Origin of the sequence: Rhodosalinus halophilus (assembly GCF_003298775.1) — a bacterium.
Lineage (GTDB): Bacteria > Pseudomonadota > Alphaproteobacteria > Rhodobacterales > Rhodobacteraceae > Rhodosalinus > Rhodosalinus halophilus.
This window is the reverse complement of record NZ_QNTQ01000016.1, coordinates 56,887-102,618: the sequence shown is the minus strand read 5'-3', so window position 1 is coordinate 102,618 and position 45,732 is coordinate 56,887. Positions and strand designations below refer to the sequence as shown.

Genomic DNA, 45,732 nt, shown 5'->3' with positions numbered 1-45,732 from the left:
CGATCAGCCCGCGCTTCAGCAGCGCGCCGACCACCTTGGCGGCGGCGCCGCCGCGGAGCGAGCCGGGAAGCGGTAGGACGTTGCGGTCCTCGCGCTGCGCGGCGGCGCTGAGGATCACGAGCTGGGTGTCGGAAAGCTTGGTCATCTGGGGTCTCCGTATTCGGGCCCGCGACATGCGGCGCCTTCTACGACCCCGAGCCGCGCGTCGGCGCGGCAGGAGTTCCGGCGGTGCCGGAGATCAGTCGGCGTGTTCGCCCTCGCCGAAGGCGCTGTCGGTGATGCGCTTCAGGAGGCTGGCGTAGTGTTCGAGCGTGCCGACGTGGCCCCAGTTCACTTCGTCGGGGTGGGCGTTGAAATGATCGTCGCTGAGCGCCTGCAGGCGGGCGAGCATCTCGTCGATCTCGGCCTTCTTGCCGATGAAGGCATCCAGGGCTGCTTCCTTGTTCCGGCGCGCCTTCTCGGCGCGGAGTTCGTGGCGCGGGGTGGTGATCGGGTTCAGGCGCGTGGTCATCGTGGTGGTTCCTTGGTGAGTTGCATCGTCGTCGTGGGATCGACGTTCGCTCTGTCCGCGAGGCTTATCAACGACATAAGCGTCTGACTTTGAATGATAATCGGGGCTGGCGATGCAGGGCATGAGCGAGCGCCAGTACGCCGCCCATGTCGGGCTGTCGCGCGGCGCGATCCAGAAGGCGAAGGCCGCCGGCCGGCTCATCCTGCACGACGATGGAAGCATCGACGCCGAGGCCTCGGACCGGCTGCGGGCGGAGACAACGGACCCGTCGAAGACCCGCAAGCCGCCCGCTCCGAAGCTGAAGCCGGTGCCGGAGGCGGCCGTCTCGGCGGTCGGCGACACGCTGAAGGAACAGGGGCTCGCCGCACCCACAACGGGCGGCGGCACGACATTCCTGCAGGCGAAGACGGCGCACGAGGTGCTGAAGGCGCAGGAGCGGCGCATCCGGCTCGCCAAGCTGAAGGGCGAACTGGTCGACCGCGACCGCGCCACGGCGCTGGTCTTCCGGCTCGCGCGCGAGGAACGCGACGCGTGGGTCAACTGGCCGGCGCGGGTGGCCGCGCTGATGGCGGCGGAGTTGGGGACGGAGACGGCGGCCATGCAGAAGGTTCTGGAGGCCCATGTCCGCGCCCATCTCGAGGAACTCGCCCAGCCCCGGATCGCCCTCTGACGAGGTCACGCAGTTCGACGGGGCCGATGCGCTGCTCCGGGCCTGGGGCCGCGGGCTCACGCCCGATCCGTGGCTGACCGTCTCGGAATGGTCTGACAGGCATCGCTGGCTGAGCTCGCGGGCGAGCGCCGAGCCCGGTCGCTACCGCACCGAGCGCACGCCCTACATGCGCGCGATCATGAACGCGCTCTCGCCCGGCGATCCGACGCAGCGGGTGGTGTTCATGAAGGCCGCGCAGGTCGGCGCGACCGAGGCCGGCAACAACTGGATCGGCTTCGTGATCCACCACGCGCCGGGGCCGATGCTCGCCGTCCAGCCGACGGTGGAGCTGGCCAAGCGCAACTCGCGCCAGCGGATCGACCCGTTGATCGAGGAGAGCCCGGCGCTGAAGGAGCGCGTCCGCCCGGCGCGGGCGCGGGACAGCGGCAACACGCAGCTGTCAAAGGATTTCCCCGGCGGCGTGCTGGTGATGACCGGCGCGAACTCGGCGGTGGGGCTGCGCTCGATGCCGGCCCGCTACGTCTTCCTCGACGAGGTCGACGCCTATCCGGCCTCCGCGGACGAGGAAGGCGACCCGGTCGGGCTCGCCGAGGCGCGCTCGCTGACCTTCGCGCACCGGCGGAAGGTGTTCCTGGTCTCGACGCCCACGATCCGCGGCGTGAGCCGGATCGAGCGGGAATACGAGGCGAGCGACCAGCGGCGCTTCTTCGTGCCATGCCCGCATTGCGGCGCGATGCAGTGGCTGCGCTTCGAACGGCTGCACTGGGAGAAGGGCAAACCGGAGACGGCGGCGTACCATTGCGATGCCTGCGAGGAGCCGATCGAGGAGCACCACAAGCCGGCGATGCTGGCCGCGGGCGAATGGCGGGCGACCGCCGAGCCCCGTGATGCGCGGACGGTGGGGTTTCATCTCTCGGCGCTCTATTCGCCGCCGGGGTGGAAGAGCTGGGCCGACATCGCGCGGGACAAGGAGACGGCGGCGGGCTCCGACGAAGCCGAGCGGGTGTTCCGCAACACGGTGCTCGGCGAGACCTGGATCGAGACCGGCGACGCGCCGGACTGGCAGCGGATCGCCGAGCGGCGCGAGGACTGGCCTGCGGGCTCGGTCCCTGCGGGTGGGCTGTTCCTGACCGCCGGCGCGGACGTGCAGAAGGACCGGATAGAGGTCGATATCTGGGCCTGGGGCCGTGGCCTCGAAAGCTGGCTTATCGATCACGTGGTGATCGAGGGCGGGCCGGCGCGCCCGGAGAGCTGGGAGGCGCTGACCGATCTGCTCGGCCGCAGCTGGCGTCATGCCGGCGGCGCGGAACTGGGGCTCGCGCGGCTCGCCATCGACACGGGCTACGAGACGGCGGCGGTCTATGGCTGGGCGCGCTCGGTCGGCTTTGGACAGGCGGCGCCGGTCAAGGGGCTCGAAGGCTTCAACCGGGCGAGCCCGGTCTCGGGCCCGACCTTCGTGGACGCGACCGCGGGCGGGAAGCGCCTGCGCCGGGGTGCGCGGCTCTGGACCGTGGCCACCTCGACCTTCAAGGCCGAGACTTACCGCTTCCTGCGGCTGGCGCGGCCGACAGCAGAAGAACTGGAGGCCGGCGCGGCGTTCCCGCCCGGCACGGTGCATCTGCCCGGCTGGGCCGACACCGAGTGGATCCGGCAGCTGACGGCCGAGCAGCTGGTGACGGTGCGCAACCGGCGCGGCTTCGCGAAGCTCGAATGGCAGAAGCTCCGCGAGCGCAACGAGGCGCTGGACTGCCGGGTCTACGCCCGCGCCGCCGCCTGGATCGCGGGTGCGGATCGCTGGCCCGAGGCGACATGGGCCGATCTCGAAGCGCAGCTGGGCGTGCCGAGCGGCATGGAGAGCGCGGCCGGCATGATCGGGCGGCCCGACGCTGGCACCCAAGGCAAGCGCCGCTCCGACTGGCTCGGGCGGCGGGAAGGATGGTTCTGATGGCGGACTGGACGGAAGCGGAGCTCACGGCGCTCCGGCGCGCCTATGCGAGCGGGACAACGCGGGTGAGCTACGACGGCAAGACCGTGGACTACGGCTCGGCCGAGGACCTGCTCGGGCGCATCCGCACCATCGAGCGCCAGATCGCCGGGACCACGGCGCGACCCATCGCGGGCTTCGCCGGCTTCTCGCGCGGGGATCGCTGATGGTCTCCTGGCTCGACAGGGCCATCGCGAGCGTCGCCCCGCGCACGGCCACGCGCCGGGTGCTGGCGCGGCAGGCCTTCGAAGGGCTCGCCCGCTCCTACGAGGGCGCAGCCCGTGGTCGGCGCACTGACGGCTGGCACGCGCCGGGATCCTCGGCCGACGCCGAGATCGGCCGGGCCGGCGCGCTCCTGCGGGATCGGATGCGGGATCTCGTGCGAAACAATCCGCATGCGGCCAAGGCGGTGTCGGTGCTCGTCAACAACATCGTCGGCGCCGGGATCATGCCGCGTGCGGCCAGCGGCGACGCAGCCCTCGACCGCGAGGTGGACCGGCTCTTCGAGATCTGGGCGCGGGGCTGCGACGCCGACGGCCAGCTCGACTTCTACGGGCTGCAGACGCTCGCCTGCCGCGAGATGGTCGAGGCGGGCGAGGTGCTGGTCCGTCGCCGTCCGCGCCGCCCCGGCGACGGGGTCATGCCGCCCGTCCAGCTGCAGCTGCTCGAGGCCGACTTCCTCGATGCGACCCGCAACGGCGCGCTCGGCGCGGGCCAGGCGGTGCAGGGCATCGAGTTCGACGCGCTCGGGCGGCGCCGGGCCTACTGGCTCTTCGGCGCGCATCCGGGCGACGCGACGCTCAGCCTGACGGGCGGGCTCACCAGCCGCGCAGTGCCCGCGACCGAGATCGCCCATGTCTACGAGAAGCAGCGCACGCAGGCGCGCGGCGTGCCCTGGGGCGCACCGGTGATCCGGGCCCTGCGCGATCTCGACGATTACGAGGTGGCGGAGATCGTGCGGAAGAAGACCGAGGCCTGCGTCACGGCCATCGTGTTCGGCGACGAGGAGGCCCAGCAGGGCATCGCGCCGGCGGTGGTCGACGCCGACGGCAACCGGGTGGAGCAGTTCGAACCGGGGCTGATCGCCTATGCGCGGGGCGGCAAGGACATCCGCTTCAACCAGCCCGCGGCGACAGGCGGCTACGGCGAATACAAGCGGGCGAGCCTGCACACGATCTCGGCCGGGTTCCGGGTGCCCTACGAGTTGCTCACCGGGGACCTGTCCCAGGTGAACTACTCGTCCATCCGCGCAGGGCTCGTGGAGTTCCGCCGGATGATCGACGCGGTCCAATGGCAGCTTTTCATCCCGATGTTCTGCGCGCCCGTCTGGCGCTGGTTCACGGAGGCCGCTTGGGCGGCGGGGCGCATTCCGACGCCGGACGTGCCGGTGGAATGGTCGCCGCCGAAGTTCGAGGCGGTCGACCCGCAGAAGGACGCGATGGCCGACCTCCTCGCCATCCGCTCCGGCACGATGACGCTGGCCGAGGCCATCGCCCGGCAGGGCCGCAACCCCGACGCGGTGCTGGCCGAGATCGCGGCCACGAACGCCAAGCTCGACGAGCTCGGCCTCGTGCTCGACAGCGACCCGCGGCGGGTCACCAAGACCGGCAGCGCGCAATCCAACGCGCCGGCCGACGCCGCGAGCGATCCGGATAATCCGGACGCGGAAGCGGCCTGACGAGGATCCACACATGGAGCAGACGATCGAACTGCCGGCGTTCCGCCGGTCGGCGGAGCTTGCACCGAACAGCATCGACCCTGAGACTCGCAGCGTCGAGGTGATCTGGTCGACCGGCGCCCGGGTGCGGCGCGCCGCGCTCTTCGGCGAACCGCATGACGAGGAGCTCAGCATGGCGCCCGAGCATGTGCGGCTCGAGCGGCTGAACGCGGGCGCGCCGTTCCTGAAGGTGCACGAGGCGCACGATCTCGACGCGGTGATCGGCTCGGTCGTGCCGGGCTCGGCGCGGATCGAGAACGGCCAAGGCATCGCCCGCATTCGTCTATCCGAGCGCGACGCGGTGGGCGACATCTGGCGCGACATCGAGGCCGGGCACATCCGCGCGGTCTCCATCGGCTACCAGGTCCACCGCTTCGAGATCAGCAAGCCGGACGGCCAGCGCGAGCTCTGGCGGGCGGTGGACTGGACCCCGTTCGAGATCTCCGCCGTGCCCGTGGGCGCCGATCCCGCCGCCGGCTTCCGCGCCAAGGGCGAACATCACGACTGCGTCCTCCACCGCCGGGACGCCCCCACCAGCCAGGGAGAGAACCCGATGACGGACAAGACCCAGACCGCGGCCGAGACGGCCGAGCAGAGCAACACCACGGCAGCGCCCGAGGAGACCCAGATGACCGACGACAAGACCGGCGCTGCCGACACGCAGACCCGCGCCGCGGACACCAAACCCAAGGCGAAGCCGATGCCCGACCCGGCACCGGAGGGCCGGGCCAGCAGCATCGACACCGACCTGCTGGTGAGCGAGGCTCGCGCACAGGAGCGGGAGCGCGTCTCGACGATCCATGGGCTCGCGGACAAGCTGCAGCTGGAGCGCGGCTTCGCAGACGATCTGATCAAGCGCGGCGTCTCCATCGACGAGGCCCGCCGGCTGATCCTCGACCAGGTCGCGGCGAAGGCCGACGAGACCCGGACCTTCCCCCATGTCTCGATCCCGCTCGGCGGGCGCGACGCCACGGTCACCCGGCGCGAGGCGATCTCGAACGCGCTCCTGCACCGCTACAGCCCCACGCTCTTCCCGCTGGAGGACGCCGCGCGCGAGTATCGCGGCATGACGCTGATGGAGCTCGCCCGCGAAAGCCTCGAGACGGCGGGCGCCAGCACCCGCGGCCTCTCGCGCGACGAGGTGGCGACGCGGGCGCTGCACTCGACCTCGGACTTCCCCGAGATCCTCGCCGCCGTCACCAACAAGACGCTGCGCCAGGCCTACGAGGCCTATCCGCGGACCTTCCCGCTCTTCTGCCGCCAGGTGCTCGCCACCGACTTCAAGGCGATGCACCGCGTCCAGCTGGGCGAGGCGCCGCAGCTTCTGAAGGTCGGCGAGAGCGGCGAGTTCAAGCGCGGCACGCTCGGCGAGAGCAAGGAGAGCTACCGCATCGAGACCTACGGCCGCGTCGTCGCCATCACCCGGCAGGTGCTGATCAACGACGATCTCGACGCCTTCACGCGCATCCCGGCGATGTACGGCAACTCCATCGCGCAGCTGGAGTCGGACGTGGTCTGGGACATCGTGACGTCGAACCCGGCCATGGCAGACGGCACGGCACTCTTCCATTCGACGCACAAGAACCTCGCCAGCAGCGGCGCGGCGCTCGGGGTGGACAGCGTGGGCCTCGCGCGGGCGGCGATGCGCAAGCAGACCGGGCTCGACAAGAAGACGGTGCTGAACATCCGCCCCGCCTTCCTGATCGTGCCGGCATCGCTCGAGCTGAAGGCCGAGCAGCTGGTGGCCCAGAACCTCGTGCCCGCCCAGAGCGCCAACGTGGTGCCGCAGTCGATCCGCACGCTCTCGCCCATCGCCGAGCCCCGGCTCGATGCGGCCAGCGAGACGGCCTGGTATCTGGCGGCGAGCCCGAACCAGATCGACACCATCGAGTACGCCTATCTCGAGGGCCAGCAGGGCGCCTACATCGAGACGCGCAACGGCTTCGACGTGGACGGCGTCGAGATCAAGTGCCGCCTCGACTTCGGAGCCAAGGCCATCGACTGGCGCGGCCTCTACAAGAACCCCGGCGCGTGAGCGGGGCCACCCCCTGAACCCTGATCCCTGACGCACGGGCAGTCCTTAAGGGCCGCCCGTCGTCGTTCCGCGAAAGGAATGCGCAATGAAGAACTTCGTCCAGCTCGGCAACACCCTCACCCTTACTGCGCCGTACGCCGTGACCTCCGGCGATGGGCTGCTCGTGGGCTCCATCTTCGGCGTGGCCGCCGGCGATGCCGCAAGCGGCGCAGCCGTAGAGGCCGCGCTCACCGGCGTCTTCGACCTCACCAAGATCGGCTCGCAGGCCTGGACTGCCGGCGCCAAGGTCTACTGGGACGACACCAACAAGCGCTGCACCACGGTCGCGACCGACAACACCCTCATCGGCGTGGCCGTCGAGGCGGTGGCGAGCGGCGCGGGCGACACCATCGGCCGGGTGCGCCTGAACGGCAGCTTCTGATGACCGCCTTCGCCGCCGCCCTCGACGCGCTCTTCGCGGATGCGCATCTCGCGCGCGACGTCGTCTACACCGCCGAGGGTGGCACGCCGTCACTGGTCCGCGCGATCCTGCGCCGGCCGGACGATGTCACCAGCTTCGGCGAGGCGCGCATCTGGTCGGAAACCACCCGGCTGGATCTGCGCCTCGCCGAGTTGGCGAACCCGCGGCCCGGCGACCGCGTCGAGATCGACGGCGAGGCCTTCCTCATCCAGGGCGAGCCTGTCCGCGACCGCGAGCGCCTCGTCTGGACAGTAGACCTGCGTCCGGCCTGACCGCGATGAAACTCAAGCTCGACATCACGCCCGATCTCGTCGCCGCCATGGCGGCAGAGGTGAAAGCCGGGGAGAAAGCCGTCACCGCCGCTATGCGCGAGGCCGGGACCGGGCTCAAGACCGCCTGGCGCGGCCAGATCACCGGCGCGGGGCTCGGCCGTCGGCTCGCCAACTCGATCCGGAGCCAGACCTACCCCAAGTCCGGCGAAAGCCTGAACGCCGCGGCGCTCGTCTGGTCCAAGGCTCCGGTCATCGTCGGCGCCCACAACACCGGCCCGCTGATCCGCTCGAAAGACGGGTTCTGGTTGGCGATCCCGACCGAAGCCGCCGGCCGTGGCCTCCGCGGCGGCAAGATCACCCCCGGCGAATGGGAGCGGCGACGCGGTTTGCGGCTGCGCTTCGTCTACCGCCGCACGGGCCCCAGCCTGCTGGTGGCGGAAGGACGGCTGAACAGCCGAGGGCTCGGCGTCGCGTCACGCTCGAAGACCGGCCGCGGGCGCACGACGGTGCCGATCTTCCTGCTCGTCCCGCAGGTCAAACTGCCGAAGCGGCTGGATCTGGACCGGGACGCTGAGCGGGCGCTCGACAGCGTGCCGGGGTTGATCGTGGCGAACTGGGTGGAGAAGCGTTTGTAAGCCACGGTCTGGTATTGGCTGAAGTCACCGGATCCAGCTCTATTTCGGCCACTCCTTATAGCGGTGCGCGTATAGTTCGATGCCGTCGAGTGCCTTGCCAAGCGCCTCCTTCATCCAGCCCTTCCGACCGCCATACCATCCTGAAACGATGAACATGTAGATGTCTGCAAGCTGCAGCAGCCGCGAATGGTGAGAGCGACAAAAGTGAACACTGTCGACCACGCTTCTCAATTCAATGCCATAGGCCCATGGCGTGCCGCGTTGTCGAAATCGAGAGAAGTCTTTGACCATGTTGGTGGCCTAATCGTCATCGAGATCGCCAATGAGAATACAGGGTTCGGAGCGAGGTATCGCAAGCTCCATGCGCTCCACAAAGTGCGCGAACGCAAATTCAGCTGCTTGCTCTTCGTTATAGAGCTTTGGCTGTTGAATGGCTGAGTACACGCGCTTCACGACCTCCGCTTCACCTATGAGCCGCGCCAGGCGAGCAATTATCTCAATTCGTTCCTCGGGTGGCCGGCCCTTGAAGTTGCCTTTTCCAAAGTAGCAATAGCTAGCATGGAACTCGGAATCGACGGTCAGATCGGTAGTTCCAAACACCTCTTCAGACAGGGAAGTGACCGCCTGCTCAAGACCGCCAATCTTCTCCATGGGGACAGCCAACCCTCCGACGAGATAGTGAGTGCGCCCATGCTGCGGCATTGCTTTCACTTCGTCGAAATACGCCACATACAATCTTGATCTCCTTCTGCGGATCTATCCTGGAACGCCAGCTCTCCATGAAACCATGCCCACAAAACGCGAGACGATACTGCAAGCGGTAGTGTCCGCGTTGCAATCGCATGTTCCCAGGGCCATCCGCGGCGAGGTGCTGCCCGAGCGCGTGCCGGCCGATGGCCTGTTGATCCTGCGGGATGGCGAGCCAGGAGAGCCCGGGGTGACGCTCTCGCCGCTGCGCTACCACTACCAGCACCGCGCCGAGATCGAGGCTGTCGTGCAGGGCAATGACCGCGACGCCACCTTTGATACCCTCTGCGCCAGCATCGGCTCGGCGCTCGCCGTCGACCGCACGCTGGGCGGGCTCTGCGACTGGGTCGAGGCCGAAGCGCCGCGCCCGGTCGATCTGCCGGTCGAGGGCGCGGCCAGCCTGAAGGCCGCCGTGATCGCGGTCGTGCTGCATTATTCAACGGCCGACCCGCTGGCCTGACCCAACCGACCACAGGAGACGAACATGGCACGAGCCCAGGGGGCGCGGGCGCTGATGGCGCTTGCGTTCGAGACGACCTATGGTACGCCGCCCGCAAGCGGCTTCACCCGGATGCCTTTCGCCAGCACCTCGCTCGGCGCCGAGCAGCCGTTGCTGAACTCCGAGCTTCTCGGCTACGGCCGCGATCCGCTGGCGCCGATCAAGGACGCGGTGACGGCCGACGGCGATGTCGTTGTGCCGCTGGACGCCGAGGCCTTCGGCTTCTGGCTGAAGGCGGCCTTCGGCACCCCGACGACCACGGGTGCGGAAGCGCCTTACACCCACGAGTTCCAGTCAGGGTCCTGGACACTGCCCAGCATGTCGATCGAGACCGGCATGCCCGAGGTGCCGCGCTATGCGATGTACTCGGGCTGCGTGCTCGACCAGATCACCTGGCAGATGCAGCGCTCGGGACTGCTCACGGCAACCGCGCGGCTGGTGGCGAAGGGCGAGACGGTCGGGACCACGACCAGCGCGGGGACACCCGCCGCTCTGGATCTGAAGCGCTTCGGCCATTTCAACGCGGCGATCACCCGCAACGGCACCGCCCTCGGCAACGTGGTCTCGGCCGAGATCACCTATGCCAACAACCTCGACCGGATCGAGACGATCCGCAACGACGGCCGCATTGACGGCGCCGACCCAAGCATCGCGGCGCTGACCGGCCGGATCGAGGTGCGCTTCGCCGACCAGACTCTGGTGACGCAGGCGATCAACGGCGAGGCCTGCGAGATGGAGTTTGCCTACGTCCTGCCCTCGGGCGAGAGCTTCACCTTCACCGTGCACGCCGTCTACCTGCCGCGCCCGCGGATCGAGATTTCCGGGCCGCAGGGCGTGCAGGCCACCTTCGACTGGCAGGCGGCGCGCGACAGCGTGGTCGGCCGGATGTGCACCGCCACCCTCGTGAATGACGTGGAGACGTATTGATGCTCACGCTCGACCTGACCAACGCCCCGCGCTGGCATGACCTTGCCGTTGGCGTTCGCGTGCAACTTCGCCCACTGACGACCGCGCTGATGGTGGCGACACGCAGCGACCCAGCCGTCGAGGCCGTTCCCGAGGAGGCCTCTGACGAGGAGCGCGCCGTCGCTTTCGCCAAAGCGCTGGCGCGGCGGGCGGTGCTCGCGTGGGAGGGCATCGGCGACGCCGACGGCAATCCCATCGACCCGAGCCCCGCGGCCATCGACGCGCTGCTCGACGTCTGGCCGATCTTCGAGGCTTTCCAGCTGACCTACGTCTCGAAAGGCCTGCTGCTGGAACAGGAAAAAAACGCCTCCGCGCTCTCGCCGAATGGTCCTTCGGCGGGGGCGAGCGCTACTGCCAAGCCTGCGCACCCTACGAGGGCCGCGAGCAAGCCTGCCCGGACTGCCCGGCGCGGCTGAACCGTCCGGAAACGCCAGAGGGCTGGCAGGTCTGGGACCTTGTCGGTCGCCTTGGCGGACAGCTGCGCGTGGTGCCCGGCGCGGTGATCGGGTGGGACATGTCGGCCGCGCTCGCGCTCGGTGACGCCCTCGGCGTGCCGCCGCTCGCCATGGCCGAACTGCTGCCGGTCATCGAAGCGGTGATGGTGGCCAAGCTCAACGAACAGATGGAACGCCCCGATGGCTGAAAAGCGTGTGTCCGTCCGCCTCGCCGCGGTCGGCGGCCGACAAGTGCGCGCCGAACTGGAAGGCGTCGGCGAGGCCGGATCGCGCGGCTTCGGACGGCTCAGCCGGGAGATGGAAGCGGCGAACGCCCGGCTCGCGGCCTTCTCGCGGCGGGTGCGGGTCGCGGCGGCCGCCGCCGTGGCGGCTGCAGCCGCCGCTGGCGTGGCGATGATCCGGTCCGGTCTGCAGACGGTGGATGCGCAGGCGAAGCTGGCGCAGTCGCTCGGGACCACGGTCGCCTCGATCCAGACGCTGGAGCGCGCAGGCGAGCTCGCGGGCGTGTCGATGTCCGGCATCGAGCAGGCGACGAAGGATCTGACGCGCCGTCTCAGCCAGGCGGCCGCCGGGACCGGTCCCGCGGCCGATGCGCTGGACCGGCTGGGGCTTTCCGCCAACGAGCTAATTTCCCTGCAGCTGGACCAGCGCGTCGGCGCGATCAACGCCGCAATCGAGAGCTTTGTGCCTGCCGCCGAACGCGCTGCAGTAGCGGGCCAGCTCTTCGGCGAGGAAGGCTCCATCGCCATGAGCCGGATCGACACTGCGACGCTGCGCCAGGCGACGGAGGACGTGCTTGCTTTCGGTGTCGTGGTCTCCGAGCAGGACGCCGACCAGATCGAGCGGACGAACGATGCGATCTCCCGGCTCGGACTGATCTGGCGCGGGCTCTCCAACCAGCTGGCCGTCGCCGCAGCCCCGGCACTGGAAGCCGTCGCGAACGCCATGGCTGCTGTCGCCAGCCGCACCGGGCCGCTCGGCATCGCGATCCGCGGTCTCTTCGACAACATCGGCCGCCTGACCACTTACGCCACCACCTTCGCCGCCTTCCTCGCGGGCCGATGGGTCGCCGGAATGGCCGCCGCCGCGCTCTCCGTCCGCGGCCTCGCCACGGCGCTGGTCCTCCTGCGCGGCGCGCTGATCCGCACCGGCGTCGGCGCGCTGATCGTCGGCGCGGGCGAGCTCGTCTACCAGTTCACCCGGCTCGTGTCCGGCGCGGGCGGCTTTGGCGAGGCGATGTCGCTCCTGAAGGACCTGGCGGTCGAGGTCTGGGAGCGGATCAGGATGGGCGCGGCTGCGGCGGGCGCGGCTGCCACGGCGATGTTCTTCGACCTGAAGGCCGATGCCGCCTCAGGAATGCAGAGCGCCATCGAGAGCGTCGTTGCCTTCGGGAACACCGCGGCGAACACCTTCGAAGGCGCCTACGAGGTGATCAAGGCGATTTGGGGTCTGCTGCCCGCCGCCATCGGCGATCTCGCGTTCCAGGCGGCGAACAGCCTGGTCGACGGCGTCGAGGCGATGCTGAACGGCGTGGTCTCCCGCATCAACGGCTTCATCGGCGGCATCAACCAGGGGCTCGAAGCGCTCGGGTCGGAGCGCCGCATCTCGCTGGTGCCCGATCTCGACCTCGGCGAGATCGAGAACCGCTTCGAAGGCGCAGCCAGTGCCGCCACCACGGCAGCGCAGGCGGCGTTCGACCGGGCCTTCGAGGACAACCCGCTCACCGCGCCCGACCTTGGTCTGACCGATGCGGCGAACCGCGCGCTCGAGTCCGCGAATGTCTACCGGGGCGCCGCGCGCGATCTGGCCGAGGGGGCCCGCGCGCCCCTCGAAAGCTGGCAGGCGCTGCGCGATGCCGTGCGCGGCACCGACGAGGCGAGCGCGGACGCGCTGACCGAGGCCACGGGTGCGGCCGAGCGGCTGGAGACGGCGCTCGGCGATGCCGGACGTGCCGCCGCGGGAGCCGGTGCGGCTGCAGGGGCTGCGGCTGCGGCAGCGGAGCCCGCCACCGAAGCTGCCGTCACCGGCTGGCAGGCGGTCACGTCTGCGCTCTCGGACTATGCCAGCAAGGCCCGCGACATCGGCGGCGACATCGGCCAGAGCCTCGTCGGCGCCTTCCAGTCGGCCGAGAACGCGGTGGGCCAGTTCGTGAAGACCGGCAAGCTGAACTTCCGCGACCTGGTCACCTCGCTGCTGGCCGATCTCGCCCAGCTCGCGGCGCGGCGGTTCATCCTCGGGCCGATCGCCAATGCGCTCTCCGGCGTGTTCTCCGGGGCGGGCGGCGTCTTCGCCAACGTCCTGCATGCGGGCGGGATGGTGGGGTCCGCGGGGCCCTCACGCCTGGTCCCGGCCATGGCCTTCGCCGCCGCGCCCCGGATGCATTCCGGCGGGATGGCCGGGCTTCGCCACGACGAGGTGCCCGCGATCCTGCAACGCGGCGAGCGGGTGCTGTCGCGGCGTGAGGCGCAGGGCTACGGCGCGGGCGGCGGGGTCAACGTCACCATCATGGCCCGCGACGCCGAGAGTTTCCGGCAGTCCCGCACTCAGGTTGCGGCGGACATTGCCCGCGCCGTGTCGCTCGGGCGGAGGGGCATGTGAGTGCGACCCCGCAAGTGGGAACCGGTTGCGGGGGCCAGAGCACGAACGAGGGAGAAACTTGATGGCGTTTCACGAGGTGCGGTTTCCCGACAACATCAGCCGCGGCGCGCGGGGCGGACCCGAGCGGCGCACGCAGATCGTCGAGCTCGCCTCCGGCGATGAGGAGAGGAACGCCAGCTGGGCGAACTCCCGTCGGCGCTACGACGTCGCCTACGGCATCCGCCGCGCGGACGATCTGGCGGCGGTTGTCGCCTTCTTCGAGGCGCGGAACGGTCGCCTGCATGGCTTCCGCTTCAAGGACTGGGGCGACCACAAGTCCTGCCTGCCTTCGGGCACACCGGCGCCCACCGATCAGTCGATCGGCACCGGCGATGGCGCGACGACCGCCTTCCAGCTGGTGAAGCGCTACGCCTCGGGCGCGCAATCCTGGACGCGCGCCATCGCCAAGCCGGTGGCGGGCAGCGTGCGCATCGCGCTGGCGGGCGTCGAGCAGCTCTCCGGCTGGTCGGTCGACACCGCCACCGGCGTCGTCACCTTCAGCGCTGCGCCGGGTGCTGGCGTCGCCATCACCGCGGGCTTCGAGTTCGACGTGCCGGTCCGCTTCGACACAGATGCGCTCGACGTGACGCTCGACCTCGAGCGGCTCGGCTCGATCACCTCCATTCCGCTTCTGGAACTGCGCCGATGAAATCCCTATCGCCTGCTCTGCAGGCCCATCTCGACGAGGGCACGACCACGCTCGCCTGGTGCTGGCGGGTCACGCGGGCCGATGGCGTCACCTTCGGCTTCACCGATCACGACCGGACGCTGAGCTTCGACGGGACCGAGTTCGAGCCCGAGAGCGGGCTCACCGCCTCGGAGGTTCGCTCTGGCTCGGACCTGTCGGTGGATGCACAGGACGCCGAGGGCGTGCTGACCTCGGATCGGATCACCGAGACCGACATCCTCGACGGCCGCTGGGACAACGCCGAGGTCGAGGTCTGGCGCGTGAACTGGGCCGACACGAGCCAGAGCGTGATGATGCGACGCGGGGCCATCGGCCAGATCCGGCGCGGGCGGCTGGCCTTCGTTGCAGAGGTCCGCTCGCTCGCCCATGTCCTCGGCCAGACGGTCGGGCGGACGTTCCAGGCGACCTGCGATGCCGCGCTCGGCGATGCGCGCTGCGGCGTCGATCTGGACGACCCGGCCTTCAAGGGCATGGGCGCCGTGATCGATCTCATGCGCGACCGCGCCTTCACCGCGTCGGGGCTCGCCGGCTTCGAGGCGAGCTGGTTCACTTTCGGCACCATCGAATGGACCAGCGGCTCTAACGCGGGGCGTCAGGCCGAGGTGCTGGGCCATGACGTGACGGACGGCGTCGCGATCCTGACGCTGCTCGAAGCGCCGGTGCGGGCCATCGCCGAGGGCGACGCCTTCACTATCCGCGCGGGCTGCGACAAGCGCATGGAGACCTGTGGCTCCAAGTTCGCCAACACCGCCAACTTCCGCGGCTTCCCGCACATCCCCGGCCAAGACACGATCCTGCGCTACGCGACGAAGGATGGCGGCCACGAGGGGTCGGTGCTGTGACCTCCGCCGACCCTGAGCGCGTCATCGCCATTGCGCGGTCCTGGATCGGCACGCCGTATCACGACCAGGCGAGCCTGCGCGGTGTCGGCTGCGACTGCCTCGGGCTGGCGCGCGGGGTCTGGCGCGAGATCGTCGGCCCCGAGCCCTTTCCGATCCCGCCATACAGCCGCGACTGGGGCGAGACCGGACCACGTGAGGTGCTGGCCGACGGCGCGCGCACCATGATGATCGAGGTGTCGCTAGCCAAGGCCGATCCCGGCGCGCTGGTGCTGTTCCGGATGATGCCGCGAGCCATCGCCAAGCATGTCGGCATCCTGACCGGGCCCGACAGCTTCCTCCACGCCTATGAGCGGCTCGGCGTGATCGAGGAACCGCTCACCGTGTCCTGGCGGCGGCGCATGGCCTTCGCCTTCCTGTTCCCGCAACGCTGAGACCCCGACATGGCCACTCTCGTTCTCGGCGCGGCCGGCGCCGCCATCGGCGGTTCGATAGGCGGCGCGATCCTCGGCGTCAGCGCCGCGACCATCGGCGGCTTCGTCGGCTCCACCATCGGATCGGTGGTCGACAGCTGGATCGTGTCCTCGCTCGCGCCGACCCAACGCATCGAGGGTCCGCGGCTCGACTCCTTGCGCATCACGTCCTCCACCGAGGGCGCTGTCATCCCGCGCGTCTATGGCCGCATGCGGATGGGCGGCAACGTGATCTGGGCGACGGATTTCCGCGAGGAGACGAAGACCACCACGCAGGGCGGTGGCAAGGGCGGCGGGGGTGGCGGCAAGGTCAAGACCACCGAGTATCTCTACTACGCCTCCTTTGCGGTGGCGCTTTGCGAAGGACCGATCACCGGCATCGGGCGCATCTGGGCGGACGGCAAGCTCCTGGACACCGCCGGCGTCACCTGGCGCTGGTATCCGGGCGACGAGGCGCAGACCGCCGACCCGTTCATCGCGGCGAAGATGGGTGCAGCGAACACGCCCGCCTATCGCGGCACCGCCTATGTGGTCTTCGAGGAACTGCCGCTCGGCAACTACGGCAACCGCCTGCCGCAGCTCTCGTTCGAGGTCTTCCGCCCACTCGCCGATCCCGACACCGCCGAGGGGCTGACCCGCGCTGTCACGATGATCCCGGCCTCAGGCGAGTTCACCTACGCGACGACCGGCATCCGCAAGGGCAGCGGCGGGGCGCAGATCCCTGAGAACCTGAACGCGCTGTCAGACACCGCCGACATGGTGGTGGCGCTCGACCGGCTGCAGGCGATGGCGCCTGCGGTCGAGAGCGTTAGTCTCGTCGTCGCCTGGTTCGGCAACGACCTGCGCGTGGGCGACTGCACGATCCGACCGGGCGTCGAGGTGTCCGAGAAGACCACCACCCCGCAGACGTGGTCCGTAAACGGCGTCTCGCGCGCCGCCGCCCATCTCGTCAGCCGGGATGACCAGGACCGGCCGGTCTATGGCGGCACGCCGGCTGACTTTGCCGTGGTGCAGGCGATCAAGGAGATGAAGGCCCGCGGGCTGCGCGTGACCTTCTATCCGTTCATCCTGATGGACGTGCCGCCCGGTAACGCGCTGCCAAGCCCCTACAGCGACAACGCCGCCGAGACGGGCCAGCCCGCATTCCCGTGGCGCGGCCGGATCACCTGTTCGCCCGCGGCGGGCTATGCCGGCAGCGTCGACAAGACCGCCACGGCGGCAAGCCAGGTCTCCGCCTTCTTCGGCAGCGCCAGCCCGTCCGACTTTGCCATCTCCGGCGAGACGATCTCCTGGACAGGGCCCTCCGGCGACTGGGGTCTTCGCCGCATGGTGCTGCACTACGCCCATCTCTGCGCGGCGGCGGGCGGGGTCGACGCGTTCCTTATCGGGACCGAGATGCGCGGGCTGACCACGATCCGCTCGGGCGCCAGCGCCTATCCGGCCGTGCAGGCGTTTCGCGATGTGGCGGCCGACGTCCGCTCGATCCTCGGGGCGGGCACGGCGATCAGCTATGCCGCCGACTGGTCGGAATACTTCGGGCATCAGCCCAGCGACGGTAGCGGCGACGTCTTCTTCCATCTCGACCCGCTCTGGGCCGATCCGGAGATCGATTTCGTCGGCATCGACAACTACATGCCGCTCTCTGACTGGCGCGACGGTTTCGAGCATGCGGATGCGGCCGAGGGCTGGCCCGCGATCTACGACCGGGCCTATCTGCAGGCGAACATCGCGGGCGGCGAGGGCTTCGACTGGTTTTACGCCAGCGCGGTGGATCGCTCGGCGCAGGTGCGCACCACGATCACCGATGGCGCCGCCAGCAAGCCGTGGGTGTTTCGCTACAAGGATCTGCGCGCCTGGTGGTCGAACCCGCATTACAATCGTCCGGGCGGGGTCGAGAGCGGGACGCCGACGGCGTGGACGCCGGAGTCCAAGCCGATCTGGTTCACCGAGCTCGGCTGCCCCGCCATCGACCGGGGCACGAACCAGCCGAACGTCTTCTTCGATCCGAAGTCGTCGGAGAGCTTCACGCCGCATTTCTCGCGGGGCTGGCGCGACGACGCGATCCAGCGCGCTTATCTCGAGGCGACATACCTGTTCTGGGGCGACGCCGCGAATAACCCCCTGTCCTCGGTCTACAGCGGCCGGATGGTGCACGTCCCCGAATGCGCCGCTTGGACCTGGGACGCGCGGCCCTATCCGTTCTTCCCGGCGCTGACCGACGTCTGGACGGATGGCGGTAACTGGCGGCTCGGCCACTGGCTGACAGGACGGCTCGGCGCGGTGTCGCTGGCGGCACTCGTCCGGCACCTATGCCTGCGCGCCGGGCTGGCCGAGGATCGCATCGATGTCACCGGCCTCTGGGGCGCGGTCGAGGGTTATGCGATCGGCGCGCTGGAAAGCCCGCGCGCCTCGATCACCACGCTGTCGCGGCACTTCGGCTTCGACGCCGTCGAGACCGAAGGCGTGATCCGGTTCGTGATGCGTGGCCGGGCAGCTGTCGCCACCGTCAACCCAGACGATCTCGTCGCCGCGCGTGAGGGCGATGTCCTCGAACTCATCCGCGGCCAGGAGACGGAACTGCCGCAGGCCCTGAAATGGCAGGTCGCCCGCGCCGACGAGGACTACGAGGCGGCGCAGGTCGAGGCCCGACGCATCACCGTCGACACGACCCGGATCGCATCCGAGTCCTTCCCCATGGCTGTCCCGCCCGAGGAGGCCGAACGGCGTTGCCGCCGCGCGCTCATGGAAGCCTGGACTGGCCGGGAGAGCGGGGTTTTCCGCCTGCCGCCGTCGCGGCTGGCGCTCGATCCCGCCGATGTCGTCACGCTCGCCGATGACGGCCGCGCTATCCCGCTGCGGCTCGTCTCCATCGCCGACTCCGACGCTCGGGGCATTGAAGCGGTCCGACAGGATCGCGAGGCCTACGACCTGCCGCCGGGAGCCCCGCGACCCTCGGCGCTCTCGCAGGCGGTGGTGTTCGGCGCTCCCGAGGCGGTGCTTCTTGACCTGCCGCAGCTGACCGAGGACCAGCCCGCGCACCGCCCCTTCGCCGCGGCGCATGCCATGCCGTGGCCCGGCGAGATCGCGGTGTTCCGCAGCCCTTCGACGGACGGGTTCGAACTGCTGACCAGCTTCGGCAGGCGGGCCCGGCTCGGCAAGCTGGCCTCGGACTTCTACGCCGGCCCGACCTCGCGGTTCGACCTCGGCAATGTACTGGTCGTCGATCTGCTCACCGGGACACTGGAGAGCGTGACCGACCTTACGCTGTTCGGCGGCGCCAACGCGCTGGCCATCGAGAGCACGCCGGGTATCTGGGAGATCGTGCAGGCGGGCTTGGCGGAGCTTCTAGCGCCCAGCCGGTATCGGCTGACCCGGCTCCTGCGCGGCCAGCGCGGCACGGAAGGTGCCATGGGCGATCTGGCGCCCGCGGGTGCTCGGGTCGTCGTGCTCGACGAAAGCCTCGCATCTCTGCCGATCGCCGAAGCCGATCTCGGCATCCCGTGGAACTGGCGCATCGGCCCCGCGAGCCGGCCGGTAACCGACGAGACCTATGTCGCGCAGGCCTTCAAGCCAGCGGGCGTCGGGCTGCGGCCGTTTTCCGTCGCCCATATCGAGCAGCCATGGCGCACTCCACGCGCGCAAGGGGATCTGACGATCCGCTGGACACGCCGGTCCCGAGCTCTCGCGGCCGACAGCTGGGGCGGGCTTGAGGTGCCGCTGGCAGAGGAACTGGAAGCCTACGAGGTCGAGATCCTCGACGGCGCCACAGTGAAGCGGGTGTTGAGCACCGCCACCACCAGCGCGGACTACACCGCCGCCCAGCAGACCGCCGACTGGGGCGCGCCGCTCGCCCCCGGCGACACGCTCGACATCCGCATCTACCAGCTCTCCGCCCTTGTGGGGCGGGGCGCGCCGAAGACCGTCACGCTCTTGTTCTGAAGGCTTCTTCCATGTCCGACGCCACGACCCATCTCCTGCTGCCCTACATCCTCGCGGCGCAGGCCCAGAAGCATGTCACCCACAACGAGGCGCTGCGGATCCTCGACGGGCTCGTCCAGCTCTCGGTGCTCGACCGGGACCTGACGGCCCCGCCCGGCAGCCCTGCGGATGGCGACCGCTACATCGTCGCCTCGGGCGCAACCGGCGACTGGGCGGGGTGGGACCTGAACGTCGCGCTCTGGACCGACGGCGCCTGGCTGCGCCTGCCGCCACGCACCGGCTGGCGCGCGTGGGTCGAGGACGAGGGCCTGCTGATAGTCTACGACGGGTCTGGCTGGGTCGGGACAACGCCGGCCACGCTGCAGAACCTTGCGCTCATCGGGCTGGGGACAACGGCAGATGGGTCGAACCCGCTTTCGGCCAAGCTCAACGCCGCTCTCTGGACAGCGAAGACCGTGGCCGAGGGCGGCACCGGCGATCTGTTCTACACCATGAACAAGGAGGCGGCCGGCGACGATCTTGGGCTGACGCTGCAGACGGGCTTCGTGACCAAGGCGCTGGTCGGGCTCTTCGGCTCTGACCGGTTCCGCCTCGCGGTCTCGGCCGACGGCAGCACCTTCTTCGACGGGCTCAGCGTCGACAACTCGAACGGCATTGTCGACCAGCCCCGGCTGCCGCGGTTCAAGGCGTACACCAACTACGACAACTACGTCGGCGTCGGGACCTGGACGAAGATCGGCCTCAACAGCACCGACACCAACGACCAGGGGGTCTTCGACGCCGCCAACAACCACTTCGTGGCCCCGGTCGACGGCACCTACCTCTTCGGCGCGACGCTCATGTTCAAGGTCAACGCCAGCACGTCGGCGCGGATGAGTGGGCGGCTCGTCCTGAACGGCACGACCGAGATCCGCGGTTCGCGCGGCGAGATCAGCGGCGCGCATGTCTCCGAGGCGACACCGCTCTGGCTGCAGACGATGGTCGCGCTCACCGCCGGCGACACCGTCGAGCTGCAGGGCAACTTCCGTGCCGCGGACGGCTACTTCGCCGCCGACCAGACGTCCTTCTGGGGCTGCAAGATCGGCTGAGCGGCGGAAGGAGGAACCGATGAACCCACCCCGATCCGAAGGCTTCGTGCGCATGCCCGACGCCGAGTTCGAGGCGATCCTGACGCGAGCGGCCGAGGAAGGCGCGAAGCGCGCGCTCGCCGATGTCGGGCTCGACGGCGACGAGGCCGCGCTCGACATCCGCGATCTGCGCTCCCTGGTGGACTGCATCCGGCTGGTGCGCCGCACCGCCATGCAGACCGCCGTCCGCATGATCACCACCGGCGTCATGCTGGCGCTGCTCGCGGGCATCGCCATCAAGCTCAAGATCTTCGGCGGCAGCCCTTAGCCGCTCACCATTCCATTCATCGGCCCGCAATGACCCGCCCTTGAGGCGGGTTTTTCGTTTCTGGAGGACCCCATGACCACGACCTTCCACGGCCATTGGCGCAACGTGCCTGAGGGCACCTGGCGCTGGCCGAATTTCAGCCCGGCCGAGATCGCCTGCCGGGGCACTGGAAAGCTGCTGATCAACGAACCCGCGCTCGACAAACTACAGGCGCTGCGCGACCGGTTGGGCAAGCCGCTGATCGTGCGTTCCGCCTATCGCAGCCCCGAGCACAACCGCGCTGTCGGCGGTGCTACCCGGTCGAAACATCTTGAGGGCGCCGCCTTCGATATCGCCATGGCGAACCATGACCCGGTGGCCTTCGAGGCCGCGGCGCGCGAGGTCGGGTTCCTCGGCTTCGGCTTTTACCCGCGCTCGGGGTTCATGCATGTCGACCTGGGGCCCGCGCGACAATGGGGCGAGCGGTTCCCGGTCCGGGAGACCGCATTCGCAGCCGAGACGCCGCCTGCGCGCGAAGTGCTGGCCGCCAGCCGCACCATGAAGGGCGGTGGCGCGGCGGGTGTCGCGACGCTCGGAGCGGCCGGAGTCGAGGTGGCTCAGCAGTTGCTCACCGAGACCCAGACCGCGATCCTGCCGCTCGTCCCGTATCTCGACACCCTGCGCTGGGTGTTCATCGCGGTCGCGCTAGGCGGAATCGCGGTCACGATTTACGCCCGCCTCGATGACTGGCGCCGGGGGCGGCGGTGATTGGCGGCCTCCTCGCCACGCTCGCCGGATCGGCATGGGCGTGCACGGTGCTCCGCTACGGCGTCACCGCCTCTTCGATCCTTCTGTTCCTGCTTTCCCTGCGCCGCTCCGGGGAGCGAGCGGGACGCCTCGTCGAACGCATCGAAGCCATGGAGAAGGCCAATGACGTCCAACGCCGGATGCTGGAAGCGGCCGCTCGCCGTCCTCGCGATCACCACGATCTTGCTGAGCGGCTGCGCGACGCTTCGTTCTGAGGACGGGAGGCTCGCGACGTGCCCGCCCGTGGTCGAGTATGGCAGGGAGTTCCAGGCGCGGGCGGCCGACGACCTGGCCTTGCTGCCACAGGGATCGGCGGTCGCGGAGATGTTGAGCGACTACGCCGTGATGCGGGAGCAGGCTCGTGTCTGCGGGGGCCGCCTCAGATGAAAATTGGCCAAAAATTTTGGTGGCACAAGCAGCTCTTAGGAGCCCGCGGGCGAGACGAACGGGAGGCCTTTGATAGTTTGATCGTGCTCGACACACGCTGTAGAGTCGGCGCGCAAGGCAATTGTCGTGCAGCGGACGGCTACGTCGCCGCTGGTCCATATTCGATACGGCTAAATGTCGGGGACATTGAGGTCGATCTGTCTGCCGCTGATTACTCCAGAGGATGGATTATTCGTCCGAAAGACCATCTGTGGCGAATGTATATAGCCCGGAGGATGGGTTGATCGATCTCACCAACGGCTATGAACCCTACATTGCGCTGGCAATCGTTCTTCTCTTGTTTGCGGCATTTATTTCCGAGCGCTTCGAGCCGGACGTAACCGCTGCGGGGGCTGCCGCATTGTTTATTATCTTCGGGTTTGTCCCCACGAATGAAGTTCTGGCGGCATTCGCCAACCCTGCACCCCTCACGATCGCCGCGATGTTCGTAATCAGCGGCGCTTTGGTCCGAACCGGGCTTCTCGACGCACTCGCGAACCGGGTCGTCGCCGCGGCGAGAAAACGCCCGATTGCGGGCACAGCGGCGTTTCTCATCGCGACGCTTGTCGCCTCGGGCTTGATGAATAACACGCCGGTCGTCGTTGTCTTGATACCGGTGGCCATCCGTTTGGCGCAGAGTTTCGACTTTGCTGCGACGCGCCTGTTGATCCCGCTATCCTACATGGCGGTCCTGGGCGGGACTTGTACTCTGATCGGCACGTCGACCAACCTCCTAGTTGACGGCGTGTCCCAGGCGTCTGGCTTGGAGCCATTTTCAATTTTCGAGATCACGCCCGTCGGCCTGGTGGCCGCGGCAACGGGGGGCGTGGCGCTCCTTCTGATGGGCCCTGTCCTGCTTCCGGACCGAAAGAATCTTGCAGGACAGGGCGACGACGATGGAGCGATTTTCTTGACCGAGGTACGCCTACGAGAGGACTACCCGAGCATTGGTCGACCTATTCATGAAATCGCCGCCCTCAATCGACGAGGTATTGAGATCGTTGGCATCCGCGCGCGGTCTGGGGTAAAGCGCGACGGTTTGAGGGAACATGTACTCGAACCTGGCGACAGGATCATTGCCAAGGTGGCGACATCGGAACTGCTCACTCTGAGGAAGCTTCCAGGGATCGAAGTCGGGTTGCGCCAAGGGCCAGCGACGGAAAACATCCCCGAATTGATCGTCGCCGAGGCAATCGTGACGCTGTCGCGCCGAAGCCGCGGGGTGCGAATTGCGCAGCTTGCCATGGGACACCGTTACGGAATGCGGGTACTCGGCGCCCACCGACATGGCGAACTACTTGGACCCGACCTCTCCACCGCGCTATTGCGCCCTGCAGACACGCTGCTACTGGAAGGAACTCCTGAAGGATTTGCCCGTCTGACCGAGGTGGGCGATCTTGCCGCCATCACGGACGCGGGGGCGCGCGCGTTTCGCCGCGGGAAAGCGCCGCTTGCTCTGTTCGCTCTTTTCGCGGTTGTGGCGCTCGCCGCTGCCGGGTTCGCCGAGATAAGCGTGCTTGCCCTCGTCGCGGTCGCTGCCATCCTCGTGCTCCGGTGCATCGACAACGATGAGGCTTGGGCCTCCATTGACGCCAGCGTCCTTGTGCTGATCTTTTCCATGTTGATCGTCGGCACCGGTATGCAGAATACAGGGGCTGTCAGCTTGATCGTGGAGACATTGGCTCCGGCACTCATTGAGTTTCCACCAATTGTCACGCTCGCAGTGATCTACATACTGTCTTCGGCGCTTACCGAGGCGGTCACCAACAACGCCGTGGCCGTCGTGGTTACACCGCTCGCGATCGGTGTTGCGGCAGAACTTGGCGCCGACCCAAGGCCGTTCGTCGTCGCCGTGATGTTTGGTGCAAGCGCGAGCTTTGCGACCCCGGTTGGCTATCAGACCAACACACTGGTGTATGGCGCAGGAAACTACAGATTTGGCGATTTCCTGAGAATCGGTATTCCGATGAACATTATCGTCGGCGGATCGGTGGTGGGGGTGATCCCGATCTTCTTCCCATTCTAGATCTTCTGAACTTTATGCCCAGCTGCCGTGGCGCTTCCTGCTCGGGCTACGAGAAGCGTAAGAAGTAGCAGCATGAGGATGCCAATTGCCGCAGAGATAGCTGATCCTGCGAGAATGCCCAACTTCGCCGCATTCAGGACGGGACTGTCGAATGCGAGTCCGGCGATGAACAGCGACATCGTGAAACCGATCCCCGTCAGAAACGAGCCGGCCAGAACGAACGGCCACGTCAAACCCGGCGCAAGTAGCGCTAGGCCGGATCGGACAGCAATCCAGCTGAACCCGAAGACACCGATCGGTTTTCCCAACACCAGGCCGACAATGATCGCAAGCGAGATCGATTGTGCGAAATCGACACCCTCAACCGTGATGCCGGCATTTGCCAGTGCGAAGATCGGCATGATTGCAAAGCCGACCCAGGGGTGCAGCATCATCTCGAGCCGTTCGACTGGTGAGAGCGACTCAGTGACCGCTCTGCCGGCTTGACGCAGGTCGCGGTGGCTTGCGGCATCTCCTTGTCGACGATCGCCGGCCGGAACGGCGAGTACCCGCCCAAGGATTGCACGCAGGCGGGCATCGCTCACCCATATGCGCGTTGGCGTCATCAGGCCCAGAATGACACCTGCAATGGTCGCGTGGACGCCGGAAGCATCGAAGCATAACCAGACTGCCGCTCCCAGAAGGAAATAGACCGGTACACTTCTGATCCCGAGGCGCGACGCGCCTGCGACGATACAGATCCCCAGAAAGCCCAATCCGAGAGCCGACCAGTTCAACGCCTCACCGTAACCGAAGGCGACCACGAGGATTGCACCGACGTCATCAAAGATGGCCAGAGACAGCAGGAACAATCGCAAGGTGAGCGGGATCCGGCTTCCGAAGAGCGCGAGGCACCCGATCACGAAGGCCGTATCGGTCGCCATCACGGTTCCCCAGCCGTGCATGCCAGGTTGCCCGGACATCAACACAAGATAGAGAGAGACTGGCACGACCATGCCACCCAAGGCGCCTGCGAACGGCAGGGCGGCCTGTCGAGGGTTTCGCAATTCGCCCAGAACCAACTCGCGCTTGAGTTCCAGAGAAAGCACGAAGAAGAAAAGGGTCATCAGACCGTCGTTGATCCAGTGCCGCAGAGAGCGGGTGAAATCCAACGAGCCGAATGTGAGACCGATGGGGGTCTCCCAGAAGCTCAGAAAGCCTTCTTGCCAAGGTGAGTTGGCCAGCCCCAAAGCCAGCAGTACAGCCAAGAGCAGGAGCCCACCAGCTGCCGCTTCGATCTTCAGGAAGCGTGCGAAGGGTTTCGTTATGCTGTCTGCTGCCTCGTGGGGCAGGCCTTGATGAGTATCAATCACGGGAGAAGCATACCTTTTCGGGTCGACACAGTCTTTGTCATCGCAACTCAGATGCGCTGACCACGAGACGCAGTCGCCGGCGCCTCAGCCGCGTCCCGGACGGCTCAGGCAGCAAGCGTCCTGGCCTCCGCGAATGAAAGAAGTCGCCGGTGCTTCTCGTCCCAAAGGTGCAGCCTTGCGCAGCGGAAGCTCTCCCACAGCATGATCCGGCTCGTCCCTGCGAGGGTCGTGTGATCCGCGATAACCTCGGGCAAGCGGTAGAACGGGATCCGGCTGGCCAGATGATGGACGTGGTGGACACCGATATTGCCGGTGATCCAGCGTAGGATGCCGGGAAGGTCGTAGTGCGAACTGCCGTGAAGGGCCGCCTCCTGCACGTTCCAGTCGTCCTCGTGCTGCCAGCTGGTCTCCTCGAACTGGTGCTGGACGTAAAAGAACCACATGCCGGCTATCGCAGCCAGGAGCATCGTGGGCAGGAACACGAACAGAAGCACGTCCCAGCCGCCCAGCCAGACGATTACGCCGAGGACGAGGCCAATGGCGGCATTCGTCGCCATCGCGCTCAGCCAGTAGTGCCCGCCGGAGCTCATCAAGTGAACGGGCAGCCGGTTCTGCAGGAAAAAGGTATAGAACGGCACCACCCCGAACAGAAAGACCGGATTGCGAAGCAGGCGGTAGAGTGCCCGGCCGAGCCATCGCTTCTGCCGATATTCACTCACCGTCAAGGTCGGGATGTCTCCGACGCCCCTGCGGTCGAGATTGCCGGTCGAGGCATGGTGGATCGCGTGGGTCCGGCGCCAGACGTCGTAGGGTGTGAGAGTGAGGACGCCGATCCCCCGGCCGATCCAGTCGCAGAGCCACCGGTCGCGGAACAGAGATCCATGCCCGCAATCGTGCTGGATCATGAACAGTCGGACGAGGAAGGCCGCGTTCGCCAACGCAAGGACCAGTGACAATATGGCGCTGATCGACAGCATCCACCAGGCCACTGCCCAGATCGCGACGAAGGGGATGAATGTGACGGCAAGCTCGAAAACGCTTCGGGAGGGCCGCGGCTGGCGATATCTCGCCAGCGTCCTCGTCCAGTCCGACGCGCGTAGGTGCGTGCTGTCCTGCGCGGGAACAGCTACACCGGACGAGTTGCCCGCATCGGGTGGGGCCACCTCGGATGTACCCTGTGGCCGCAGGGCTTGACCCGGCAACGCGCTCGGACCTCGTTCGTAATCGCAACGGTCTGATCGCACATTGCCATCACGCCCGTCGCTGCCGCGAAGCATGCCGTGATCGTCGGGCGATTGAAGCGGCAGGCGGGGCAATGCGGAAGCAGATCGAAAAGGCAATCCATGGTCCTTCTAGGTGAGGCGTGTTGGGGTCACGGCCTGCGCACGGAGTTTCCCCCGGCGATGATCCCGTTGATCAGAGCCGCAACCGCCTGATGCATTTCTGCCTCCGGGCCGGTGACGTTCTCGTGGGTTGTCGCGGCATCGCGGAGAACCCCGATGATCTCGTGCTCTGGCAGCAGCTTGTGGTCGTTCATCGCCAGCAGAAGCGCTTCGCAGATCGACAAGGCCGCCAGGCCGGCGTGATCGTTCTGGTCTGGCATCGTGGGCGTTCCTCGCTGTGAACTGGCGTGCAGGAGCGTCGCTCGCCGGGATGATCCGCACCTTTGTCGCAGGAAATGTGCTAGCATGGACTGATCTGAAGCAGTGGCTGGGCCAGAAGTTTTCGCTAATGAATCAACCCTGACCCACCCAGCCATCGAGGGAGCGCATGACCGTCGAGGCGCACAGTCCGCTGATCCGCAAGCTTTCCGCGTTCGTCGCATTGTCGGAAGCCGAGTTGGGCGTGCTCGATCGTCTGCACCGGCGCCGGCGAACGTTCGTCGCCGGACGGGACATGGTGCATCAGGGACAGTCCGATCAAGCCGCTTACATCCTGTCGTCGGGCTGGGTCTGTTCCTACAAGATCCAGGCGGACGGGACGCGTCAGATCGTCGATTTTCAGATACCGGGGGATTTTCTGGGGTTGCGGAGCGTTCTTTTGCGCACGTCGGATCATAGTTTCGAACCCATCGTGAACATCGAGGCTGCGGAAGTGCTGACGAGCGATCTACTCGATGCGTTCGCGCAGACGCCCCGCCTCGCGACCGCCATCCTCTGGGCAGCGTCAAGGGACGAAGCGATGGTCGTGGAGCATCTCGTCGGGATCGGCCGGCGGGACGCCGATGCGCGCATGGCACATTTCCTGCTAGAGCTGGGGTCGAGGCTGGCGTTGGTGGGTATGGGCAGCAAGAAGGGATACGACTGCCCGCTGACGCAGTATCACCTGGCGGATGCTCTAGGACTGAGTGCCGTACACGTGAACCGCGTCTTGCGACAGCTTCGCGAGAGCGATCTGGTGACCTTCCGGGACGGCCGCGTGACGTTTCACGACTATGGCGGACTGGTGGACGTTGCCGAATTCGATCCGGCGTATCTGGACCAGACCGGGCCGCTCCTGAAATGACGGGCCGCCCTCTCTTGCTCGGCAGGCGGCCCCGGTGATCACGTTAGACGCCGGAAGTCACGCGAGGGCGTGGGTCGCCGCATCGAGTTCCTTGTTGGTCTCGGCGTCGTTCTTCGCCGTATGCGCCTTCTCGGCTGCCTGGTAATGCTTCAGCGCCGCGTCTTTCTTCGGGCCGGAGGGCGCCTTGTCCCACGCGGCCTTGACGGATTTCATCTTGTCGGCGGTCTTGTTTTGTTCGGGAGTCATTGGATGTGTCCTTTCTGGACGCTCCGAGAATAAGAAGCGTGCCGACATGCCGACCTTTTCGGGGAACGGCACGCCCACACGCTTCTCAGGTACTCGGAAATCTACGCTGCCACCAAATGTTCGGGTGGCATCCCTTGTCTAGCCGATGTCGGAGCCCCGCCGCACTGACACAGGTTAGCCCCGATGCCTGCGGCAGGTCGGTTGCCCATGCGCATCTCAATTCACCGAAGTTTGCTGATGGGAAATCCTCAGCCATCTGTCGTCATCGTTGAGGTAGGTAGAGGCACAGAGGGCCTTGTAGATCGGCACATCGGGTTTTTCTGCCGAGACGCGATAGGTGAGAATGGCGATATCACCACACCGGGTGACGCGCCGCTCGGCCATCGAGACGGACCGCCAGCCGGTTCTCTGTTGAAGATGGGTCCAGATTTGGTCGCCCTGGAGGATCCCGGGCGGATAGGGGAAGACCATGACGGCGTTGGTCGCAGTCGTTGCCCGCGCGTTGTCGGCGCCACTGGTCCAGAAGTGCTCTTCCATGTCCCAGAGAACGCCCTGTTCGCGAGGCGATAGCGTCCCGGACTTGTGTGCCGCATGTGCCGGTTTCCCCGCGGTCGCGGTTGATACGGTCATTCGCCTGTCCCCGACCCGCCAACCATGAACATCTGAAACAGCACAAAAACGATCGCGAGCACCGCCCAGATCGCTCCGCTTGTGCCCGGCCGGCCGCCGGCCACCGTCGAGGCGGCTCGCTTCAGACTACCTGACGCCCGGTCTTCGGGGAGCAGCTGGCTCAAGTCTCGTGCGACCTTACCGTAATCGCTGGCGAGCGCAGGAACGTCCCGAAATCGGGCAAGCAGCGTTCCCAATCGTGCCCGCGCGGCGTCGCGCCCGAGCGTGACCAGTTCAGCGGTTTCCTTCCATGGATCGAGGCCAAGCCGTGCGAGCGTGGAGAGGACAGTCACGGCATAGCCGTTCCGGTCCTCGCCGACGGAGGCATGGAGAAACCGATCGAACTCGGGCGGGTGCGGGTTGAGAACATTGGGGTCGGCCATCGCCAATCCTTTCAAGGGTTGCAGGAATGCAGATCATCCCTGTTTCCCAGAGGATACGCGCAGGTCGGTCTCGCCGCCCTTACGCAGATCAGTGCGGGCGACTGCCCTCAGGAAGTTCGCAGTCGGTTCGGTGCCCGGGACTAACATGCGTCAGCGCCAGCCGAACGATCCCGAGGTACAAGACACTCAATCGTTCGACTGGTCGGCCCCGACTCCGAGGGGCCGTCAACAGTGGTGAGCGACGGATCTGCCAACATAGCGGAGACCAGAGATGAACATGCGGTCGACCAGATCGACGGTGACGTTTTTGAACCCGTTCAGCTTGCCGGGATACCCGGGAGATTTGCCCGCGGGCGACTACGAGGTTCTTGTCGAAGAGGAGCTTCTTCAGGGGCTGAGCTTTGAGGCGTATCGCCGGACGGCGACCTACATGACGGTGCGCGGAAGGGGCGGTCATGCGGGACGGACCGAGTTGCGGGCGATTTCCGACAGCGACCTGAAAGAGGCGCTGAGCCGGGATCGGGGCGCGACTGAGAAAAACAATCACAGCGAGGCGGCGCTTTCTCCGCAGGAGGACTTGAAATGAATGCTCCCGAATGGCTCAAGCCCGGCATCTATGGTGCCGTGATCGGCGCGGCACTTGTCGGCGTGGTCGGTTTTACCTGGGGCGGCTGGGTGACCGGCGGAACCGCGAATGACAGAGCGATGGCGATGTCCCGGGACGATGTCGTCGCCTCAATGGTACCGGTGTGCCTCGACATGGCTCGGTCCGATCCGTCGCGCGCGGACAAGATGGCAACGATCAGGGCAGCCTCGACCTACCAGAGGCGCGACGCGCTCATGGAGGCGGGTTGGGCAACCATGCCGGGTACTGATGCCCCTGACCGGGACATCGCGCAGGCCTGTCTCAGTGCACTGGAACTCTGAGCCAGACATGAAATCCTGAACGGTCGGCCGCAGGAAACGGAGTGCATCAGTCCGGACTGCGCCCCAGACCGGCACCAAACGAACGGGCGGCCAAAGCAACACTACGCCTGCGATTGCGATCACAAAAGAGAGTGCGAATAATGCTGAATCGCGACACAGGTTTGTTCAACCTTCTTTCGATTCGCGCACAGGACTTCCGCAACCCTGATGGACCCGATTTCCCGCTAGATCAAACACGCTGCACGGCTCTGACGGCACGGCAGTTTCGAGAAGGCTCCGTGATGTTTCGCCAGAATGACCCCGCGGAATTCCTTTTTGAAATCATTTCAGGATCAGTCCGCTATTCGATAATGACCTTGGAGGGGCGGCGCCAGATCCTTCGCTTCGCCGGTCCAGGAGATATCGTCGGCCTGACGAATGAGGCTACCTACCGCTACTCGGCCGAAGTCGTGCGCTCTTGCGCAATCCGCCGATATCGCACCGATCGGATTGAAATGGCGCTTGAGCGCGACGTCGAATTAAAGCGTCGGGTATTCAATTCGATGAATCGCGAAAGCGACATGCTTCGCAACCACATATCCCTACTTGGGAAGAGGCGTTCTGCCACAAAGGTCGCAATTCTTCTTCTCGAAATGGAGCAGTCTGAGACGACGTCCTGCGGACGCTTCACATTTCCCGCGTCGAGGACCGAAATCGCGAATTTCATATGCATGTCGCCGGAGACCCTCTGTCGAAAGCTCGGGGAGTTCAGGCTGTCGAAGCTGATCAAGATGCGGTCGGCGCAGGAAGTGTTGATACTCCACCGTGAAGGTCTCGAAAGGATCGCAGCCAACGGATGACGCGCTGGTCCTTCAAGAGCCGGAATCGCACGCGACGATGTCTATGCCCTTTCGCGGGCTTGTCGAAACCTAGCACGGCAGTCGGTCGGACCCTAACCTGGGTCAGCACGCATGCGTCTCGAGGATGGTATCAAGACATGAAGGTTAGCATTTCGATGAAGTGATGATGCCTGTTTCCAAGCACGCGGGCTCAGGTCGCTTGGAAGCTTGACAGTGTGATTCAGCAAAGTGGAGAAAAGACGACCATGGCACCGGCCGCCAATCCGTTAAACCCGAAACCGGAAATAACCGATCTTGAGCGGAGGGTGCTTGCCCATGAGCGGATCCTGCAAGCACTGATAGCCTACATGGCGCGGACGGAACCGCGTTTCATCGACCATCTAAGAGAACGGTTCGTGGAACCGATGCGCATGGCGAAACACGAACACGACTACCGCGAAACCGACGATTACGCGGAAGAATTCATTCGCGCCGTGATGCTCCTCGGGGATTTGCGCGCGCCAAAGGCGAAGGAGCCGGACATGACCGACACCAAAACGGTACCGCCGGGACGCGGAGACGGACAAGGCTCCGACACGGAGCGTCCGAAGCGGCCGGACCGGGTGCAGATCCGTGAGAGAAGCGGGATCTGGGAGGTGAAGGTGGACGGCAAGTTTCACGGTGACTACCACCAGAAGGAGCATGCCGTTGCTGCCGCGGCCCTGGTCAAGTTGTCGACGCGATGACCGGTAGCGCCCGCCCTAGAGTCCCGCAGGAATTCCCGCTCCAGGTTGCCGAGAACGAAGGCATGCCGTCGGGATCCTTGTCGAGGGACGCGCCGCAACCGCCCGCGCCCACTCGACGGCTGACCGGAACCCTCACGCTGGGGCTGTCGAAGACACGCTCGACGGCGGAGGGTCTCCGGTTTGCAAGCGAGAAGCAATCGCACCTCCAGGAGAAGCCGAAGAGACACCCACGGGCAAGGCTGTTCCAGCGAATGGCGGCCTTGGCCGGCGTCATCGCATTCGTCGCCTTTCCCGTCCTCGCGCAGGACGGCACCGGACCCACGCCCGAGAATGCACAGACGCGCACCTATGGCGGCGGCTGGGATTGCAGGCTTGGATACCGCGTGGACGGCGAGGGATGCGTCGCCATCGACGTCCCCGAGAATGCCTACGCCACCGGCAAGTCCTACGGCTCGGGCTGGGCGTGTCGGCGCGGTTACGAAGAGGTGGGTGGTGCGTCCTGCGAGGCGATCCCCGTCCCCGAGAATGCCTTCCTCCGATCGTCGGGGTTCGACTGGGAATGCAATCGTGGGTATCGACAGGACAGGGAGACATGCGTGCCGATCGTCCTTCCCGAAGGCGCCTATCTCACTGGCGATCCCTCGGGGTCCGGATGGGCGTGCGACCGCGGCTTCACCGCGCGTGACGGAGCCTGCGTTCCGATCGCTGTTCCCGAGAACGGCTACCTGACGAACCAGGATTATGGCGTCGAATGGGCCTGCGAGAGAGGCTTTGTCGAGCTCGATGGCCGCTGCGATCCCGTGCCGCGTCCCGCGAATGCGTATCTCGACCAGGCCTCCTACGGGCCGGGCTGGCGGTGCGACCGCGGCTTCGAGGCGGTGGACGGCACCTGCGTCGCGATCGACCTGCCCGCGAACGCCCACCTCGACCGGTCCGGAAACCGCTGGCGTTGCGATCGCGGTTTTCAGCTTCTGGACGAGGAGTGCGTTCTTGGACGATAGCACCCCCGGATCGCGCCTGGCCGAGACGGCCGGCATAAGGATGCGGATCGGCTGCCGCCTGCGCTACCGGCTGATCCAGTCGACACCCATCATCGCCATCCTGAACGTGCACTATTCGCGTTTCGGCGATCTGGAGCGTGCCGACTACCTCGTGACGCAGCCGAGCGTGCCGCTGCAAAGTTATCGCGACGGGTTCGGAAACTGGTGCACGCGGATGGTGGCGCCGCCGGGGGATTTCACCCTGTCCACCGACGGGATCTTCCGCGATACCGGACGGCCTGATCCGACAGCACCCGAGGCCGAGCAGCACGCCGTCGAGGACCTGCCCTTCGAGACGCTGGTCTATCTTCGCGGCAGTCGATATTGCGACACGGATATTCTGTCGGAAGAGGCTTGGCGCCGTTTCGAGACAACGCCGCCCGGCTGGGCGCGCGTGCAGGCGATCTGCGATTTCGTGCATTCGGGCGTCACGTTCGATTACATGAAGGCCAGCGCGACCCGGACGGCATCTCAGACGCTGGCCGGACGGCAGGGCGTCTGCCGGGATTTTGCCCATCTCGCCATCGCTCTCTGCCGTTGCATGATCATCCCCGCTCGTTACTGCACCGGCTACCTCAGCGAATTTGGCCAGCCGGAGCCCCATGCGCCGGACGATTTCGCGGCGTGGATGGAGGTCTTCCTTGGTGGCCGATGGTGGGTTTTCGATCCACGAAACAACGCTCCGCGCAAGGGCCGGATCCTGATCGCGCGCGGTCGGGACGCCGCCGATGTTCCTCTGACCCAGACATTCGGGCCGAGTACGCTGACGCAATTCGACGTCTGGACATGGGATGCCAAGGACGATCCCTCCGACGCGTCGCCCGGTTCTCGAAACTAGGCAGGGCCTGTCCACGCCGGTCGTGCCGATCTGCCCTTCATCGGCCCGCCTGGCAGGGACGTCGCAACATGAAACTATCCGGGAGAATCGTGATGACCGCCTCGATCAAGACGACCGCCGTGTTCCTCCGGCCGTTCCAGCTTCCGAGTTTCAACGAGACCCTGCCGCCCGGCGAATACGAGATCGAGACCCAGCTGCTCGAGCCCTTGGATTGGATCGAGCCGGGCACTTGGACGTCGTCCGTCCTCGTGCACCTCCATCCGCGCGCCTCGCACCCCGGGCTCGGTCGAACGCTGACGGTGCCGCTGGCAGACCTGGAGCATGCGGTTGCCAGGGACAAGCTCACCGGCAAGGCCCTTGCGGATTACTTCCTCGAGGAGATGCTGGCCGACCCGATGATCCGTCTGGTCATGCAGGCTGATGGGGTAGACGAGTCCGAACTGCGTGACCTCCATTCGGCTCGGCCGCAAGCTGGCGAGAAGGATGCACGGGAAACCCGCGACGGAGCCGTGCCGCGCAAAGGGACCGAGACGGACGATACCGGACCGCGGGGTGGCAGCGGGCGCCCGGGCATCGGAGAATGACGTGCGTGTCCGATCTGCAGCAGCGCGTGCGGCCGAGAGCGTTTTCAGGCGAGACCACGGAAGCACGGCCATGACCGACCATCCGATCGATCTTGATGGTCGCAGGACCGCCGCGGAGCGTCACGACAGCGAAATGCGGCGGCGTCCCGCGAACGGCGCGCCGGCCCCTGAGCACCCGGAGCACGCGCAGGTCGGTCGTCTCGACGACCAGATGCTTGCGGAACCGGCGCGAACATGGGTCGCGGTGATGGAGAAGTGGCGGTTTCTTCTCGAACGGTATTCGGCAACTTCCGATGCTGACGACCGCATTCGGAAACTGATCAGCCGGGCCATTTCGGACATGGAGCGGCTGCGGAAGCGTGAGGAGCGCAAGTGACGATCAACACAGACGACGCTGAAATCCAGATGCAGAGGGCCGCGGGCGACGTTGACGCCGAGCGCATCTGCCTGCGATGCAGGTCGCCCTTCCGAAGCGAGGGGTTCGGCGAGCGCATCTGTTCGCGCTGCAAGGGATCCGCCGTCTGGCGCGCGGCCATCCACGAAGGTTACGGACAGGGGCGCCGGCGTTCCGGCGGTCGGATGTCGTAGGTTCCGCCGATGCCATCAGTGACCATCAAGCACACGACCCGCTATCGGTATCGCACCGCCGTTTCGGTCGGTCCGCACCGGCTGATGCTGCGGCCGCGGGAGACACGGGACCTCAGCCTGACGTCCTTCGAGCTGGATATCACGCCCGAAGCCCGCATCGACTGGTCACACGACGTTGCCGGCAACGCCGTCGCGACAGCACGGTTCGACGCGATAACGGACGCCCTGTCGATCCGGTCGCGCGTTCAGGTGGACCTGCGCGCGCCGGTCTGGCCCGTCTTCCCCATCGCGGCCGACGCGGCCTCGTACCCCTTCGTGTACGCACCCGACGACTGGACCGATCTAGGCGCGCTGGCCATGCCGCAATATGCGGACGACACGGGGCGGCTGCGGGGGTGGGTCGAGGGCTTCGTCATGGCGCGGCCCACCGACACGCTGTCCCTCCTGAAGGACGTCAGCAACGGCATCACCGCCGGGATTTCCTACCAGACCCGCGAGACGGAAGGCACGCAGGGACCGCTCGAGACCCTCGACAGGGGATGGGGGTCGTGCCGGGACTTCGCGGTGCTGTTCGCGGAGGCCGTCCGGACCCTCGGGTTCGGGGCTCGTCTCGTCTCGGGATACCTCTTCGATCCCTCCGGCGACCGGGTCGGATCGGCGGACGCGGGCTCCACCCACGCCTGGGTCGAGGTGTTCGTGCCCGGAGCGGGCTGGATCTCGTTCGACCCCACCAACAGATCGGTCGGCTCCACCAATCTCATTCCCGTCGCCGTTGCGAGGAGGATCCAGCAGGTTGCCCCGGTGACCGGCAGTTTCCACGGAAGACCGACCGATCTGCTATCAATGGATGTCACTGTGGATGTCCGAGAGATCTGAGTAGGTGGGAGCTCGTATCCTCCTCCGGTCAGTATCCGGGTCCTGCACAGCCGGGCCGCCATGCCGTGAACCCCCGGTGATGATCTCGGCCACCGACTGCAGATGCCGGCCGACTTCGGGGTGGAGGGGTACTTCGTCCGCTACAAGCGGCTTTTCGTGTACTGGAGAAGGCGGTCAATTGGGGACAACGGCATCGTCACGATCCTTCACGCGCGGATGCATCAGATGGATCGCTTCAAGAATAGCTTCGGTTAAGCCATTGTTCAGATGTGAATTTTCTAGATAGTGCCAGCGCAGCCCCCGGCGGGTCAGACTTGGAGAACGTTGGATCTCAGTCCCGTCCCCTCCGCCACATCAATCGGCTTTCTTGCGCACAGGGCGTGAAGCCTGGACCTCCCCTTTCCCCGGACGCAGTTATCCCACGGGCTCCGTGACAGGTATGCCGAGCGCGGTGAAGCCGTTCAGCAAAGCGGCTCGGATCTGGAGTTCGGCGACACGGGCACAGAAATCGCGTGCCAGCGGGATGGGTCTGCTCATGCAGACCAGCTACCACGCTGGATTCGCGAGATGAATCCCTCACCCGGCCTTTGCGCAACAAAGCCGACGCTCGTGCCGCCCTCTGCCAGCCTCAGCGCGTACGCGATCTGCCCGTGGGTGAATCGTTTTCTGGTATCCGGGCACGACTCTGGTTTCCGAAGTCGGCCCGAGAATCCGCTCCCGGAACGGACCAGTTTCAGCGGTCGAGACCAATGTGCTGAGATCAGCGGCGGCCGCGGGTCGTCCGGGCCCGCGGCCAGGCCGGGTTCCTCCGTCGCCCGACGATCCGCGCGGCTCGGAGGGTTGCCTCCTCTGGAAGGCGCGGCCGCAGCAGTCCCGCCACGCTCGAAAAGGCGCAGATGGGGCCGGGTCGGGTCGCGTAGGCCCGGAGGGACTCGAACCCCCAACCAAAGCGTTATGAGCGCTCTGCTCTAACCAATTGAGCTACAGGCCCGCGTCTCGTCTGCTAAGCGGCGCCGGGTCACGCGTCAAGTCCGTGCCGCCGACCGGGGCCTGCAGGCAACTTCGGCGGCGCAGCCGGGATGCGCGCCGGGCGCGAGCGCACGCCGGCGCGGAACGAGGGCCTTGCGAGCGACCGGAGGCGATCGGGGCGGCCGGCCGGCGCTCAGGACAGGTCGATCCAGATCGTCTTGAGTTCGGTGTATTGCTCGTGCGCGTGGATCCCATTGTCGCGGCCGCCGAAACCGGAGGCCTTGTAGCCGCCGAAGGGGGTCGAGATCTCGCCCTCGGAATAGGCGTTCACGCTCACCGTGCCGGCCCTGAGCGCGCGGGCGTAGCGGTGCGCCTTGGCCACGTCGCGCGTGTAGAGCGTGGCGGCCAGGCCGTAGGCCGTGGCGTTCGCCAGTTCGATCGCCTGCGCGTCGCTCTCGGCCTTCGTCACGCCGACGACGGGGCCGAAGATCTCGGTCTGGAAGATCTCCATCTCGCGCGTGACCTCGGCGAAGACGGTGGGCTTGTAACACAGGCCCTCTCCGGCCTCGGCGCCGCAGACGACGCGGGCGCCCTCCCGCCGGCCACTTTCCACCAGCGCCGCGACCTTGCCCAGGTGTTCGGCGCTGACCAGCGGGCCGTTCTTCGTCGCCGGACCCAGGGGGTCGCCCACGGTCCAGTCGGCGGCGTGGCGCGCGAGGGCGGCCACCAGGTCGTCGTAGACGGCGGCATGCGCGATGATGCGACTGTTGGCGGTGCAGTTCTCGCCCATGTTCCAGAAGATCGCGTTGGCCTGAAGTTCGGCGATGTGCTCGATGTCGCCGGCGTCCTCCAGCACGACCGCCGCGCTCTTGCCGCCCATCTCGAGGCAGACCTCCTTCATGTTGGACTGCGCGGCGTATTCGAGGAACCGGCGGCCAACCTCGGTGGAACCGGTGAAGGTGATCGCGTCCACGTCCATGTGACGGCCCAGCGGCTCGCCCGCTTCCGGGCCGAAGCCTGTGACGACGTTGAGCACCCCCGGCGGCACGCCGGCCTCGAGCGCGAGCGCGCCGAGGCGCAGCGCCGTGAGGCTGGTCTGTTCGGCCGGCTTGACGACGACCGAGTTGCCGGTGGCCAGCGCCGGCCCGATCTTCCAGGCCATCATCATCAGCGGAAAGTTCCAGGGCAGCACGGCGCCCACCACGCCGAGGGGTTCGCGCACGATCAGCCCCACCGCGTCGGGCGCGGACGGGGCGAGCTGATCGTAGAGCTTGTCCTGCGCCTCGCCGTGCCAGCGGATGCAGGACGCGGTCTCGGGGATGTCGATCGCGAGGCAGTCGGTGACGGGCTTGCCGGCATCCACCGCCTCCATCACGGCCAGTTCCTCGCGGTTCTCCATGATCAGGTCGGCCAGCCGACCCAGCACCGCCTTGCGCTCGGAGGGGTGCAGCCCCGACCAGGCGCCGGACTCGAAGGCGCGGCGCGCGGAGGCCGCGGCGCGGTCCACGTCCCGCGCGTCGCAGCGCGGCACCTGCGAAAGCACCGCGCCTGTATAGGGATCCCTGGTCTCGAAGGTCCGGCCCGAGTCGGCCGGCACGAAGCTGCCGTCGATGAGCGCCTGCGCGGGGTAGGCGAGCCCCCTGGCGATGGCGTGATAGTCCGTGGGCGTATCGTCCTTCATGGCGTTTCTCCCTGTCGCGGCCTCTGCGGGCCTGTCTCATTTCATGCGCGCGCCCCCGGGGTCGTGGAGCGGGCGCAGCGCGGCGGTGGCGGGCACGCGCGTGCCGGCCACGTCGATCTCGTAGGCGGAGGCCAGCACCTGCGCGGCAGTCTCGCCGGGGCAGGGGACGTAGCCCAGCCCCACCGCGCCGCCGAGGTGGTGGCCGTAGGCGCCCGAGGTCAGATGCCCCACGATCTCGCCGTCGCGCAGCACGGGTTCGTTGTGGTAGAGCAGCGGCTCGGGATCGGTGAGCAGGAACTGCACCAGCCGCCGCTGCGGCCCCGTCTCGCGCCGCTCGAGCACCGCGTCGCGGCCGATGAAACCGGGCTTGTCGGTCCTGACCGCGAAGCCCAGGCCCGCGTCGATCACGTGATCCTCGCAGGTGATGTCGTGGCCGAAGTGGCGGAACGCCTTCTCGATCCGGCAGCTGTCCATCGCGTGCAGGCCGCAGAGTTTCAGCCCTACCTCCGCGCCCGCCTCCAGCAGCCTCTCGAAGACATGGGCGGCCATGTCGGCGGAGACGTAGATCTCCCAGCCCAGCTCGCCCACGTAGGAGAGGCGGTGCGCCCGGGCGAGGCCCATGCCGATCTCGATCTCGCGGGCCTGGCCGAAGGGATGCACGGCGTCGGAGAAATCGTCCGGGCTGACCCGTGCCATGAGGTCGCGCGCCTGCGGTCCCATCACGGCGAAGACGGCCTCGGCCGCGGTCACGTCGGTCACCACCACGGCGCGGTTGCCCCTGTGCCGCTCGAGCCAGGTCTGGTCGGCCCGCCGCGTCGCCGCGGGGGTGACCATCAGGTAGGCGGTCTCGCTCAGGCGCGTGACGGTCACGTCGGCCTCGATCCCGCCGCGGTCGTTGAGCATCTGGGTATAGACGACCCGTCCCGGCGGCACCGAGAGGTCCGCGCCGCAGACATGGTTGAGAAAGGCCTCGGCGTCCGGCCCCTCGACCCGGATCTTGCCGAAGGAGGACATGTCGTAGAGCCCCACGCCGGCGCGGAGCGCGCGGTGCTCTGCCGCGGCGTTGTCGAACCAGTTCTGCCGGCCCCAGGAATAGCGATAGGCGCGTTCCTGCCCCGAAGCCGCGAACCAATTGGCGCGCTCCCAACCCGCCGCCTCGCCCATCACCGCGCCCCGCTCGACAAGCAGGTGGTGCACCGGGCTGCGGCGGATGCCGCGGGCGGTGGCCTTCTGCCGATAGGGGAAGTGATCGGCGTAGAGCAGGCCCAGCACCTCGGTCGCGCGGTCGTGGAGATACTGCCGGTTGCCCTGGAAGGGCTGCATCCGCGCGATGTCCACGTCGCCCAGGTCGAAGGGCTTTTCGCCGTCCTGCATCCATTGCGCCAGCGCCATGCCGGCGCCGCCCGCCGACTGGATGCCGATGGAGTTGAAGCCCGCCGCGACCCAGACGTTGTCCATCTCGGGCGCCAGGCCGAGCAGATAGGCGTCGTCCGGCGTGAAGCTTTCGGGGCCGTTGAAGAAGGTGTGGATGCCCGCCTCGGCCAGCATGGGCATCCGCTGCACCGCGGCCTCCAGGATCGGCTCGAAATGGTCGAAATCCTCGGGCAGCTGGTCGAACTCGAAACTCTCGGGGATTCCGTCCATGCCCCAGGGCTTCGCGCGGGGCTCGAAGGCGCCCAGCATCATCTTGCCCGCGTCCTCCTTGTAGTAGGCGCATTCGTCGGGCACGCGCAGCACCGGCATCTCGCCCAGCCCGGCGATCGGCTCGCTGACGATGTAGAAATGCTCGCAGGCCTGCAGCGGCACGACGGTGCCCATCATGCGCCCCACCTCGCGCCCCCACATGCCGGCGCAGTTCACCACCTCGTCACAGGCGATCCGGCCGGTGGCGCCGCTTTCGTCCTGCCAGTGCACGGCCATGACGCGCCGCCCCGCGCGGGCGACGCCCATCACCTTCACGCCCTCGCGGATCGTGGCGCCCCGCATCCGCGCGCCCTTCGCCAGCGCGAGCGCGATGTTGGCGGGGTCGCCCTGTCCGTCGGAGGGCAGGAAGACGCCGCCGGTGACGCCCTCGACGTTCAGCGGCGCGTAGCGCGCCGCGATCTCTGCCGGCGAGAGCTCCTCGACCGGAACGCCGAAGGAGCGCGCCATCGCGGCGCTGCGCAGCAGTTCCTCGCGCCGCTCCTCCGTGAGCGCGACCGAGATCGAGCCGCACTGGCGAAAGCCGGTCGAGATGCCGGTCTCCTCCTCCAGAGAGGTGTAGAGATCGGTGGTGTATTTCGCGAGCCTGGTGAGATTGGCCGTGGCGCGAAGCTGCCCGATCAATCCGGCCGCGTGCCATGTCGTGCCCGAGGTCAGCCGCTTGCGCTCCAGCAGCAGCACGTCGGTCCAGCCGAGCTTCGCCAGGTGATAGGCGACCGAGCAGCCCACCACGCCGCCGCCCACGATCACCACGCGCGCCCGATCCGGCACATCGCTCATCGCATCCTCCCCTGTGTCGCCGTTCCGCGCGCCGGCCGGCTTGAATATTCCGCCTGCCCGATGGAAGCTTCCCCGGAGTAATCGACAGGGAGCAAAGCATGTCCGAGATCCTCTACGACGACGCGCATATCGCCTTTCTCGAGGATATCTGGGGCGAGGGGTTCCTCTCGCCCGGCGGCCCGGAGGAGGTGGCGCGCGTGCTGGAGGGGCTCGACCTGACCGGCCGGCACGTGCTCGACATCGGCTGCGGCTCGGGCGCGATCACCGTGGCGCTCGCGCGCGACTACGGGGCCGGGCGCGTGACGGGCATCGACGTCGAGGGGCCGGTCTGCGCCGCCGCGCGGCGTCGGGTGGAGGAGGCGGGGCTCGGGGACCGGGTCGAGATCCGGCAGGTCGCGCCGGGCCCGCTGCCCTTCGGGCCGGGCAGCTTCGACGTGGTCTTTTCCAAGGACTCGATCATTCACATCCCCGACAAGGATTTCCTCGGCGCCGAGGTCTTCCGCGTGCTCCGCCCCGGCGGCTGGTTCGCCGCCTCGGACTGGCTCATCTCGCACGACGGCCCGCCGTCCGAAGCGATGCAGCACTACATCGCGCAGGAGGATCTGGATTTCGCCATGGCCTCGCCGCGGGCCTATCGCGCCTCGCTCGAGGGGGCCGGGTTCACCGAGATCGGCCTGACCGACCGCAACCCCTGGTATGCCGAGGTGAGCCGGCAGGAACTCGACTGGCTGACGGGCCCCGAGCGACCGCGGCTGGACCGCGAGCACGGCGCCGGGTTCATCGCCCAGCAGGAGGCGACCTGGAGAGCCCTCGTGGGCGTTCTGGAAAGCGGCGAGCACTGCCCCCATCACATCCGCGCCCGCAAGCCCGCCTAGGCCGCGACGCGGTCGAGGCCGCGGGCGAGGATGTCGAACATCTCGTCGATCTGGGCCTTGCTGATGATGAGCGGGGGCGAGAAGACGGCCATGTTGAAGATGGGGCGCAGGATCAGCCCCATCTCCTCGCAGACGGCGTCGAGTTCCTCGCCGAAGCGGCTGTCCTCCTCCAGCGTGCCCGCGCCCAGCCGCGCCTCGACGCAGCCCAGAAGGCCCATGCCGCGCACGTCGCCCACGATCGGGTGGTCAGCCAGTTCGGCGAGGCGCGCGTGGAAATGCGGCGACACCTCGCGGACATGTTCCAGGATGCGGTCGCGTTCCATGATCTCGATGTTCTTGAGCGCGGCGGCGCAGGCCACAGGGTGACCCGAATAGGTGTAGCCGTTGTAGAAGACCGACGAGTCCCCGGCGGCCGCAAGACGGTCCATGATCTCGTCCGAGAGGATGCAGGCGCCCAGCGGCTGATAACCCGAGGTCAGGCCCTTGGCGCAGGTGATGATGTCGGGCTTTATGCCGAAGACCTCTTCCGATGCGAACCAGTGGCCCAGACGGCCGAAGCCGGTCACCACCTCGTCGGAGATATAGAGGATGTCGTGCCGGCGGCAGATCTCGAGCGTGCGGCGGTGATAACCCTCGGGCGGGACGATCACGCCGCCCGAGCACAGTATGGGCTCGGCGATGAAGGCGCCGATGCGCTCCGGGCCGATCTCGGCGATGGCGTTTTCCAGGTCGGCCACCTTGGCGTCGCACCAGTCCTCGACGCTCATGCCTTCGGGGCGGCGATAGGGGTTCACGTCGGGCAGGAAGTGCACCCGCGCGTCGCGGTCGAAGCGCGTCCTGAACCTTTCCTTCCCGGTGACGCTGGCCGCGAGGTAGGTGGAGCCGTGATAGCCCTTCTCGCGGGCGAGGATGATCTTCTTCTCGGGGCGGCCCAGCTGGTTGTTGAGGAACTGCGCGGTGCGCAGGGCGGTGTCCACGGCCGTGGAGCCGCCGGTGGTGAAATGCACCGTGTTGAGGTCGCCCGGCGCCATCTCCGCGATGCGGTGCGCGAGCTCCGCCGCGGGCGCGTTGGTGCCGGACCAGGGCGAGGCGTAGGGCATCCGCACCGCCTGTTCCGCGATCGCCTCGGCGATCTCGCGGTTGCCGTAGCCGATCTGGACGCACCACATGCCGCCCGGCCCGTCGATCAGACGGCGCCCTTCGGCGTTCCAGACGTGGATCCCCTCGGCCTGCTCGATGCGCTCGTATTCCGTCTCGCGCCAGTGATCGACCGCGGCCCAGGGGTGCAGGTGGTGATCGCGGTCCCAGGTCGTGAGATCCTCGGGCGCGGGGGTGTTGGGCCGGGCGGTCTTTGGCGGGCGGGGATCGTTCATGGCGCGTCCTTCGTGTGGTCTCAGAAATCGGCGGGCGGGGTCGCGCGGGCGCGGGCCGGGCGGTAGAAGGCGGCCCTCTGCGGGCGGGCACGGACCATGCGCCGCTCCCAGACCCCTTCCTCGCAGGTGTAGATCTCGGCCCAGAGGTCGCCCGACTTCGTCGTGCCCCAGGGCGCACGCACCTCGGCCAGCGCGATGTTGCGCTTGGCGGTGGGCGACCAGGTGCCGGAGGTGACATGCCCGACCTCGCGGCGCCGTCCATGATAGATCAGCGCGCCCTGCGCGGGTTTGTGTCCCTCGACATCGAGCCGGAGCAGCCGCGAGCGCGGGCCGCGTTTCTCGGCTGCCAGAAGCGCGCGGCGGCCGTTGAAATGCCCCTTGCCGAAGTCCACCAGCCGCTCGAGGCCCAGCTCTCGCGGCGTGCGCCCGCGATGCAGGCGCTCGGCTGCGTGGACAGGCTGGAAATCGACGCCTGCGGTCAGAAAGCCGGCCTCGATCCGCGCGATGTTCACCGCCTCGTAGCCCACCGCGCGCAGGCCATGTGCGCGGCCTGCCTCCCACAGCCGGTCCCAGAGCGGCAGCGCGGCGTCCCACGCGCCCCAGAACTCGTAGCCCAGATCGCCGGTGAAGCCCGTCCGCGAGATCGCGAGCCCCGGCGCCACCTCGCGGTGCGCGAAGGGGCGCAGGTCGCCCAGGTCGAGCCCCGCGGCCTTGAGGATGGCGTGAGACGTCGGGCCCTGAAGGGCGAGCGCCGCCAGCGCGTCGGTCTCGTCCGTCACGGCGCAGTCGAAGCCCCAGGCGGCGTCTTCCAGCCAGCCGAACATCGGCTCCTGGCAGCAGAGGCGAAAGTCGTCAGGCCCGAAGCGGAAGAGGGTGCCGTCGTCGATCACCATCCCCTCTTCGTCGCACCACAGGACATAGGCGACCCGGCCGGGGGCGAGCCGCGCCACGTCCCGCGTCACCATCCGGTTCAGCATCGCCTCGGCCTGCGGCCCGGCGACGCGGAACTTGCGCATCGGCGAGATGTCGAAGAGCGAGGCCGCGTTGCGCAGCGCGAAATACTCGAACTCCACCGTGTCGAGCACCGAGGGCGCGGCGTAGCCCGCCCAGTCGTACCAGGCCCGCGCGTGGTTCAGCGCGGCAAGGCGCTGGTGAAAGGGGCCGTCGATCAGCCCCTGCGGCACGGGCGTAGCGGCGCGGCCGGCGAAGCTGTCGCGCGCGTTCATGCCGCCGCCTCCCCCGCGGTCGCGTCGGCCAGGGCGACCCGCGCGGCGTTGCGCCCGGGCGCGCCCATCACGTCGCCGCCCGGATGGGCGCCCGCGCCGCACAGGTAGTGGCCCGCCGGCCCGAAGCGGTAGCGCGCCATGCCGTTGACCGGCCGCACCGTCAGAAGCTGGTCGAGGCTGAGTTCGCCGTGGTGCCAGTGCCCGCCGGGCGCGCCTGTCGCGGCCTCGATGTCGGAAGGAGTCAGGGTTTCGGCCGCGGTCACGCGGGCCGAGAGGCCGGGCAGGGCGGTCTCGAGCGCGGCGAGGGCTACGTCGCGGAGCCGGTCGCGCGCCGCCCCGGTCCAGCCGCCCTCCGGCGCATGCGGCACATACTGCACGATGGCCGACAGGACATGCCCGCCATGTGGCGCTGCCTGCGGGTCGGTGAGCGAAGGGATCACCGCCTCGATCACCGGCGCCTCGGAAACGCGGCCGTATTTCACCGGGTCGAAGGCGCGTTCGACCTGCTCCACCGAAGGCGCCAGCAGGAGGCGCCCGCCCAGGAGCTCGGGGCCGAGCCCCGGCACCTCCGGCAGTCCGTCGAGCCGCAGGTTCAGCTTGGCCGCCGTGCCCTTGGCGCGCATGTTGCGCAGACGGCGCACCGCCTCGATGTCGTAGTGCGCCGGGCCCGCAAGGCGCATCGCGGCGCCCGGCGCCGTCGCCACCAGCACGGCCCCGGCCGCGATCTCTTCCCCGTCGGCCAGCCGCACGCCGCAGGCGCGGTCGCCCTCGACGCGCACCTCCGTCACCTCCGCGCCGGTGCGCAACGCGGCGCCCAGCGACCGGGCGCGGTCGGCGAGGGCGGCGATCACCGCGTCCATCCCCCCCAGCGGCAGCGCCGCGCCGCCGCCGCGCGCCAGGCGATACATCAGCGAAAAGACCGTGCCGGGCGCGCGCGGCCCGGCCCAGGCGCCGCGCACCGCATCCGCCGCGAGGCTGCCGGCGAGCGGCCCGTCGGAGAGTTCGTCCAGGATCACGTCATGGGCGTTCGACAGCACGATGCGCAGGAACTCGCGCCGGTCGCCGCGGCCGAGCTTGCGGAAGTCCCAGCCGAGCGCCGCCAGCGGGCCGAGCCGGCGCATCCCGGCCAGATCCGCAAGCCGCTCGGACACCTGCGGCGGGGGGGCGTCCGCGAGCCGGGCGAGCAGCCCGCCGAAGCGGACCAGTCGCGCGGCGAGCCTGCGATAGGCCTCGGCCTCCGGGTGCGGCCTGCCGTCGGCCAAGACGGGCGACCCGTCCCGCACCACCACATGCCGCCCCTCCGGATCGAGGCAGACCGTGGGAAGCGCGCGCGTCTCCACCGGCCCGCCCGCGCCGAACCCGAGTTCGTTCAGCACGGCCGGCGAAAGATTGTAG

47 protein-coding genes, 1 tRNA gene and 1 pseudogene (1 of these 49 only partly in view) are annotated in these 45,732 nt (G+C 67.7%); 33 read left to right on the top strand and 16 right to left on the bottom strand.

The window, feature by feature from the left end; translation table 11 throughout:
- Positions 1–238: 238 nt before the first annotated feature.
- Positions 239–511 carry a hypothetical protein gene (locus tag DRV85_RS15915; RefSeq protein WP_113290465.1) on the bottom strand — a complete coding sequence of 91 codons (273 nt, stop codon included), beginning with the start codon at positions 509–511 and terminating at the stop codon, positions 239–241.
- A gap of 112 nt (positions 512–623) precedes the next feature.
- Between DRV85_RS15915 and DRV85_RS15910 the strand changes: the two genes are divergently transcribed.
- The 8 genes from DRV85_RS15910 to DRV85_RS15875 all read left to right on the top strand — a co-directional run bounded on the left by DRV85_RS15910 (position 624) and on the right by DRV85_RS15875 (position 8,284).
- Positions 624–1,181 carry a hypothetical protein gene (locus tag DRV85_RS15910; RefSeq protein ID WP_113290464.1) on the top strand — a complete coding sequence of 186 codons (558 nt, stop codon included), beginning with the start codon at positions 624–626 and terminating at the stop codon, positions 1,179–1,181.
- Complete coding sequence (locus DRV85_RS15905) at positions 1,132–3,126, top strand: phage terminase large subunit family protein (protein ID WP_113290463.1); 1,995 nt, start codon at positions 1,132–1,134, stop codon at positions 3,124–3,126. The genes DRV85_RS15910 and DRV85_RS15905 overlap by 50 nt, the downstream gene beginning before the upstream one ends.
- Positions 3,126–3,332, top strand: a complete 207-nt coding sequence (locus DRV85_RS15900) for a phage head-tail joining protein (RefSeq protein WP_113290462.1) — start codon at positions 3,126–3,128, stop codon at positions 3,330–3,332. Before DRV85_RS15905 ends, DRV85_RS15900 begins: the two co-directional genes overlap by 1 nt.
- Positions 3,332–4,843 carry a phage portal protein gene (locus DRV85_RS15895; RefSeq protein WP_199525995.1) on the top strand — a complete coding sequence of 504 codons (1,512 nt, stop codon included), beginning with the start codon at positions 3,332–3,334 and terminating at the stop codon, positions 4,841–4,843. The genes DRV85_RS15900 and DRV85_RS15895 overlap by 1 nt, the downstream gene beginning before the upstream one ends.
- Before the next feature lie 13 nt (positions 4,844–4,856).
- Positions 4,857–6,917 carry a prohead protease/major capsid protein fusion protein gene (locus DRV85_RS15890; RefSeq protein ID WP_113290460.1) on the top strand — a complete coding sequence of 687 codons (2,061 nt, stop codon included), beginning with the start codon at positions 4,857–4,859 and terminating at the stop codon, positions 6,915–6,917.
- Between the two features lie 85 nt (positions 6,918–7,002).
- On the top strand, positions 7,003–7,338 hold the full coding sequence (locus DRV85_RS15885; protein ID WP_113290459.1) for a DUF2190 family protein: 336 nt from the start codon (positions 7,003–7,005) through the stop codon (positions 7,336–7,338).
- Positions 7,338–7,649, top strand: a complete 312-nt coding sequence (locus tag DRV85_RS15880; RefSeq protein WP_113290458.1) for a head-tail joining protein — start codon at positions 7,338–7,340, stop codon at positions 7,647–7,649. Before DRV85_RS15885 ends, DRV85_RS15880 begins: the two co-directional genes overlap by 1 nt.
- A gap of 5 nt (positions 7,650–7,654) precedes the next feature.
- Complete coding sequence (locus DRV85_RS15875; RefSeq protein ID WP_113290457.1) at positions 7,655–8,284, top strand: DUF6441 family protein; 630 nt, start codon at positions 7,655–7,657, stop codon at positions 8,282–8,284.
- A gap of 39 nt (positions 8,285–8,323) precedes the next feature.
- On the opposite strand, the gene DRV85_RS19055 is transcribed toward DRV85_RS15875, so the two are convergent.
- Both DRV85_RS19055 and DRV85_RS15870 read right to left on the bottom strand, forming a co-directional pair.
- Entirely contained in the window at positions 8,324–8,575 is a 252-nt protein-coding gene (locus DRV85_RS19055) for a DUF3800 domain-containing protein (protein WP_147238868.1), read from the bottom strand.
- 9 nt (positions 8,576–8,584) lie between these two features.
- Positions 8,585–9,019 (bottom strand): hypothetical protein, encoded by a 435-nt coding sequence (locus tag DRV85_RS15870; RefSeq protein ID WP_113290456.1) that lies wholly within the window; start codon positions 9,017–9,019, stop codon positions 8,585–8,587.
- Between the two features lie 52 nt (positions 9,020–9,071).
- Here DRV85_RS15870 and DRV85_RS15865 point away from each other — a divergent pair, with 52 nt between their 5' ends.
- The 14 genes from DRV85_RS15865 to DRV85_RS15795 all read left to right on the top strand — a co-directional run bounded on the left by DRV85_RS15865 (position 9,072) and on the right by DRV85_RS15795 (position 24,160).
- Positions 9,072–9,491, top strand: a complete 420-nt coding sequence (locus DRV85_RS15865; RefSeq protein ID WP_113290455.1) for an acyl-CoA transferase — start codon at positions 9,072–9,074, stop codon at positions 9,489–9,491.
- A gap of 24 nt (positions 9,492–9,515) precedes the next feature.
- The gene (locus DRV85_RS15860; RefSeq protein WP_113290454.1) at positions 9,516–10,457 is read left to right on the top strand and encodes a phage tail tube protein; all 942 of its coding nucleotides are present in this window, start codon (positions 9,516–9,518) and stop codon (positions 10,455–10,457) included.
- Positions 10,457–10,912, top strand: coding sequence for a hypothetical protein (locus DRV85_RS15855; RefSeq protein ID WP_113290453.1), 456 nt, complete (start codon positions 10,457–10,459; stop codon positions 10,910–10,912). The genes DRV85_RS15860 and DRV85_RS15855 overlap by 1 nt, the downstream gene beginning before the upstream one ends.
- Before the next feature lie 68 nt (positions 10,913–10,980).
- On the top strand, positions 10,981–11,139 hold the full coding sequence (locus DRV85_RS15850; protein WP_233495552.1) for a DUF7697 family protein: 159 nt from the start codon (positions 10,981–10,983) through the stop codon (positions 11,137–11,139).
- Complete coding sequence (locus tag DRV85_RS15845) at positions 11,132–13,549, top strand: phage tail tape measure C-terminal domain-containing protein (RefSeq protein ID WP_113290452.1); 2,418 nt, start codon at positions 11,132–11,134, stop codon at positions 13,547–13,549. Before DRV85_RS15850 ends, DRV85_RS15845 begins: the two co-directional genes overlap by 8 nt.
- A gap of 61 nt (positions 13,550–13,610) precedes the next feature.
- On the top strand, positions 13,611–14,237 hold the full coding sequence (locus DRV85_RS15840) for a DUF2460 domain-containing protein (RefSeq protein ID WP_113290451.1): 627 nt from the start codon (positions 13,611–13,613) through the stop codon (positions 14,235–14,237).
- Positions 14,234–15,118: a DUF2163 domain-containing protein gene (locus DRV85_RS15835; protein WP_113290450.1), complete on the top strand. Its 885-nt coding sequence runs from the start codon at positions 14,234–14,236 to the stop codon at positions 15,116–15,118. The genes DRV85_RS15840 and DRV85_RS15835 overlap by 4 nt, the downstream gene beginning before the upstream one ends.
- Positions 15,115–15,549: an NlpC/P60 family protein gene (locus DRV85_RS15830; RefSeq protein ID WP_113290449.1), complete on the top strand. Its 435-nt coding sequence runs from the start codon at positions 15,115–15,117 to the stop codon at positions 15,547–15,549. Before DRV85_RS15835 ends, DRV85_RS15830 begins: the two co-directional genes overlap by 4 nt.
- Before the next feature lie 9 nt (positions 15,550–15,558).
- On the top strand, positions 15,559–19,527 hold the full coding sequence (locus DRV85_RS15825) for a baseplate multidomain protein megatron (RefSeq protein WP_113290448.1): 3,969 nt from the start codon (positions 15,559–15,561) through the stop codon (positions 19,525–19,527).
- A gap of 11 nt (positions 19,528–19,538) precedes the next feature.
- Positions 19,539–20,615, top strand: a complete 1,077-nt coding sequence (locus tag DRV85_RS15820) for a DUF2793 domain-containing protein (RefSeq protein WP_113290447.1) — start codon at positions 19,539–19,541, stop codon at positions 20,613–20,615.
- Positions 20,616–20,634: 19 nt separating this feature from the next.
- Positions 20,635–20,922: a DUF6127 family protein gene (locus DRV85_RS15815; protein WP_036708271.1), complete on the top strand. Its 288-nt coding sequence runs from the start codon at positions 20,635–20,637 to the stop codon at positions 20,920–20,922.
- Positions 20,923–20,994: 72 nt separating this feature from the next.
- On the top strand, positions 20,995–21,669 hold the full coding sequence (locus DRV85_RS15810; protein WP_113290446.1) for a YcbK family protein: 675 nt from the start codon (positions 20,995–20,997) through the stop codon (positions 21,667–21,669).
- The gene (locus DRV85_RS15805) at positions 21,666–21,923 is read left to right on the top strand and encodes a hypothetical protein (protein WP_113290445.1); all 258 of its coding nucleotides are present in this window, start codon (positions 21,666–21,668) and stop codon (positions 21,921–21,923) included. Before DRV85_RS15810 ends, DRV85_RS15805 begins: the two co-directional genes overlap by 4 nt.
- Before the next feature lie 395 nt (positions 21,924–22,318).
- Positions 22,319–24,160 (top strand): SLC13 family permease, encoded by a 1,842-nt coding sequence (locus DRV85_RS15795; RefSeq protein WP_113290443.1) that lies wholly within the window; start codon positions 22,319–22,321, stop codon positions 24,158–24,160.
- Here DRV85_RS15795 and nhaA read toward each other — a convergent pair.
- The 3 genes from nhaA to DRV85_RS15780 all read right to left on the bottom strand — a co-directional run bounded on the left by nhaA (position 24,157) and on the right by DRV85_RS15780 (position 27,115).
- The gene (gene nhaA, locus DRV85_RS15790) at positions 24,157–25,512 is read right to left on the bottom strand and encodes a Na+/H+ antiporter NhaA (RefSeq protein WP_113290442.1); all 1,356 of its coding nucleotides are present in this window, start codon (positions 25,510–25,512) and stop codon (positions 24,157–24,159) included. The genes DRV85_RS15795 and nhaA overlap by 4 nt on opposite strands.
- A 104-nt stretch (positions 25,513–25,616) precedes the next feature.
- A complete protein-coding gene (locus DRV85_RS15785; protein WP_233495551.1) occupies positions 25,617–26,789 on the bottom strand; it encodes a fatty acid desaturase in 1,173 nt (390 codons plus the stop codon).
- 95 nt (positions 26,790–26,884) lie between these two features.
- Entirely contained in the window at positions 26,885–27,115 is a 231-nt protein-coding gene (locus DRV85_RS15780; RefSeq protein ID WP_113290440.1) for a hypothetical protein, read from the bottom strand.
- A 167-nt stretch (positions 27,116–27,282) separates the two neighbouring features.
- On the opposite strand from DRV85_RS15780, the gene DRV85_RS15775 reads away from it, so the two are divergent.
- Entirely contained in the window at positions 27,283–28,017 is a 735-nt protein-coding gene (locus DRV85_RS15775) for a Crp/Fnr family transcriptional regulator (RefSeq protein WP_113290439.1), read from the top strand.
- 57 nt (positions 28,018–28,074) lie between these two features.
- Here the strand turns inward: DRV85_RS15775 and DRV85_RS15770 are convergent, their stop codons facing one another.
- The 3 genes from DRV85_RS15770 to DRV85_RS15760 all read right to left on the bottom strand — a co-directional run bounded on the left by DRV85_RS15770 (position 28,075) and on the right by DRV85_RS15760 (position 29,315).
- Positions 28,075–28,263, bottom strand: a complete 189-nt coding sequence (locus tag DRV85_RS15770) for a hypothetical protein (protein ID WP_113290438.1) — start codon at positions 28,261–28,263, stop codon at positions 28,075–28,077.
- A 216-nt stretch (positions 28,264–28,479) separates the two neighbouring features.
- Positions 28,480–28,893 carry a hypothetical protein gene (locus tag DRV85_RS15765; protein WP_233495550.1) on the bottom strand — a complete coding sequence of 138 codons (414 nt, stop codon included), beginning with the start codon at positions 28,891–28,893 and terminating at the stop codon, positions 28,480–28,482.
- Complete coding sequence (locus DRV85_RS15760) at positions 28,890–29,315, bottom strand: hypothetical protein (protein ID WP_113290436.1); 426 nt, start codon at positions 29,313–29,315, stop codon at positions 28,890–28,892. The genes DRV85_RS15765 and DRV85_RS15760 overlap by 4 nt, the downstream gene beginning before the upstream one ends.
- 271 nt (positions 29,316–29,586) lie before the next feature.
- On the opposite strand from DRV85_RS15760, the gene DRV85_RS15755 reads away from it, so the two are divergent.
- The 9 genes from DRV85_RS15755 to DRV85_RS15710 all read left to right on the top strand — a co-directional run bounded on the left by DRV85_RS15755 (position 29,587) and on the right by DRV85_RS15710 (position 35,732).
- Entirely contained in the window at positions 29,587–29,901 is a 315-nt protein-coding gene (locus tag DRV85_RS15755; protein ID WP_233495549.1) for a hypothetical protein, read from the top strand.
- Positions 29,898–30,242 carry a hypothetical protein gene (locus DRV85_RS15750; protein WP_113290435.1) on the top strand — a complete coding sequence of 115 codons (345 nt, stop codon included), beginning with the start codon at positions 29,898–29,900 and terminating at the stop codon, positions 30,240–30,242. The genes DRV85_RS15755 and DRV85_RS15750 overlap by 4 nt, the downstream gene beginning before the upstream one ends.
- A 140-nt stretch (positions 30,243–30,382) precedes the next feature.
- Positions 30,383–31,081, top strand: coding sequence for a Crp/Fnr family transcriptional regulator (locus DRV85_RS15745; protein WP_113290434.1), 699 nt, complete (start codon positions 30,383–30,385; stop codon positions 31,079–31,081).
- Between the two features lie 245 nt (positions 31,082–31,326).
- Positions 31,327–31,806, top strand: a complete 480-nt coding sequence (locus DRV85_RS15740; protein ID WP_199525993.1) for a hypothetical protein — start codon at positions 31,327–31,329, stop codon at positions 31,804–31,806.
- A complete protein-coding gene (locus DRV85_RS15735) occupies positions 31,803–32,807 on the top strand; it encodes a hypothetical protein (protein WP_147238867.1) in 1,005 nt (334 codons plus the stop codon). Before DRV85_RS15740 ends, DRV85_RS15735 begins: the two co-directional genes overlap by 4 nt.
- Positions 32,808–32,841: 34 nt before the next feature.
- A complete protein-coding gene (locus DRV85_RS15730) occupies positions 32,842–33,684 on the top strand; it encodes a transglutaminase-like domain-containing protein (RefSeq protein ID WP_420820931.1) in 843 nt (280 codons plus the stop codon).
- Positions 33,685–33,776: 92 nt separating this feature from the next.
- Positions 33,777–34,268, top strand: a complete 492-nt coding sequence (locus tag DRV85_RS15725; RefSeq protein WP_199525991.1) for a hypothetical protein — start codon at positions 33,777–33,779, stop codon at positions 34,266–34,268.
- Positions 34,269–34,338: 70 nt separating this feature from the next.
- Positions 34,339–34,644: a hypothetical protein gene (locus tag DRV85_RS15720; RefSeq protein WP_113290430.1), complete on the top strand. Its 306-nt coding sequence runs from the start codon at positions 34,339–34,341 to the stop codon at positions 34,642–34,644.
- Positions 34,645–34,874: 230 nt separating this feature from the next.
- Positions 34,875–35,732 carry a transglutaminase family protein gene (locus DRV85_RS15710; protein WP_420820930.1) on the top strand — a complete coding sequence of 286 codons (858 nt, stop codon included), beginning with the start codon at positions 34,875–34,877 and terminating at the stop codon, positions 35,730–35,732.
- A 414-nt stretch (positions 35,733–36,146) separates the two neighbouring features.
- On the opposite strand, the pseudogene DRV85_RS15700 reads toward DRV85_RS15710, so the two are convergent.
- The 4 genes and pseudogenes from DRV85_RS15700 to DRV85_RS15685 all read right to left on the bottom strand — a co-directional run.
- Positions 36,147–36,251, bottom strand: a pseudogene (locus tag DRV85_RS15700) (IS5/IS1182 family transposase); the annotation flags it as partial.
- Positions 36,252–36,649: 398 nt separating this feature from the next.
- Positions 36,650–36,723 (bottom strand) — tRNA-Ile (locus DRV85_RS15695).
- Positions 36,724–36,894: 171 nt separating this feature from the next.
- Positions 36,895–38,382 carry an aldehyde dehydrogenase gene (locus DRV85_RS15690; protein ID WP_113290427.1) on the bottom strand — a complete coding sequence of 496 codons (1,488 nt, stop codon included), beginning with the start codon at positions 38,380–38,382 and terminating at the stop codon, positions 36,895–36,897.
- 36 nt (positions 38,383–38,418) lie between these two features.
- On the bottom strand, positions 38,419–40,863 hold the full coding sequence (locus tag DRV85_RS15685) for a GcvT family protein (protein ID WP_113290426.1): 2,445 nt from the start codon (positions 40,861–40,863) through the stop codon (positions 38,419–38,421).
- 98 nt (positions 40,864–40,961) lie between these two features.
- On the opposite strand from DRV85_RS15685, the gene DRV85_RS15680 reads away from it, so the two are divergent.
- A complete protein-coding gene (locus tag DRV85_RS15680; RefSeq protein ID WP_113290425.1) occupies positions 40,962–41,738 on the top strand; it encodes a methyltransferase domain-containing protein in 777 nt (258 codons plus the stop codon).
- Here DRV85_RS15680 and DRV85_RS15675 read toward each other — a convergent pair.
- The 3 genes in view from DRV85_RS15675 to DRV85_RS15665 are tightly spaced (at most 20 nt apart) and all read right to left on the bottom strand, a layout consistent with a single transcriptional unit that may run on beyond the window.
- A complete protein-coding gene (locus DRV85_RS15675; protein ID WP_113290424.1) occupies positions 41,735–43,111 on the bottom strand; it encodes an aminotransferase in 1,377 nt (458 codons plus the stop codon). The genes DRV85_RS15680 and DRV85_RS15675 overlap by 4 nt on opposite strands.
- A gap of 20 nt (positions 43,112–43,131) precedes the next feature.
- Complete coding sequence (locus tag DRV85_RS15670; protein ID WP_113290423.1) at positions 43,132–44,337, bottom strand: aminomethyl transferase family protein; 1,206 nt, start codon at positions 44,335–44,337, stop codon at positions 43,132–43,134.
- A protein-coding gene (locus tag DRV85_RS15665; RefSeq protein ID WP_113290422.1) for a phytoene desaturase family protein crosses the window boundary here: on the bottom strand, positions 44,334–45,732 show its 3' portion. Its footprint extends 182 nt past the window's final position; 1,399 of the gene's 1,581 nt are visible here — the last part of the coding sequence; its start codon lies off the right edge, out of view; its stop codon occupies positions 44,334–44,336. The genes DRV85_RS15670 and DRV85_RS15665 overlap by 4 nt, the downstream gene beginning before the upstream one ends.

Bases quoted from the DNA above. Each gene is read 5' to 3' on its own strand.
- DRV85_RS15905 (WP_113290463.1), top strand. From the start codon at position 1,132: ATGTCCGCGCCCATCTCGAGGAACTCGCCCAGCCCCGGATCGCCCTCT.
- DRV85_RS15775 (WP_113290439.1), top strand. From the start codon at position 27,283: ATGACCGTCGAGGCGCACAGTCCGCTGATCCGCAAGCTTTCCGCGTTC.
- DRV85_RS15780 (WP_113290440.1), bottom strand. From the start codon at position 27,115: ATGCCAGACCAGAACGATCACGCCGGCCTGGCGGCCTTGTCGATCTGC.
- DRV85_RS15750 (WP_113290435.1), top strand. From the start codon at position 29,898: ATGAATGCTCCCGAATGGCTCAAGCCCGGCATCTATGGTGCCGTGATC.
- DRV85_RS15770 (WP_113290438.1), bottom strand. From the start codon at position 28,263: ATGACTCCCGAACAAAACAAGACCGCCGACAAGATGAAATCCGTCAAG.
- DRV85_RS15735 (WP_147238867.1), top strand. From the start codon at position 31,803: ATGACCGGTAGCGCCCGCCCTAGAGTCCCGCAGGAATTCCCGCTCCAG.
- DRV85_RS15785 (WP_233495551.1), bottom strand. From the start codon at position 26,789: ATGCTTCGCGGCAGCGACGGGCGTGATGGCAATGTGCGATCAGACCGT.
- DRV85_RS15810 (WP_113290446.1), top strand. From the start codon at position 20,995: ATGACCACGACCTTCCACGGCCATTGGCGCAACGTGCCTGAGGGCACC.
- DRV85_RS15820 (WP_113290447.1), top strand. From the start codon at position 19,539: ATGTCCGACGCCACGACCCATCTCCTGCTGCCCTACATCCTCGCGGCG.
- DRV85_RS15860 (WP_113290454.1), top strand. From the start codon at position 9,516: ATGGCACGAGCCCAGGGGGCGCGGGCGCTGATGGCGCTTGCGTTCGAG.
- DRV85_RS15875 (WP_113290457.1), top strand. From the start codon at position 7,655: ATGAAACTCAAGCTCGACATCACGCCCGATCTCGTCGCCGCCATGGCG.
- DRV85_RS15900 (WP_113290462.1), top strand. From the start codon at position 3,126: ATGGCGGACTGGACGGAAGCGGAGCTCACGGCGCTCCGGCGCGCCTAT.
- DRV85_RS15745 (WP_113290434.1), top strand. From the start codon at position 30,383: ATGCTGAATCGCGACACAGGTTTGTTCAACCTTCTTTCGATTCGCGCA.
- DRV85_RS15825 (WP_113290448.1), top strand. From the start codon at position 15,559: ATGGCCACTCTCGTTCTCGGCGCGGCCGGCGCCGCCATCGGCGGTTCG.
- DRV85_RS15685 (WP_113290426.1), bottom strand. From the start codon at position 40,863: ATGAGCGATGTGCCGGATCGGGCGCGCGTGGTGATCGTGGGCGGCGGC.
- DRV85_RS15755 (WP_233495549.1), top strand. From the start codon at position 29,587: ATGAACATGCGGTCGACCAGATCGACGGTGACGTTTTTGAACCCGTTC.
- DRV85_RS15680 (WP_113290425.1), top strand. From the start codon at position 40,962: ATGTCCGAGATCCTCTACGACGACGCGCATATCGCCTTTCTCGAGGAT.
- DRV85_RS15670 (WP_113290423.1), bottom strand. From the start codon at position 44,337: ATGAACGCGCGCGACAGCTTCGCCGGCCGCGCCGCTACGCCCGTGCCG.
- DRV85_RS15690 (WP_113290427.1), bottom strand. From the start codon at position 38,382: ATGAAGGACGATACGCCCACGGACTATCACGCCATCGCCAGGGGGCTC.
- DRV85_RS15855 (WP_113290453.1), top strand. From the start codon at position 10,457: ATGCTCACGCTCGACCTGACCAACGCCCCGCGCTGGCATGACCTTGCC.
- DRV85_RS15795 (WP_113290443.1), top strand. From the start codon at position 22,319: ATGGATTATTCGTCCGAAAGACCATCTGTGGCGAATGTATATAGCCCG.
- DRV85_RS15845 (WP_113290452.1), top strand. From the start codon at position 11,132: ATGGCTGAAAAGCGTGTGTCCGTCCGCCTCGCCGCGGTCGGCGGCCGA.
- DRV85_RS19055 (WP_147238868.1), bottom strand. From the start codon at position 8,575: ATGGTCAAAGACTTCTCTCGATTTCGACAACGCGGCACGCCATGGGCC.
- DRV85_RS15880 (WP_113290458.1), top strand. From the start codon at position 7,338: ATGACCGCCTTCGCCGCCGCCCTCGACGCGCTCTTCGCGGATGCGCAT.
- DRV85_RS15675 (WP_113290424.1), bottom strand. From the start codon at position 43,111: ATGAACGATCCCCGCCCGCCAAAGACCGCCCGGCCCAACACCCCCGCG.
- DRV85_RS15765 (WP_233495550.1), bottom strand. From the start codon at position 28,893: ATGACCGTATCAACCGCGACCGCGGGGAAACCGGCACATGCGGCACAC.
- DRV85_RS15890 (WP_113290460.1), top strand. From the start codon at position 4,857: ATGGAGCAGACGATCGAACTGCCGGCGTTCCGCCGGTCGGCGGAGCTT.
- DRV85_RS15840 (WP_113290451.1), top strand. From the start codon at position 13,611: ATGGCGTTTCACGAGGTGCGGTTTCCCGACAACATCAGCCGCGGCGCG.
- DRV85_RS15760 (WP_113290436.1), bottom strand. From the start codon at position 29,315: ATGGCCGACCCCAATGTTCTCAACCCGCACCCGCCCGAGTTCGATCGG.
- DRV85_RS15910 (WP_113290464.1), top strand. From the start codon at position 624: ATGCAGGGCATGAGCGAGCGCCAGTACGCCGCCCATGTCGGGCTGTCG.
- DRV85_RS15865 (WP_113290455.1), top strand. From the start codon at position 9,072: ATGCCCACAAAACGCGAGACGATACTGCAAGCGGTAGTGTCCGCGTTG.
- DRV85_RS15720 (WP_113290430.1), top strand. From the start codon at position 34,339: ATGACCGACCATCCGATCGATCTTGATGGTCGCAGGACCGCCGCGGAG.
- DRV85_RS15915 (WP_113290465.1), bottom strand. From the start codon at position 511: ATGACCACGCGCCTGAACCCGATCACCACCCCGCGCCACGAACTCCGC.
- DRV85_RS15885 (WP_113290459.1), top strand. From the start codon at position 7,003: ATGAAGAACTTCGTCCAGCTCGGCAACACCCTCACCCTTACTGCGCCG.
- DRV85_RS15835 (WP_113290450.1), top strand. From the start codon at position 14,234: ATGAAATCCCTATCGCCTGCTCTGCAGGCCCATCTCGACGAGGGCACG.
- DRV85_RS15740 (WP_199525993.1), top strand. From the start codon at position 31,327: ATGGCACCGGCCGCCAATCCGTTAAACCCGAAACCGGAAATAACCGAT.
- DRV85_RS15895 (WP_199525995.1), top strand. From the start codon at position 3,332: ATGGTCTCCTGGCTCGACAGGGCCATCGCGAGCGTCGCCCCGCGCACG.
- DRV85_RS15815 (WP_036708271.1), top strand. From the start codon at position 20,635: ATGAACCCACCCCGATCCGAAGGCTTCGTGCGCATGCCCGACGCCGAG.
- DRV85_RS15725 (WP_199525991.1), top strand. From the start codon at position 33,777: ATGACCGCCTCGATCAAGACGACCGCCGTGTTCCTCCGGCCGTTCCAG.